The sequence below is a fragment of the Geodermatophilus sp. URMC 61 genome, from assembly GCF_052931555.1.
The window spans coordinates 2,681,914-2,737,208 of record NZ_JBRFHZ010000002.1 but is presented as its reverse complement, the minus strand read 5'-3'; the positions used below and the strand labels follow the sequence as shown (position 1 = coordinate 2,737,208).

General features: G+C 73.3%; 62 protein-coding genes and 2 pseudogenes (2 of these 64 only partly in view). 34 read left to right on the top strand and 30 right to left on the bottom strand.

What is annotated here, in order from left to right:
* Positions 1-629, bottom strand: the 5' portion of a protein-coding gene (locus ACU610_RS12720; RefSeq protein ID WP_446768073.1) for a polyhydroxyalkanoate depolymerase. It extends 616 nt beyond the left edge of the window; only the first 629 of its 1,245 coding nucleotides appear in the window; it begins with the start codon at positions 627-629; the stop codon falls past the left edge of the window.
* 296 nt (positions 630-925) lie between these two features.
* Positions 926-1,549, bottom strand: coding sequence for a hypothetical protein (locus tag ACU610_RS12715; protein ID WP_446768072.1), 624 nt, complete (start codon positions 1,547-1,549; stop codon positions 926-928).
* Positions 1,550-1,732: 183 nt separating this feature from the next.
* Between ACU610_RS12715 and ACU610_RS12710 the strand changes: the two genes are divergently transcribed.
* The 5 genes from ACU610_RS12710 to ACU610_RS12690 all read left to right on the top strand — a co-directional run bounded on the left by ACU610_RS12710 (position 1,733) and on the right by ACU610_RS12690 (position 4,645).
* Positions 1,733-1,972: a hypothetical protein gene (locus ACU610_RS12710; protein WP_446768071.1), complete on the top strand. Its 240-nt coding sequence runs from the start codon at positions 1,733-1,735 to the stop codon at positions 1,970-1,972.
* Between the two features lie 247 nt (positions 1,973-2,219).
* On the top strand, positions 2,220-2,741 hold the full coding sequence (locus ACU610_RS12705; RefSeq protein WP_446768070.1) for a helix-turn-helix transcriptional regulator: 522 nt from the start codon (positions 2,220-2,222) through the stop codon (positions 2,739-2,741).
* A complete protein-coding gene (locus ACU610_RS12700) occupies positions 2,741-3,217 on the top strand; it encodes a nucleotidyl transferase AbiEii/AbiGii toxin family protein (RefSeq protein ID WP_446768069.1) in 477 nt (158 codons plus the stop codon). The genes ACU610_RS12705 and ACU610_RS12700 overlap by 1 nt, the downstream gene beginning before the upstream one ends.
* Positions 3,178-3,423, top strand: a complete 246-nt coding sequence (locus tag ACU610_RS12695; protein WP_446768068.1) for a hypothetical protein — start codon at positions 3,178-3,180, stop codon at positions 3,421-3,423. The genes ACU610_RS12700 and ACU610_RS12695 overlap by 40 nt, the downstream gene beginning before the upstream one ends.
* Positions 3,424-3,457: 34 nt before the next feature.
* The gene (locus ACU610_RS12690) at positions 3,458-4,645 is read left to right on the top strand and encodes a hypothetical protein (protein WP_446768067.1); all 1,188 of its coding nucleotides are present in this window, start codon (positions 3,458-3,460) and stop codon (positions 4,643-4,645) included.
* Here ACU610_RS12690 and ACU610_RS12685 read toward each other — a convergent pair.
* From ACU610_RS12685 to ACU610_RS12675, 3 genes and pseudogenes are all read right to left on the bottom strand, one after another.
* A complete protein-coding gene (locus ACU610_RS12685) occupies positions 4,627-5,289 on the bottom strand; it encodes a DNA/RNA helicase domain-containing protein (protein ID WP_446768066.1) in 663 nt (220 codons plus the stop codon). The two genes, ACU610_RS12690 and ACU610_RS12685, sit on opposite strands and share 19 nt — an antisense overlap.
* A 371-nt stretch (positions 5,290-5,660) precedes the next feature.
* On the bottom strand, positions 5,661-5,840 hold the full coding sequence (locus ACU610_RS12680; RefSeq protein ID WP_446770776.1) for a hypothetical protein: 180 nt from the start codon (positions 5,838-5,840) through the stop codon (positions 5,661-5,663).
* A 427-nt stretch (positions 5,841-6,267) separates the two neighbouring features.
* Positions 6,268-6,639, bottom strand: a pseudogene (locus tag ACU610_RS12675) (nuclease-related domain-containing protein); the annotation flags it as partial.
* A 94-nt stretch (positions 6,640-6,733) separates the two neighbouring features.
* Between ACU610_RS12675 and ACU610_RS12670 the strand changes: the two are divergent.
* The 9 genes from ACU610_RS12670 (at position 6,734) to ACU610_RS12630 (ending at position 14,337) form a co-directional block, all read left to right on the top strand.
* A complete protein-coding gene (locus tag ACU610_RS12670) occupies positions 6,734-8,452 on the top strand; it encodes a sigma-70 family RNA polymerase sigma factor (RefSeq protein WP_446768065.1) in 1,719 nt (572 codons plus the stop codon).
* Between the two features lie 399 nt (positions 8,453-8,851).
* Positions 8,852-9,106 carry an AAA domain-containing protein gene (locus tag ACU610_RS12665; protein ID WP_446768064.1) on the top strand — a complete coding sequence of 85 codons (255 nt, stop codon included), beginning with the start codon at positions 8,852-8,854 and terminating at the stop codon, positions 9,104-9,106.
* A gap of 149 nt (positions 9,107-9,255) precedes the next feature.
* Complete coding sequence (locus tag ACU610_RS12660; protein ID WP_446768063.1) at positions 9,256-9,960, top strand: EcsC family protein; 705 nt, start codon at positions 9,256-9,258, stop codon at positions 9,958-9,960.
* A gap of 194 nt (positions 9,961-10,154) precedes the next feature.
* Positions 10,155-10,556, top strand: a complete 402-nt coding sequence (locus ACU610_RS12655; protein WP_446768062.1) for a RusA family crossover junction endodeoxyribonuclease — start codon at positions 10,155-10,157, stop codon at positions 10,554-10,556.
* Positions 10,557-11,104: 548 nt separating this feature from the next.
* Complete coding sequence (locus ACU610_RS12650; protein ID WP_446768061.1) at positions 11,105-12,121, top strand: DUF3048 domain-containing protein; 1,017 nt, start codon at positions 11,105-11,107, stop codon at positions 12,119-12,121.
* Positions 12,122-12,179: 58 nt separating this feature from the next.
* A complete protein-coding gene (locus ACU610_RS12645) occupies positions 12,180-13,100 on the top strand; it encodes a PGN_0703 family putative restriction endonuclease (protein WP_446768060.1) in 921 nt (306 codons plus the stop codon).
* A 110-nt stretch (positions 13,101-13,210) separates the two neighbouring features.
* Positions 13,211-13,726, top strand: coding sequence for an HNH endonuclease (locus ACU610_RS12640; protein WP_446768059.1), 516 nt, complete (start codon positions 13,211-13,213; stop codon positions 13,724-13,726).
* A 36-nt stretch (positions 13,727-13,762) separates the two neighbouring features.
* On the top strand, positions 13,763-13,969 hold the full coding sequence (locus ACU610_RS12635; RefSeq protein WP_072916364.1) for a ribbon-helix-helix protein, CopG family: 207 nt from the start codon (positions 13,763-13,765) through the stop codon (positions 13,967-13,969).
* Positions 13,966-14,337: a type II toxin-antitoxin system death-on-curing family toxin gene (locus ACU610_RS12630; RefSeq protein ID WP_446768058.1), complete on the top strand. Its 372-nt coding sequence runs from the start codon at positions 13,966-13,968 to the stop codon at positions 14,335-14,337. Before ACU610_RS12635 ends, ACU610_RS12630 begins: the two co-directional genes overlap by 4 nt.
* Positions 14,338-14,464: 127 nt before the next feature.
* On the opposite strand, the gene ACU610_RS12625 is transcribed toward ACU610_RS12630, so the two are convergent.
* Together ACU610_RS12625 and ACU610_RS12620 are read right to left on the bottom strand one after the other, a co-directional pair.
* Positions 14,465-15,133: an HD domain-containing protein gene (locus tag ACU610_RS12625; RefSeq protein ID WP_446768057.1), complete on the bottom strand. Its 669-nt coding sequence runs from the start codon at positions 15,131-15,133 to the stop codon at positions 14,465-14,467.
* Positions 15,134-15,307: 174 nt separating this feature from the next.
* Positions 15,308-15,727, bottom strand: coding sequence for a DUF898 family protein (locus tag ACU610_RS12620; protein WP_446768056.1), 420 nt, complete (start codon positions 15,725-15,727; stop codon positions 15,308-15,310).
* A gap of 214 nt (positions 15,728-15,941) precedes the next feature.
* On the opposite strand from ACU610_RS12620, the gene ACU610_RS12615 reads away from it, so the two are divergent.
* Together ACU610_RS12615 and ACU610_RS12610 are read left to right on the top strand one after the other, a co-directional pair.
* Positions 15,942-16,622, top strand: coding sequence for an NUDIX domain-containing protein (locus tag ACU610_RS12615; protein ID WP_446768055.1), 681 nt, complete (start codon positions 15,942-15,944; stop codon positions 16,620-16,622).
* A 106-nt stretch (positions 16,623-16,728) separates the two neighbouring features.
* On the top strand, positions 16,729-17,271 hold the full coding sequence (locus tag ACU610_RS12610; RefSeq protein ID WP_446768054.1) for a hypothetical protein: 543 nt from the start codon (positions 16,729-16,731) through the stop codon (positions 17,269-17,271).
* 407 nt (positions 17,272-17,678) lie between these two features.
* Here the strand turns inward: ACU610_RS12610 and ACU610_RS12605 are convergent, their stop codons facing one another.
* Both ACU610_RS12605 and ACU610_RS12600 read right to left on the bottom strand, forming a co-directional pair.
* A complete protein-coding gene (locus ACU610_RS12605) occupies positions 17,679-17,996 on the bottom strand; it encodes a type II toxin-antitoxin system PemK/MazF family toxin (RefSeq protein ID WP_446768053.1) in 318 nt (105 codons plus the stop codon).
* The gene (locus ACU610_RS12600) at positions 17,996-18,232 is read right to left on the bottom strand and encodes a ribbon-helix-helix domain-containing protein (protein ID WP_446768052.1); all 237 of its coding nucleotides are present in this window, start codon (positions 18,230-18,232) and stop codon (positions 17,996-17,998) included. Before ACU610_RS12600 ends, ACU610_RS12605 begins: the two co-directional genes overlap by 1 nt.
* Positions 18,233-18,710: 478 nt before the next feature.
* Between ACU610_RS12600 and ACU610_RS12595 the strand changes: the two genes are divergently transcribed.
* The 5 genes from ACU610_RS12595 (at position 18,711) to ACU610_RS12575 (ending at position 24,234) form a co-directional block, all read left to right on the top strand.
* Positions 18,711-19,601: a hypothetical protein gene (locus ACU610_RS12595; protein WP_446768051.1), complete on the top strand. Its 891-nt coding sequence runs from the start codon at positions 18,711-18,713 to the stop codon at positions 19,599-19,601.
* Positions 19,598-20,968 (top strand): DUF4407 domain-containing protein, encoded by a 1,371-nt coding sequence (locus ACU610_RS12590; RefSeq protein ID WP_446768050.1) that lies wholly within the window; start codon positions 19,598-19,600, stop codon positions 20,966-20,968. The genes ACU610_RS12595 and ACU610_RS12590 overlap by 4 nt, the downstream gene beginning before the upstream one ends.
* Positions 20,969-22,351: 1,383 nt before the next feature.
* Positions 22,352-23,350: a DUF3048 domain-containing protein gene (locus tag ACU610_RS12585; RefSeq protein WP_446768049.1), complete on the top strand. Its 999-nt coding sequence runs from the start codon at positions 22,352-22,354 to the stop codon at positions 23,348-23,350.
* A gap of 81 nt (positions 23,351-23,431) precedes the next feature.
* Positions 23,432-23,866: a ribbon-helix-helix protein, CopG family gene (locus ACU610_RS12580; RefSeq protein WP_446768048.1), complete on the top strand. Its 435-nt coding sequence runs from the start codon at positions 23,432-23,434 to the stop codon at positions 23,864-23,866.
* Entirely contained in the window at positions 23,863-24,234 is a 372-nt protein-coding gene (locus tag ACU610_RS12575) for a DUF5615 family PIN-like protein (protein ID WP_446768047.1), read from the top strand. The genes ACU610_RS12580 and ACU610_RS12575 overlap by 4 nt, the downstream gene beginning before the upstream one ends.
* Before the next feature lie 19 nt (positions 24,235-24,253).
* Here ACU610_RS12575 and ACU610_RS12570 read toward each other — a convergent pair.
* Positions 24,254-24,448: pseudogene (locus ACU610_RS12570) on the bottom strand (phosphorothioated DNA-binding restriction endonuclease); the annotation flags it as partial.
* A gap of 174 nt (positions 24,449-24,622) precedes the next feature.
* On the opposite strand from ACU610_RS12570, the gene ACU610_RS12565 reads away from it, so the two are divergent.
* Together ACU610_RS12565 and ACU610_RS12560 are read left to right on the top strand one after the other, a co-directional pair.
* Complete coding sequence (locus tag ACU610_RS12565; RefSeq protein WP_446768046.1) at positions 24,623-24,898, top strand: type II toxin-antitoxin system Phd/YefM family antitoxin; 276 nt, start codon at positions 24,623-24,625, stop codon at positions 24,896-24,898.
* A complete protein-coding gene (locus ACU610_RS12560) occupies positions 24,895-25,158 on the top strand; it encodes a type II toxin-antitoxin system RelE family toxin (RefSeq protein WP_446768045.1) in 264 nt (87 codons plus the stop codon). Before ACU610_RS12565 ends, ACU610_RS12560 begins: the two co-directional genes overlap by 4 nt.
* A 35-nt stretch (positions 25,159-25,193) precedes the next feature.
* On the opposite strand, the gene ACU610_RS12555 is transcribed toward ACU610_RS12560, so the two are convergent.
* Complete coding sequence (locus ACU610_RS12555) at positions 25,194-25,817, bottom strand: HD domain-containing protein (protein WP_446768044.1); 624 nt, start codon at positions 25,815-25,817, stop codon at positions 25,194-25,196.
* Between the two features lie 456 nt (positions 25,818-26,273).
* Here ACU610_RS12555 and ACU610_RS12550 point away from each other — a divergent pair, with 456 nt between their 5' ends.
* The gene (locus tag ACU610_RS12550; protein WP_446768043.1) at positions 26,274-26,729 is read left to right on the top strand and encodes an HNH endonuclease; all 456 of its coding nucleotides are present in this window, start codon (positions 26,274-26,276) and stop codon (positions 26,727-26,729) included.
* 14 nt (positions 26,730-26,743) lie between these two features.
* Here the strand turns inward: ACU610_RS12550 and ACU610_RS12545 are convergent, their stop codons facing one another.
* From ACU610_RS12545 to ACU610_RS12535, 3 genes are all read right to left on the bottom strand, one after another.
* Complete coding sequence (locus ACU610_RS12545; RefSeq protein ID WP_446768042.1) at positions 26,744-27,649, bottom strand: phosphorothioated DNA-binding restriction endonuclease; 906 nt, start codon at positions 27,647-27,649, stop codon at positions 26,744-26,746.
* A gap of 120 nt (positions 27,650-27,769) precedes the next feature.
* Positions 27,770-28,147, bottom strand: coding sequence for a type II toxin-antitoxin system death-on-curing family toxin (locus ACU610_RS12540; RefSeq protein ID WP_446768041.1), 378 nt, complete (start codon positions 28,145-28,147; stop codon positions 27,770-27,772).
* Positions 28,144-28,341 (bottom strand): ribbon-helix-helix protein, CopG family, encoded by a 198-nt coding sequence (locus ACU610_RS12535; RefSeq protein ID WP_446768040.1) that lies wholly within the window; start codon positions 28,339-28,341, stop codon positions 28,144-28,146. Before ACU610_RS12535 ends, ACU610_RS12540 begins: the two co-directional genes overlap by 4 nt.
* Positions 28,342-28,573: 232 nt before the next feature.
* On the opposite strand from ACU610_RS12535, the gene ACU610_RS12530 reads away from it, so the two are divergent.
* Both ACU610_RS12530 and ACU610_RS12525 read left to right on the top strand, forming a co-directional pair.
* Positions 28,574-28,810, top strand: a complete 237-nt coding sequence (locus ACU610_RS12530) for a FitA-like ribbon-helix-helix domain-containing protein (protein ID WP_091216553.1) — start codon at positions 28,574-28,576, stop codon at positions 28,808-28,810.
* On the top strand, positions 28,807-29,205 hold the full coding sequence (locus tag ACU610_RS12525) for a type II toxin-antitoxin system VapC family toxin (RefSeq protein WP_446768039.1): 399 nt from the start codon (positions 28,807-28,809) through the stop codon (positions 29,203-29,205). Before ACU610_RS12530 ends, ACU610_RS12525 begins: the two co-directional genes overlap by 4 nt.
* A gap of 41 nt (positions 29,206-29,246) precedes the next feature.
* Here ACU610_RS12525 and ACU610_RS12520 read toward each other — a convergent pair whose 3' ends face one another.
* From ACU610_RS12520 to ACU610_RS12510, 3 genes are all read right to left on the bottom strand, one after another.
* Entirely contained in the window at positions 29,247-29,789 is a 543-nt protein-coding gene (locus ACU610_RS12520; RefSeq protein ID WP_446768038.1) for a DUF6398 domain-containing protein, read from the bottom strand.
* Between the two features lie 339 nt (positions 29,790-30,128).
* Entirely contained in the window at positions 30,129-30,650 is a 522-nt protein-coding gene (locus tag ACU610_RS12515) for a hypothetical protein (protein ID WP_446768037.1), read from the bottom strand.
* Positions 30,651-30,966: 316 nt separating this feature from the next.
* Entirely contained in the window at positions 30,967-32,007 is a 1,041-nt protein-coding gene (locus ACU610_RS12510) for an NAD(P)-dependent alcohol dehydrogenase (protein WP_446768036.1), read from the bottom strand.
* Between the two features lie 191 nt (positions 32,008-32,198).
* Here ACU610_RS12510 and ACU610_RS12505 point away from each other — a divergent pair, with 191 nt between their 5' ends.
* A complete protein-coding gene (locus ACU610_RS12505) occupies positions 32,199-32,882 on the top strand; it encodes a hypothetical protein (protein ID WP_446768035.1) in 684 nt (227 codons plus the stop codon).
* 191 nt (positions 32,883-33,073) lie between these two features.
* Here the strand turns inward: ACU610_RS12505 and ACU610_RS12500 are convergent, their stop codons facing one another.
* From ACU610_RS12500 to ACU610_RS12485, 4 genes are all read right to left on the bottom strand, one after another.
* Positions 33,074-33,517, bottom strand: a complete 444-nt coding sequence (locus ACU610_RS12500) for a cupin domain-containing protein (protein WP_446768034.1) — start codon at positions 33,515-33,517, stop codon at positions 33,074-33,076.
* A 12-nt stretch (positions 33,518-33,529) separates the two neighbouring features.
* Positions 33,530-34,180, bottom strand: coding sequence for a lysylphosphatidylglycerol synthase transmembrane domain-containing protein (locus tag ACU610_RS12495; protein WP_446768033.1), 651 nt, complete (start codon positions 34,178-34,180; stop codon positions 33,530-33,532).
* Complete coding sequence (locus ACU610_RS12490) at positions 34,171-35,991, bottom strand: hypothetical protein (RefSeq protein WP_446768032.1); 1,821 nt, start codon at positions 35,989-35,991, stop codon at positions 34,171-34,173. Before ACU610_RS12490 ends, ACU610_RS12495 begins: the two co-directional genes overlap by 10 nt.
* 207 nt (positions 35,992-36,198) lie before the next feature.
* Positions 36,199-36,822 carry a hypothetical protein gene (locus ACU610_RS12485; RefSeq protein ID WP_446768031.1) on the bottom strand — a complete coding sequence of 208 codons (624 nt, stop codon included), beginning with the start codon at positions 36,820-36,822 and terminating at the stop codon, positions 36,199-36,201.
* Positions 36,823-36,979: 157 nt separating this feature from the next.
* On the opposite strand from ACU610_RS12485, the gene ACU610_RS12480 reads away from it, so the two are divergent.
* Positions 36,980-37,663, top strand: a complete 684-nt coding sequence (locus ACU610_RS12480) for a hemerythrin domain-containing protein (protein ID WP_446768030.1) — start codon at positions 36,980-36,982, stop codon at positions 37,661-37,663.
* A gap of 215 nt (positions 37,664-37,878) precedes the next feature.
* Here the strand turns inward: ACU610_RS12480 and ACU610_RS12475 are convergent, their stop codons facing one another.
* The 5 genes from ACU610_RS12475 to ACU610_RS12455 form a co-directional block, all read right to left on the bottom strand.
* A complete protein-coding gene (locus tag ACU610_RS12475; protein WP_446768029.1) occupies positions 37,879-38,943 on the bottom strand; it encodes a DUF2332 domain-containing protein in 1,065 nt (354 codons plus the stop codon).
* Positions 38,944-39,111: 168 nt separating this feature from the next.
* Entirely contained in the window at positions 39,112-39,999 is an 888-nt protein-coding gene (locus ACU610_RS12470) for a class I SAM-dependent methyltransferase (protein ID WP_446768028.1), read from the bottom strand.
* Between the two features lie 110 nt (positions 40,000-40,109).
* Entirely contained in the window at positions 40,110-41,753 is a 1,644-nt protein-coding gene (locus tag ACU610_RS12465) for a LuxR C-terminal-related transcriptional regulator (protein ID WP_446768027.1), read from the bottom strand.
* A 49-nt stretch (positions 41,754-41,802) separates the two neighbouring features.
* Positions 41,803-45,039, bottom strand: a complete 3,237-nt coding sequence (locus tag ACU610_RS12460; protein ID WP_446768026.1) for a BTAD domain-containing putative transcriptional regulator — start codon at positions 45,037-45,039, stop codon at positions 41,803-41,805.
* 37 nt (positions 45,040-45,076) lie between these two features.
* Positions 45,077-45,418: a darcynin family protein gene (locus tag ACU610_RS12455; RefSeq protein WP_446768025.1), complete on the bottom strand. Its 342-nt coding sequence runs from the start codon at positions 45,416-45,418 to the stop codon at positions 45,077-45,079.
* A 38-nt stretch (positions 45,419-45,456) separates the two neighbouring features.
* On the opposite strand from ACU610_RS12455, the gene ACU610_RS12450 reads away from it, so the two are divergent.
* The 5 genes from ACU610_RS12450 to ACU610_RS12430 all read left to right on the top strand — a co-directional run bounded on the left by ACU610_RS12450 (position 45,457) and on the right by ACU610_RS12430 (position 51,900).
* Positions 45,457-46,041 carry a TetR/AcrR family transcriptional regulator gene (locus tag ACU610_RS12450; RefSeq protein ID WP_446768024.1) on the top strand — a complete coding sequence of 195 codons (585 nt, stop codon included), beginning with the start codon at positions 45,457-45,459 and terminating at the stop codon, positions 46,039-46,041.
* 98 nt (positions 46,042-46,139) lie between these two features.
* A complete protein-coding gene (locus ACU610_RS12445) occupies positions 46,140-46,760 on the top strand; it encodes a hypothetical protein (RefSeq protein WP_446768023.1) in 621 nt (206 codons plus the stop codon).
* A gap of 130 nt (positions 46,761-46,890) precedes the next feature.
* Positions 46,891-50,139: a TM0106 family RecB-like putative nuclease gene (locus tag ACU610_RS12440; protein WP_446768022.1), complete on the top strand. Its 3,249-nt coding sequence runs from the start codon at positions 46,891-46,893 to the stop codon at positions 50,137-50,139.
* A gap of 326 nt (positions 50,140-50,465) precedes the next feature.
* A complete protein-coding gene (locus tag ACU610_RS12435) occupies positions 50,466-50,780 on the top strand; it encodes a DUF3303 domain-containing protein (protein ID WP_446768021.1) in 315 nt (104 codons plus the stop codon).
* Between the two features lie 751 nt (positions 50,781-51,531).
* Complete coding sequence (locus tag ACU610_RS12430) at positions 51,532-51,900, top strand: hypothetical protein (protein ID WP_446768020.1); 369 nt, start codon at positions 51,532-51,534, stop codon at positions 51,898-51,900.
* 94 nt (positions 51,901-51,994) lie between these two features.
* On the opposite strand, the gene ACU610_RS12425 is transcribed toward ACU610_RS12430, so the two are convergent.
* The gene (locus ACU610_RS12425; RefSeq protein ID WP_446768019.1) at positions 51,995-52,507 is read right to left on the bottom strand and encodes an HAD domain-containing protein; all 513 of its coding nucleotides are present in this window, start codon (positions 52,505-52,507) and stop codon (positions 51,995-51,997) included.
* 145 nt (positions 52,508-52,652) lie between these two features.
* Here ACU610_RS12425 and ACU610_RS12420 point away from each other — a divergent pair, with 145 nt between their 5' ends.
* Positions 52,653-52,940: a DUF3303 domain-containing protein gene (locus ACU610_RS12420; RefSeq protein WP_446768018.1), complete on the top strand. Its 288-nt coding sequence runs from the start codon at positions 52,653-52,655 to the stop codon at positions 52,938-52,940.
* Between the two features lie 104 nt (positions 52,941-53,044).
* Here ACU610_RS12420 and ACU610_RS12415 read toward each other — a convergent pair whose 3' ends face one another.
* The 3 genes in view from ACU610_RS12415 to ACU610_RS12405 are tightly spaced (at most 32 nt apart) and all read right to left on the bottom strand, a layout consistent with a single transcriptional unit that may run on beyond the window.
* The gene (locus ACU610_RS12415; RefSeq protein ID WP_446768017.1) at positions 53,045-53,950 is read right to left on the bottom strand and encodes a carbohydrate kinase family protein; all 906 of its coding nucleotides are present in this window, start codon (positions 53,948-53,950) and stop codon (positions 53,045-53,047) included.
* Entirely contained in the window at positions 53,947-54,264 is a 318-nt protein-coding gene (locus tag ACU610_RS12410) for a type II toxin-antitoxin system VapC family toxin (RefSeq protein ID WP_446768016.1), read from the bottom strand. The genes ACU610_RS12415 and ACU610_RS12410 overlap by 4 nt, the downstream gene beginning before the upstream one ends.
* A 32-nt stretch (positions 54,265-54,296) precedes the next feature.
* Positions 54,297-55,295, bottom strand: the 3' portion of a protein-coding gene (locus tag ACU610_RS12405; protein ID WP_446768015.1) for an ADP-ribosylglycohydrolase family protein. Its footprint extends 423 nt past the window's final position; 999 of the gene's 1,422 nt are visible here — the last part of the coding sequence; the start codon falls outside the window, past its right edge; the stop codon is at positions 54,297-54,299.

Here is a 55,295-nt window from a genome sequence, read left to right as displayed (position 1 = left end):
ACGCGGGTGTCGATCGGGCCGGCCATGAGCGTGACGCTGGCAGGCTCGGCGGGGTCCTGGTCCTCGGCGAGCAGCGCGACGGCGGCGAGCACCAGCGGCGCGGGCTGGCAGACGGCCAGGAGGTGCGTGTCGGGGCCGAGGTGGCGCAGCGCCTGCATCACGTGGTCGATGTACTCGTCGAGCCCGAAGGGCCCGTGCTCGGCGGGGACGTCGCGGGCGTTGTGCCAGTCGATGACGTAGACGTCGTGGTCGGCCAGGAGCGTCTTGATCGTCGGCCGGATGAGCGTCGTGAAGTGGCCGGACATGGGGCCGACGACGAGCACGCGGGGCTGGTCGGTGACCGAGGGCTTGGCGAAGTGCAGCAGGGTGCCGAAGGGGGTCTTCAGCGCCGGGCGCTCGAAGACGTCCGCCTCGCGGTCGCCGACCGGCACGGTGGTGATGCCGAACGCCGGGCGGTGGTGGGTGGGACGCGCGTTGGCGAGGATGTCGCAGGCGGCCAGCACGTGACGGACGGCCGGGGTGCGGCCCAGCGGGGCCGGGAGGCCCTGCAGCGCGCGGGCGGTCCACTCGGACGCCGCGACGACGGGCGCTCCCATCCGGCGGTTCATCTCGTAAGCGGTGTAGAGCATCGGCCTGCCTGTCGCTGAGTTGTGGATCTTGAGTGACTTAAGTCACTGGCGGGTAACTTAACCGCCACGGCGCGCGATGGCGCGGCGACCCTCGTTCGGCCAGGTGACAGGCGCGTGTCGGCGGCACGGGTGTCCCGTGAACAGCAGCGGCCACTCCAGTCCCAGTCGCGGCTCGGGTGTCGCGGCGGCGGCGTCGATGGGGCGGCGCTCCGCGCCGTTGTGGCCGGGGTCTGGCCCACCTCGCAGAAGCGCCCCGACGACCACGGTCGTCGGGGCGCTTCTGCGACTTCGGGCTCTTACACGGCCTCGGGAACGTGCAGGTGGGCGAGGACGAGGTCCATCTCGGCGACGTCCACGATCTTGGCGCCCATGGCCTGGGCGAACTGCTCGCGCAGGGACCGTGCTTCCTTCCGGTCCCGGGCGACCCAGTTGCGGTCCTCGAAGCTGGTGACGCTGACCGTACGGCCGAGGCGCCGGTCGACCAGCATGCTGACGCTGCAGAAGCCGGGCAGCTCCTGCAGCTTGGGCAGCAGGTTGTGCCGGTAGGCGTCGAGCAGGTCGTCGAGGTGGTTGGGTGCGATGCGGGCCCAGGTGACCTGCGCGCCGGCGCCGTCCCCGGCCGGGCGCTCCCGGTGGAGGACGGCGATCTCCCACTCCTGGACGTCGGCGTGCTCGCCGCCGAGGGTGTGCATGAGGCGGTGCTGGACGGTGCGGTCCTCGTGGGCAGTGGCGCGCATGGCCTGCTCGTCGACGAAGGAGGTCGCGACGATGCAGCGGCCGCTCCCGCGGTCGGCGAGCAGCGACAGGCCGACGCAGCCGTCCTTCTTCGGGACCGCCGGCATCACCTCGTCGCGCACGTAGGCGATGCCGGCGTCGAGGTTGCTGAGGTTGCCGCGGATGCTGGTGGATCGGGCGTACATGCCACCTCCGTTCGGGCGGCGCCCCGGCGGCATCGCCTCGCGGCTCACCCTCTCGGCCTCCGGCTTGCGAGGCAATGGCTTCGGTGAGGTGCGGTGTGGTGCTGCTCGAGGGAGACGGCGTCGGCGCTCCGGACGCCGGCCCTGGCGTCGACACCGGGGACCGGCACGGCAGCATCCGGCGACGTGACCGCTTCCGGCAAGCACCGCTTCGTCGCCCATGTCGGCGACGAGCTGCTGGTCGACCTGGCGGACGGCCGGCTCAGCGTCAGCGATTGCTCAGGCGAGGTGCGGCGCGTCAGCTCGGCCGGGCGCAGCGCGGACCGCCCGGACCTCACCGGCTACCGGCAGCCAGCGGAGCCGGTCGAGGAGGAACCCGCCGCGGCGGTCGACTTCGCCGACACGCGAGGAATCTCGGGCTCCTGAGAGGGCCCTGTGCGATCGATGCCGGCCGGCACGGCAAGCCGTTCACTGACCGGCCTCAACGACTATTCGGCACGGGTCCTCCGGCAGCTGGAGCGTTCGGCGGGGTCAGCAATCGAGATCCTGGACCACTCGTTCGAGTGGGGCAGTGACGACTCGAGGGGCGTGCGGCTTGCGGGATCGCTTGCGGGGCTTCAGACGTTGAGTACCGTATCCGATCAGATACATGGGCCTGGGGAGGAGGATCGACATGCAGGCGGCTGCACTGCTCGAACACGCGCGAGTCGAGGCTGGACTGACGCAGGAGGAGCTGGCCCGCCGCGCGCACACCTCACGCTCGACCTTGTCCGCCTACGAGCACGGTCGCAAGTCCCCGACCCTCGCGACCGCAGAACGGATCCTGGAGGAGACCGGGCACGAGCTGGCCGCTGTGCCGAGCGTCGAGTTCGAGGAGCGGACCTTGTCGCGCGGCCGGACTGCGCACGTGCCGACGCGCCTGCCACGTCTACCGCTCGGACGAGCGCTCGCAGAGATCACCCTACCTCTGCACCTGAACTGGTCCGAACCAGGACGTAGCTTCGACCTCAGGAAGCGGTCCCAGCGTGCACGGGTCTACGAGATCGTGCTGCGGGAAGGCCAGCGGCAGGACGTCCTGACGTACATCGACGGTGCCTTGCTCATCGATCTGTGGGACGAACTCGTCCTGCCGCGAGACGTCCGCGCAGCCTGGCAGCCTCTCATCGACAGCTCCACCGGGTCGATCGCTGCGTAGTGACCGGGGGCGGCACGAGCACCGCGCTCACCGGGTTCCAGATCGAGGTGGCGCGCTTGTTCTTCTCACTTCCGGCGGCCAGCGGCTTCCTGCTCACGGGCGGCGCCGCCCTGAACGCCCAGCGACTGAGCAACCGGCCGACACAGGACCTCGACTTCCTCACCACCCGAGGCGCTGACGTTCCCGTGGCACGAGACGCGTTCGAAGCAGCCGCGGCCGAGCGGGGCTGGCATGTCATCAGACTCCAGGACGCCGCCCAGTTCTGCCGTCTGGCGGTACATGGACCAGAGGACCTGCTCGTCGACCTGGTCGTGGACGCCCCACCGAACCAGCCCAGCTCGGTGAGCCTGCTCGGGCCGACCCTCGCGCCGGAAGACCTTGCCGGCCGGAACTCCTCGCACTGTTCGACCGTGCGGCGGCTCGTGACTTCGTCGACGTGTACCAGCTCGCGCATCGCTACGGCCGCGCGTTGCTGATCGAGCGGGCACGCGCCGTCGACCTGGGGCTGGACCTCGGCGTTCTCGCGGAGATGATGACGATGCTCGACCGGTACGAGGACGAGGACCTGCCGATCGCCCCCGACACAGGTCGGGGACCTGCGTGCCTACTTCCGGGACTGGCGGGATGCACTGACTGCCTGAGCGGATCGGCCGTGTCTCCGCCGACCGGTCAGCCGGGGTGACTGCTCGCCGCCCGGACGGCTCGGCAGGCATACGGTGAGCGCGACCGCGGAACGTCCGCTGGCGCGGAGGCTGTTCATGGTGGGAGAGGACCTCGTCGAGCGGGCCGGCGAGCTGAAGCGGCAGCTGGTGGAGTTCTCGCAGCAGCCGCGCTACGACCGGCCCTTTCGCGAGATGCTCGCCCACCAGCGCGAGGCTCTCGCGGTGGAGGACGAGGGCCAGGGCATCCTGCTGTGGGACTCCTTCCTGCTGGAGCACCGCCTGCGCGACGGCCGCACAGTCGTCGAGCAGTTCGTCGACGCCCGCCCCGACCTCTCGCCGCAGGACCGGCAGATGCTGCTCGGCTGGCGCGACGTCGTCTCCGGAGTGTTCGAGGTGGAGCGCCGCGACAGGGACGTGCTGACCCTGGTCAACCTCGTCGACGACCTGACGTACCGGGCGCGGTCGACCGCCGGCCGGTCGGTGTTCCGCCGGACACCGGAGCGGTCGTTCCTGCTCGCCCGCCTGGTGGCGGTCGGCGACGAGTGGGTGTTCAGCGGGCCGATGAGCGTGCTGCGGCCGGCCGAGCGCAAGGTCGCCGCGCAGCTGGCACTGGACATGTCGTTGCGCTCGCCGGAGGCGGCGCTCCGCAACCCCGAGAAGCTGGCCCAGGCGTGGGAGATGCAGCGGGAGGAGCGGCAGCGGTTCATCCGGTTCTTCGGCACCGACCTCGTGGTCGTGCCGGGAGAGCTGGCGCAGCGGCGGCTCGACGAGTTCTCCGCGTTCCGCCAGGAGGAGATCCTGCGGGAGCACCCGGAGGCTGCGCGCCGGTCGAGCGGGACCCCCGCCCCGGGGATCGAGTTGCCGCCGGAGCTGGTCGACGCCGAGACCGTGGCGTTCGTCTACGACGAGGACGACGGGCTGGACTTCCTCGCCGAGTTCGGCCTGGTCGCGGAGGCCTTCGCCGATCCCGATCTGCTGCGGCGCCGCCGGTACCGGGAAACCGTGCTGTCGTACCTGCACGACGACACCGTCGCGCCGATGGTGCTGCGCCGGCTGGCCGGCCGGGACCCGGACAAGGCCAGCGTGCTCGTCCGCCGGCTGCTGAAGCGACCGCGGTTCGACTGGGTCCGCGACGGGGAGCAGCTGCTGCGCTCGCTCAAGCCGGACCACTTCGCCCGTCCGCCCCTGCCCACCGTGACCCCGGTCAGCGAGCGGCTGTCGGCCTACGCCAGCGGGGGATAGGGGCCCGCTGCCAGCGGTCCCGGTGACTCAGCCGACGAGGCCTTCCAAAACCGTTGGGTCTCCGGATCGGTGGGGTACAGGTAGACGCCGCGCAGGCCGCGGGTGAGCAGCACCTTGTAGACGTTGCGCACCGGGGGGTCGAAGTCGGCGTCGCTGACCCGCTTGGTGCTGCGGAAGTCGGGGTCGCGATTGGCGCTGCGGACGGCGACCCACCGGTCGGTCCGCCAGATCAGGTAGACGGAGCCGATCTGGTCGCAGCCGCGTTCGTCGGAGGCCCACAGAGCCGCGGGTGGGGCGTCGCCGACCAAGCGGTCGCCCTTGAGGGTCCAGGGGTGAAACCAGTCGCCGATCCGGGCGTCGGGGACGAGCGAGCCGTCCGGCCGTGGGTCGCTCCAAGTCCACCAGTAGCCGGCGGCCATCCGCGCGTTCTGGCGAGCCTGCAGCTTCTCGGCCAGCGCCTGCTCCATGGCGGACGGCGACGGCGACGTCCGCACCTCGAACCGCGGACCTGTTCCGGACGGCAGGCATCGAGGTGCCGCCGAGCGTCGATGAGCGTGAGTATGCGCAGCTGCTGATCGCGGTCCGTCGGGGGCAGATGGCGCTCCGGCAGGGATTCTCCTGACCTTCGACGGGACCCGCTGCATCTCTGTCTCTCGGGTCGAGGAGGACTGCGCACCCCAGCAGGACGCGCTCGAGCGGACCTCGTTCTCGCACCTCGAGGCGCGGACCCGGCCGTGCTAGCCGGGCTGATGAACGGGTAGAGCACCCTGCCGGGGCAGGCCCCGGCTCATCTCGAGTCTGACCGCCGCCATCTCCCCGTGCGGGTCGACGCAGCAGCGACGCTCGGGGCCCGTGAGGCACATGCGCCCAGTCCGGAGGACTGCTCCGCGCAGGTTGCGTCACAGTGGCGTTCCGCTCGGTCAGGATGCATCGCAACGCGCGCAAGCCGCCAGTGAGTTCCTGGCCGGTGCCTGTGAAGAGCCCGACTCGTCTGCCTCCTTCGCAGGGCGTTCCCCTACCCGCGTTCGAGGAGCCGGGTTTGATCGAGTACGGCCAGATCTTCGATGTTCATCAGGTCCTGTGCTTCGTCCACGACGAGGTAGGAGAAGCGCTGCGGCGAGGCTGCGAGCTCGGCGAAGCAACGGACGACGACACCGGTGTTCTCGAGCCGTCGCCGGACGAACTGCGCCAGCACCTCGCTCCTGCATGTGAAGAGGACGGGTGCGTCCGTTCGGCAGCGTCGTCGAGCAACCTCGACAGCCAGGAACGTCTTTCCCGTACCGGCCCCCCCCGCTGCACAGGACTCGGGGACTCTCGTCGATCAGTTCCAGACGAGTGAACTGCTCGTCGGTGAGCCGCTGATAGGACCGGTCCAACGAGTCGGCGCGCGATGCCAACCCCGGCACCTTGTCAAAGTCCGGGCGGAGCTTCTCGGCGACGAGCTGACGGAGGTCGTTCGCGAGGGTCCGCGCGTAAGGCTGTCGCTCCAGCCAGTACCTCGCCGCGCGTCGGATGCCTGCGTCCAGCCCGCCGGGCCGCGAGAACTGACCCCGGCCGATGTAGGTCTGCTCGCTCCACTCGGCACTCGAGGGGAGGTCCACGTCCGGCGTGACCACGACGTAGCCGAAGGCCACCTCGGACAAGCGTCGTGCCCCGAGCCGCTCCTCGAGCAGTCGGCGCACCGCGTACATGGCGCTGTCGGCTTGCTTGAATGGCCCTTCGTGTGAGGTTCGGTAGTGGCCTGCCCGATCGCTGTAGGTCCAGACGCCTCCGTTGCAGGAGACGCGGCCTCCCTTGACCTCGACCACAAGTACCAACCCCTCGGTGAGGAGCAGGAAGTCGATCTCGGCGGTCAGCTTGTAGTCGTGCTCAGGCAGGTTCAGCGAGTGCAGTCCTACACCGTCGAGTCTGGATGTCGCGAGCGCTTCGTGCACCCGCCGCTCGGAGCGCGTGATCGCCGAAGCGGGGGACAGCTCCCCTGGCAGTAGCCGCATGTGTCGGTCCCTTCACCTACCGTCCGCGGACGGCCGTGAGCCGTAACTTAGGTCACGCGGCCCCAGAGACCGGCTCGGCGACACAGCGGGAGTCATGACAAGCACCACTCAGAGTGAGGCGACGCTTCTCGGGCGACTCGTTCGGCGCCTCGGTCCTTACGTCAAGGACGGCGTTCTTCGCGGAACCCGCCTCGACCGCGTCCTCGCCGGGCTTGCGCGCAGTCCCGAGGAAACCGAGGAACTGCGCCGCCGCCTGCTCAATGCCCTGGATGCCGCCGGAATCGAGCTCATCGACGACCGCGAGCTGTCGAAGACCGAGGGCACGCCCGTCATGGATCTCCTGGGTACGCGACCAGCTCCCAAGGTCCCCGCCGGCGTAGGAGCGTTGGCCGCGGACTTGCCGCCGGTTCGGGGCGAGGAGCCCCCTACGGAGGAGCTCGAGGCCCATGCGCAGGCGATCCAGGTCCCGGAGGCGATCGCGGCGGCCCGGCGTTTGTTGGAGGCGACCTCCAGCACGCCGGCTGCTTCGCGGCGGCTACTCACGGCGGAGGAGGAGGTGGGCCTAGCCGCCCTGATGCGCGGTACCGAGTATCGACTTGCCGACGACCTGCCGGAGGACTTCCGGCGTCGGCTGGACCCGCGATCCGACGCTGCCAAGGCGTTCGACGCCATGGTGATCCACAACATCAGGCTCACGTGGTCGATAGCTCAGCGATATTTCGGTTCGAGCCCGAGCTTGGAGCTGGAGGATCTTGTCGGATACGGGTTCGATGGCTTGATCAGGGCGGTTCGCAAGTTCGATGCAACGCGCGGGTACAAGTTCTCGACCTATGCGACGTGGTGGATCAAGCAAGCGATAACTCGAGCCGTCCACGACTACGGCCGGACAATCCGAATCCCCGTGCACATGTCGGAGAAAATCGATCGCACGAGGAGGGCCATCTCCCAGCTCGAGGCGCGCGGCAGGCGTGCGAGCACGGCGGCGTTGTCCGCCGAAACCGGCTATTCGGCAGAGGAGATCGAGAACCACTTTCGGTGGATGAGGGGTGTCTACTCCCTGGACGCGCCTGTCGGTGAGGCGGGGGAACTGCGGCTGGCGGACCTTGTGTTGGCGGATCCGACCTCCAGCGACCCAGTCGTGTGGTCGGAAAAAGTTTGGCTGCGTGAGTCCGTGCTCAGTGCTTTGGGGCGACTCAGTGCGAGGGAAGCACGAGTGATCGTGCGTCGCTTCGGCCTGAACGGATCCGAACCCGCGACGTTGGAGGAGATCGGGGACGAGTTCGGTGTAACGCGGGAACGAGTACGTCAGATCCTTGGAAAGACGATGAGCAAACTTCGGCACCATGAAGTGGCATCGCGTCTCGACGCCCCCCACTCTCCCGAGGTTCGCATGAAGGATGTTGAGTCGAAACCCGGGAGGACGAGCGGTTCTCGCGCTGCCGCCGCGCGTCCGCGCCACAAGCAGGTGCCGGCGAACGGTCCTCGACCGCGCAGTGGATCGACTGAGCAGGCGGTCGAAGGGGCGCTTGCGAACGTTGCGCGGCTGCCTTCGAGCTCGCCTCCTGAGATATTCCTCTTCCTCGTCTACTGGACTGAGTGGGGAGGAGTGTCGGCGCAGTTCATCGAAGAGCGCTTCAAGAAGTACCTGGTCTTGAGAACCGGTGAGACTGCCGACGTTGCTCCTATCGCGGCCGCGGCGGTAGAGAGCGGATGGATCACGTCTGCCGGAACGGACGAGCCCTGGGAGACGACGTCAAGAGGGGTCAGACTGGTGCAAAAACGGCTGCGCTCGTTGAATGAGGAGTCGCCGTGAGACGGCGGAACTCAACATGAAAAGCGGTAAGAGTCAACTCGCCGACGCCAAGTGGTGGCAGGTCGAACAGGGCCTGTGAACCACCGAGTTGAGCAAGGTGGAGGCTCTGTATCGGCGTCGACGTCAGCCACCACCCGAGGACTCGGCTGCAGGACCCGCAGTAGAGGCGCGGGCCGATCGGCCCGGTCGGCCAATACAACGGGCAACGACATCCAGCAGTGGCGGGGCATAATCGGCGCCCGACGACGCGTCGGCGCGGGAATCCCGCTGGCGCCAGTGCAAGTGTCAGCCTCCCTGAGGCTCTGCACGCTGAACCACGGGGAAGGTTGCCGCACCCATCCCTGACCGCCGTCCGTCCGACGGACGGCTGAGCTGTCCGACGGCGCGCGGGACGGCACTGTGGACAAGTTCCAGGGCCAGGAGGCGGCGGTCGTTGTCTACTCGATGACTTCGACCAGCGCCGAGGACGCCCCGCGTGGGGTCTCGTTCCTCTCCGGCCTGCACCGGCTCAACGCCGCGGTGTCGCGCGCCACGGCGCTCGCCGTCATCGTGATGAGCGAGCAACTACTGGACGCCGCCGTCCGGACGCCGGAGCAGTTGCGCCGGGTCAACGCCCTGTGTCGGCTGATCGAGATGGCGGCCGTACTCCGCTGATTCGGCCGGCCGGGCACACCGCCTTTCTGCCTGCCGGACACCTCGTCCCGCCTGTCAACCTGCCCTGTGGGGTGAGGGGGGCGTCTCCTTCGCCGCGGCCTCTGCCGATGTAGTCAGCACACGATGCCGGGCAGACACAAGGAGATCACGTGGCATTCGGGCTGGCGAGGACGAACCGCACCGACGAGGAAGTCCACACCCCGGCAGACGCCGTCGACGAAGCGGCTGGCGCGGAATCCGCTCTGACCGCCCGCGCGGAGAAGCTCATCGAGAGCATCCTCTCGGCCGGCGTCGGCGGAGTCGGTCGGTTCAAGGGCGCCCAGGAGATCGCCGAGGAACACCGCACGCAGCACGTGGATGTCGACAAGGCAATCGACCGCCTGATCGCCACCCATGTGCGCGTCGTCGGCGCCACGGGATTCGCAACCGGACTCGGCGGACTGGTCACCCTCCCCGTCACCATTCCGACCGACCTGGCCGTCTTCTACATGTACGCCGGTCGCTGCGCGGCCGCGGTGGCTCACCTCCGTGGCTACGACGTCACGTCCGACGAGGTCCGCAGCATCATCCTGCTGTCCCTCCTCGGGGCCGGTGGCGTGGCGGTGGCCGGGGAAGCCGGGATCCAGCTCGGAACCAAGGCGGCGTTCGCCGTGCTCCGGAAGGTGCCCGGCAAGGTCCTGATCGAGATCAACAAGAAGGTCGGTTTCCGGCTGATCACGAAGGCCGGGACGACGGGCGTCATAAACCTGAGCAAGTTCGTCCCGGTCGTCGGCGCCGGTGTCGGTGCCTCCGTCAACGTGGTCGGCATGCGAGGTGTCGCCGGCTACGCCAAGAAGAACTTCCCGAAGACCTGACCGCGTAGGCGGGCGCGCGCGCACCACCTGCTCGGTCAGCCGAGCAGGTGGTGCGCGTGACGTGCATCGGATGCGCCGCAGTCCTCATTGATGAGGACGGGCCACGTCTTGATCGTCCTCCTGGGCGATGGCTGCCGTGGCTCGGCCTAACAGCCCAGGCGACGTGACCTCCGAGCTGCGTGGATCATGCGGCCGTGCAGCCTGCTCAACCGTCCGCGGCCCCTTGCCTGCCCGGTCGTCACCTCGTCACCCTGGAGGTCGACGGACGTCCAGCCTCGTTCGCGACGGCAGCAGAAGCGCCGTGGAAGGCGGCGGTTCGAGCGGCTGTCGCGAAGTGCGGCATTGCGGTCGCCGACGCGCGGTTCGCGGTCGCCATCGACTTCCGGACGCCTGTGCCGAAGAGTCGGAACGAGGTCTGGGACATCGACAACCTCGTCAAGCCGACCCTCGACGCGCTCGAGGGCGTGTTCGGTTTCCGGAAGTGGAAGGGTGTTCCTCAGCCGGCTGACGACAGGGTGGACCATCTGGCCGCGAGCAAGCGGACAGTCGCAGTGGCGGACCATGTTGGAGCGACGATCGTCATTCACACGCTGTAGACCGCAGGTTCCGTGGGGCCGACCTCGCTCCATCATCTGCGCGGCGCAGAGCAGCTCGGCTGTGCGGCGCTTCTCGTAGAGCCTGCTGGCGGGGTGACGCTGGCGCGCCGATGACCACTGCGTCGACGGATGACGGGCCGGTGGATGGTTTCGGCCATGCGGCGGCCGGCACGGTCGCGGGACTGGCGCAGTGCCTGCTCCACCGTCCGGTCTGGGAGCTGTGGTGGGACTGACGCCCAATGACAGTGGCTGCACTCGTCACGACAACGGGTCCGAAGCCGTCACGACGCACTGCGCCGTCCCGCCGGTGTCCCGTGCCGGGTCCGTGAGAACGTGCCGATGCAGAGGAGGCACCATCCCGCTGACCCAGGAGTGCCGACGTGCCCAGGTCCACCGCGGCCCGGCCTCGCTCCGTGTCGACAAGCGGCGCCCGCACGACGAAGGGCGCACGCACCATGAAGACTGCGCGCTCCCCGAAGCGCACGCCGGCGAAGCGGACCCCGGCGAAGGGCCGCCGCGCGAGACCGAGGCGGGGCCTCCGCGCAGCCGTGCTCGTCGTGCTGGTGGCGGCCGGCATCGTTGCCTGGTCGGCGCTGCGGCAGCACCTGTCCGCCGTGCCGTACCTGGACTCGATCATCGCCGCGGTGACGCGGCCGTCCGCGCCAGCCTGGCCGCTGACCGGGGTCCCGGCCGACGCGGTCGCCGACCGCCCGGCGCTCGCGGTGAAGATCGAGAACTCCGTCGACGCCCGCCCTCAGACGGGGCTGGACGCCGCGGACATGGTGTGGGAGCAGGTCGTCGAGGGTGGCATCACCCGGTTCGTCGCCGTCTACCACTCCGACCTCCCGCCCGAGATCGGCCCGGTGCGGTCGATCCGGCCGATGGACCCCGCGATCGCCGCGCCGCTGGGCGGGCTGCTCGCGTTCTCCGGTGGCGTGCCGACCTACGTCACCGCCGCCCGGGACGCGGGGCTGCAGGCGATCGGCCAGGACTCCGGGGCCGCCGGCTTCTACCGGACGACGACCCGTGCGGCGCCGCACAACGTCTACGCGGTGCCGCAGACCCTCGTCGACCAGGCCGACACCGCCCACCGGGCCGCACCCGGCGCCCAGTTCGACCACTCCGCGGCCGGCGAGGAACCCACCGCCGTCGCCGCGGGGCAGCCGGCGACCAGCCTGGAGCTCACGTTGTCGGGGGTCAGCTCCCCCCGGTGGACCTGGAGTGCCGCGGACGGCCGCTGGTTGCGCAGCGAGGGGAGCACCCCGGCCATCGAGGCGGACGGCCGGCGGATCGGCGCCAGCAACGTCGTCGTCCTGCGCGTCGACGTCGTCGCGACCGAGGCCCGCGACCCGGCCGGCAACCCCGTTCCGGAGACCATGCTGACCGGCTCCGGCCGGGCCCTCGTCGCCTCCGGCGGGCAGACGGTCGAGGCCACCTGGTCCAAGCCGGAGACCGGGGACCGGGTGAAGCTGACCGGAGCGGACGGCGAACCGGTGACCCTGGCGCCCGGGACCACCTGGATCGAGCTGGTCCCCAACGGCGGTGGTGCAGTCGCCACCGGATGACCACGGAGGACCGAAATGTGGGGCGGGTACTCGCCTGCGTTGACCCTGAAGGGATGGCATGACCACGGAAGACATCACGTTCGTCGCATCGGACGACCGGATCACCCGGCGTGAGCGCCAACGGCAGTCCGACTACCGCGAGCAGGTCCTCGGGCTACCGGCCGGGCGGCGCGGCGACCGTGTCCTAGGCAACTACCTGCCGCCCGAGGAGTGGCGGAGCAACTTCCTGAGCCGTGAGGCCGCGGACTACGCCGAGCGGCGCGCCGGCGAGGTGCAGCGTGAAGGCGGCCAGCTCGAGACGACCCGGCTGTTCACCAACATGCTGAGCTCGATGCCGTTGGCGTTCAGCGTCTTCGGCCACCTGAGCGCGCACCGGACCGCCGCCGTCCGGCTGCTCAAGGACCTGCGCGACCTCGATGTCGCCGAGCTGGTGCCCGTGCGGGTCGGGTCCCGAGAGATCGACGGCATCGAATGTGAGTGGGCCCCGGACCGGCGCGACCACCTCAACGACCGCACGGCCTTCGACGCCGTCGTCTCCGCCCGACTGGCGGACGGCCGCAGCCTGCTCGTCGCGGTGGAGACCAAGTACGTCGACAGTTTCAGCCGAGACCCGCGCCGGGGGCGGACCGACGCCAAGTACCGCGCCCGCTGTGCGGACTTCGGCATGGCGGAGGGCGCCTACGACCGGCTCCGGGAACACGCGACCCGGCAGCTGCTGCGCAACGTGCTGCTGACCGAGAGCGTCCGCCGTGGTGGCTCGACCGGCAGACCCGTGTTCGACGAGGCGGTGACCGTCGTGCTGGCGCGGGACGACGACACCTCGGCGCGGGCAGCGGTGGAGGCGGTGGCAGCCGACCGCGGGGCGATGCCCACCGACGTCCGCTTCATCGGACACGGGCAGCTCGTGACAGCCGCCGAACGGGATGTCGACCTCGCTGACTGGGCCGGCCGCTTCAGGCAGCGTTACGTCGGCGGCTGAGTCGCCCGATCGTGCGATGGAGCTCCAGTCCTCTCTCGCCGGAGCCGTTGGAAGGGCGTGGCGCACCCATCGCTGGATCGGGGACGGCTGACGGCGATCTCGTCGGCGAGATGCTCCGGAGCGTCCTGGCAGGAGTCCTCTCGATCCCGTGGCTGATCGGTCTCCTGGCGGTGCTGGCGATCGGCAAGGTGGTCCGGCTCGGCCGCGCGATCCTCCACGGAGGCCACGGGCGGGACCCTCGCCGCACCTTCTCCCGGGCCGAGAAGGCCGCACTCCTCGAGCGGGCAGGCCACCGGTGCGAGCACCACTCCTGGCTGCTCGGTCGGTGCCGGGAGACCGAGGCGCTCCGGGCCGACCACGTCCACCCGCACAGCAGCGGCGGAGCGACCGACGTCGCCAACGGCCAAGCGCTGTGCAGGCGGCACAACAGGAGGAAGGCGGCGCGGGTGCCGTTGGGATGGGAGCTGGCCCGCCTGGAGCGACGCAGGCGGGCCTACGTCCCACCGGGTTCCGTTGCGGCCGTCGTCCGCCATGGACCGCACGGCCGCTCGACGGGGGAGAGGCAGCCGGCCGGCGCGGTATCCGGGACGAGGGCGCTGCAGCACGTGCCCGCCGACGCGGACTGAACCGCGAAAGTGGTATCACGCCGGTACCATCGTGGCATGGCGATGACCCTGCGGACCGACGACGAGCTGGATCGGGCGCTCGCGGCCCTCGCCGCCGCCGAGGGCACCTCCCGGCAGGAGATCATCCGTCGGGCCGTCCTCGAACGGTACGAGCGGAGCGGCCACGCTGCGCGGGTCCAGGAGAGTTCGGGTCGGCTCATCGACAGGTGGGGTGACGTGCTGCACCGCCTGGGCACGGTGTGAGCGAGGTCGAGTACCTCGACCTCGACGACCTCCTCGGCCTCGTCCGGGCGCTGCGGACCGGCCCGGTGCGCGACGTCGGCCTGCTGGACTCGGCTGCTGCGCGACCCCGGACCATCGTCTTCGGGCAGGAGGCCTACCCGACGCTGCCGCTGAAGGCCGCCGCGCTGCTCCACTCGCTCGCGCGGAACCACCCGCTGATCGACGGCAACAAGCGGCTCGGCTGGCTGGCCACCGTCGTGTTCCTCGACCTCAACGGCGCCCAACCGGACCTGAGTGACGATGCGGCCTTCCAGCTCGTCATGGACATGGCCGCCGGCGCGGCCGAGGTCGAGGAGATCGCCGAGCGGCTGCGGGTCGCTCCGCGCTGACCCCGCCGGAGCGCTCCCCTCGCGACGGCGGCTGGGCACATGCCACGCCGACGTCCACCGCGGCCGCTGGATGACCCGCGCGGACCGGATGAACAGAGGCGGCGACCGCGGCCAGGCCGACGCCCGCTCAGTGCCCCCCGGGCATCTCCGTGGGGACGGCGGACCGCTCGGTTCCTGCGGCGGCGAGCAACTCGTCGACGGCGCGGTGCAGGGCGTCGGCGATCGAGCTGCCAGGGAGCCGCTCGGCCACCGCCCGCTCGACGCTCGTGTAGTACCAGAGCAACTCGTCGCGGCTCGCGTTGAACGTGGACCAGAAGGCCTGCCCGTGCCGGCGGACGTCGGCGGCGATGCACAGCCCGTTGTGTGCCTTGTCCGCCGCCGTCACCACGAGTGCGTCAAGCGGCTTGTGTACGAGGCCGGCCACGTATGGGCGCTTCCGCTCGGCCCACGTCCCGCTGCGGTTGCCATCGGCGTCCAGGCCGTCCGAGCACGCCTGCACGATGTCGGCGACGGCGTCCCCGAACGTCGTCCGGATCTCGGCCAGCACGGCGCCGCCGCTCCCGGCCGGTGCGTCCTCGACGGCGTCGTGCAGCAGCGCGGCGATCGCCTGGTCCTCGCCGCCGCCGTGCTCCATCACCAGCGCGCTGACGCTCATCAGGTGCGTCATGTACGGCACCCGCGAGCCCTTGCGCAGCTGCTGCCGGTGGTGCCGCGACGCGTACAGCAGCGCCTCGTCGAAGCGCTCGGTCAGCGGTCCGCAGCCCAGCTCGCGGCGGGTCTCCAGAGTTGCAGTCACGCGTTCTCCTTCCCTCTCAGCACGGCGGCGACGATCGGCTCGACGTCCGCCGGCACGGTGGTCCTCCGGGACGCCGCGCGGATCGCGGCGGCCTGCTCGTACAGGTCATCGCCCCTGGCGCCCCATCCCGGCTCGGGCGCCCAGTAGCGGACGACCGCGACCCCGGCGGTCGTCTCAGTGCTGTGCGTACGGGGCCGGCGCGGAGCCCGGCATCGGCAGCCCGCCGACCTGCTGCACCGGGATGGCCGGGCGGACGTCGGTCAGCGGCAGCGGGGTGCGGCTGCGGTCGAAGTCGGTGTGCTCCCACTTCCACTGCGTGATCCGCGGGCCGACCCAGAGCAGGTAGATGCCGAGCGTGATGAAGCTCAGCAGCAGCCACTTGATCCAGTTGCCGAACAGACCGACGGCCGAGCCGGTGAAGACGAGCGGGAAGCCGTCGATGTAGCTGTGTTTCGCACGCCACCGCTGGGTCAGGACCAGCGCGAACGGGTAGCAGATGCCGAAGGTGCAGACGGTGATGAGGACGCCGAGGAGAGCGGTCCCCACGTAGGTGGCCGCACCGCCGTCGAAGCGGAACCTGCCGGACCTGGACATGACGTACTCCCGAGGAGAGACGGTGATGGACCCCACGTCCATCGGCAGGACGCCGACTCAGCGGAACCGGTTTGTCCCGATCGCACCGTCGACCTCATCGGGCTCCCGCGAGTCGGTCAGACGCGGTCCGGTCGGTCACCACGGCCACTCCCTTCAATTAGCTCATCCCTGCGCCAACCCAAGGTTAGACGGATTCTGCGCTAATGTCCACTCCGTGTACCGCGACAGTTCGGGCAAGCGCCTCGTCGACTACCCGCGGCCGTCGGTCGCCGTCGACACCGCCGTCCTGACCGTCCCGAACAACGAGCCGCGGCTCTCGGTGCTGCTCGTCCGCCGGGCGGGTGAGTCGCGCACGGAGGAGTGGGCGCTGCCCGGCACGTTCCTGCACGAGGGGGAGACCCTCGCCGGCGCCGTCCAGCGGTCACTGCGGGAGAAGGCCGGCCTGACACCGGAGGTCGCTCCGCGCCAACTGCACGTCTTCGACGACCCGGACCGGGACGACCGCGGTTGGGTGCTGTCCGTCGCGCACGTCGCCGCGCTTCCCTGGCGAGCGGTCGCACCGGTGCTCGGGGCGCGGCCCGAGGGTGTGGTCGCGCAGCCGGTCGACGAGGTGCGCGGGCTGCTGTTCGACCACGACGAAATCGTCCGGCGGGCCGCGGCCGACATGCGGGCCGCCTACCGGGAACGACCGGACCCGGACCGGTTGCTCGACGAGCCGTTCACGATGCGCGAGCTGTTCCGCCTGCACGACGCCGTCGCCGGTGGGCTCGGCTACTCGGCCGACACCTTTCGCCGGGCGATGCTGCCGATGCTCGAGGAGACGCAGCGGAGGTCGGCGGGGACGGTCGGCAAGCCGGCCCAGCTCTACCGCCGGACGTCCGTATCGGCCGGCTGACCCGACGGGCATCGGCCGTCCGTCGGCGCCGGGCACTCCTGTCGGTGGCGCGTGCCACCATCCGCGCCCGGCCGTCACGGGGACGGTCAGCGAGACGGGGAGTGGCATGACGGAACCGGTCGGCGTCCAGGTGGGGCGCGTCTGCCCCGGGTGCGCGCGGGAGGACTCCGTTCCCCTGCGATGGGGTCTGCCCGCGGTCGAGGACTTCGAGCTCGCCGAGCGCGGCCTGGTCGCACTCGGCGGCTGCATGTTGCCGGAGGAGGAGCCGGTCCTCTCCTGCCGATCGTGCGAGTTGGCGTGGGGACGGGAGGGAGACCCGACCCCCGACGAGCAGGAGTTGGCCGACCTGCTGGGCGTCCCGTTCGCCGATCTTGTCCGTGCGCTCGGCAGGGGATGGCGGCGGGAGACCGTCGCCTTCGACAACCGGGTGCAGTGGTTCGTCAGCGGCGAGACGGCGCAGGTCGCCGTCAGCGTCGACGACCTCGGGTTCGTGCTGGCCCGTCCGCTGACCTCGTGGGGCGAGCAACGCGCAGATCTCCAGCCGACGGACGGGGGCCGGTTCGGCCGGGACGACCTCCTGTGGTCGCCCGACGTCATCGCCGAGGTGGCGGAGGCCATCGCCGCGCGCCGGCGACGGTCTTTCCGCTAGTGGGCACCTGCCGCCGCGCGCACGCACCCGAGTCGTTCGTCGGTGCCGTCGGCAGTTGTCGGCCGTGTGCTTCGGCCTTCGCCGACGTCGAGGCGTGACACCGCTGGACGCAGATGCCGGCTCGCAGTTCCGATCGGCGAGTTCGCGGCCGCTGCCAACGGCTCTCGGAACGAGACCCGCGCTCGGGAGTGCTCTACGTCGGCCTGTCCCAGACCTGTGACCTGCTCGTCGTCTGCAGCGACCTGGACCCGATCCGCCGCGTCAGTGGCGAGGGTGTCGCCCAGCGCCTGACGACGGCTGCCGCGGGATGAGGGACGACATGCAATTCGTCCCCAACAGGACCCGGCAGTCCGCCGGCCGGCGGAAGAGTCCTCGAGCTCCGCTGGGAGGTGCGCTCGCGCAGCGGCTCAGCGAGGACTGGGCAGGTCTTCGAGGTCGAAGGCGGCATGCAGAGCCGCGGTGAGAGCCACTTCCTGCTCCGGACGCAGGCGGCCGATCTGCCGTCCGAGCGCCGACTTCGGCACGGTGACGACGTTGTCGCAGCTGACGACGCTCGGATGGTCGAGACCGTTGGCCGGGCCGACGGGCACCTCTGTCGACAGGCCGCGGATGGTGCTGGTGATGGGCGCGACGGTGACCCGTGAGAGATGCGGGCGCACGAGCTCCCGGGTCAGCACCAGCACGGGCCGGGTCTTGTCCAGGTGAGCGAGATGGATCGGGCGCATCAGTCGAGGTCGTCGAGCGGCGTCCGGGCGGCGTGCTCGGCGAGTGCGTCCAGATCGTCGTTCCCGGCGACAGCGGCCAGGATGGCCGCGTCGCGCGCTGCGAGCTCACGACGCCGCTCTCGCTGGAGCGCCTGACTGACGACCGCGGCGCGAGAGGGAGCGCGGCCGTCGGCCACCAGTCGGTCGATGAACTCTACTAGTTCCTCGGGGAGCCGGACGGCGATCTGCGTGCTCACCCGATCATGGTATCGCTGTGGGATTCGCGGTGGTACCGCACTCAGCGATCGCCGCCGCATGGTCACCCGTCGGGTGCCGGGCGGCCCAGGACCTGCGGGCCGTCCACGTGCGACCCACAGCCGCGGTGGACCGACCACCGTCGAGAACGGCCAGACGCTGGGCCGGCGGCACAACAGGGAGGGGCCGGAGCGTGCGCGGTGGGACGGACAGCTCGAGCGGTTGGCCCGGCGACGCAAGGCGTCCCCCGACAGGCATGGTCCACCGCGGTCGTCCGTTCCCGCGATCGGCAGCCGGCTCCGGTTCCGTGACCCCGTACACAGTCCTCTGATCAGTCGCCTCGTCCTCTGACCCCGACGGGTGACGGGAGTCTGCCTTCCCTCGGTCGCTGCCGGTACCAATCTCGAGGGCTCCGATCCGATGGGGTTCCGTTGGTCCAGTGATGTGCTGACACGCGGGGTCACCCGCGGCGGGGGAGACATGTTCCGGGAACCGTTGCGTCGGGATCCACTCGTCGTGTGCTGGGCGCTGGTCATGCTGCTGGCCGGCTTCGTCGCGCTGAGCAACAACACCGAGTGGAGCGGCCACCTGGAGGCCGACCGCGTCGCCGGCTTCCTCAAGGACCTCGCGGAGGCCTTTCTCTGGTCCTTCCTCGTCTTGCTGCTGCTCGCCTGGTTGCGTGCGAGGGGTTGGCGGTGGCTCGGCGACGCGGGTGTCCCGGCGCGCAGGCCGCCCGCGCCCGAGCGGCCGTCGTCCTCGCTGCCCTGGACCGACCGCTGGATCCGTGACTCACGCGAGGAGGCTGCGCAGGGCCGCACCGGCCCGGCCGGCAGCGGCAAGCCGGAGATCGTCGCCTGCCGGCACGGCGTCCCGGCCGACGCCGGGGCCTCGGACCGCCAGGTGCCCGTCCTGCGGGCCCTGTCGATGAGCCACACGATCGTCCGCCCGGGGTCGTCGGTCCTCGTCACCTGGTGCTTCGAGCACGCGCGGGACGTCGTCATCGACGGTCGGGGCGGTCATCCGCCGTGCGGCGAGGCGCTCGTCCGCGTCGACGCGAGCCGGCGCGTCGACGTGGTGGGCCGCAACCGCTTCTCGACCACCTCCTCAGCCTCGCCCGTGGTCGTCGCGGTGACCGTGCCCCAGCTGGACCTGCCGAGCGTGACCGCGCCGCCGCCGGTGTCCCTGCACGCCGACGTCGCGGCCACCGTCGGCGCGTCCTCACCGGTCACCCAGCGGCTCGACGCCTTCTGGGCCACGCAGGACGCGCTGCGCCCGCAGATCGAGGCGTCGCCCCGCTTCGTCGGCGTGCCTGACTCCCTCGTCGAGAGCCTGCGCCGGGCGCCCAGCCCCATGCGGGAGGAGAACCGGTGACCGTCCGGACGAAGCTCGCGGCCGTTCGCCGCCGGGTCACCCGGCAGTCCATCGCGGAGCAGCTGCTCACGGTGGCGGGGGCCAACCGCGAGGTTCTGCGCGAGGCGCCCAAGGAGCGCGGCAAGCAGGTCGCGATGGGCGCCGTCCTGGTGTCCACGGCGGGACTCGCCATGGTCTCCGCCAGCTACGCCCTCCACCTGGCGCTGCACTTCTGGTGGCCCTTCGCCGTTCTCGGCGGCGTCGCCTGGGGCCTGATCATCCTCAACCTCGACCGCTGGCTCGTCGTCTCCTCGCCACGGTTGACGAGCAAGGTCGGCACCCTGGCCATGGCGCTGCCGCGCGTGGTCCTCGCCGTCCTGATCGGCGCGGTGGTCTCCACGCCGCTGACGCTCGCCGTCTTCAGCGCCGAGATCGGCACCGAGGTCCGCGAGATGGCTGCGGAGAATGAGGACGCCTTCACCCGGCAGCTGGCCGAGGACAGTCGCTACGCCCAGTTGCCGACGCTGCGGGAGCAGATCGCCGTGCTGGAAGCGGACCTGGCTGACGGCGTCACGCAGGCTGACGTCGCCGAGGACCCGGCCGTGGTCGACCTGCAGCGCCGGCTCGACGACGTGATCGAGCGCTACAACGCCGCCGAGGACGCCTACAACCAGGAGATCGACGGCTCCGGAGGGAGCGGCATCCCCGGCTTCGGCCCCGCCACCGACGCCCGCCGGGAAGCGCGCGACCGGCTGGCCGAGGAGCGGGATTCGCTGACCCGCCAGCTGGCGGAGCTGAAGCCGCAGGTCCTCGAACAGCTGCAGGCCGAAGAGGTGCAGACCACGATCGACCAGCAGGCGGAGCTGGACCGGCTCGAGACGCGGGTCACCGATACCGAGGAGCGCCGGGAGGCCGAGATCGCGGCCCACGACGAAGCCGTGGGCAACAGCGACGGGATCCTCGCCCGGCTGACGGCGCTGGAGCGCATCGGAGAGGACAATCCGACGCTCGCGACGGCGCACTGGCTGCTGTTCGCGTTCATGACCGCGCTCGAGTGCCTGCCCATCCTCTTCAAGACGATGCTCGCCCTCGCGCCGCCGTCCCTCTACGAACGTCTGCTGACGCTCGAGGAGGAGAAGGTCGAGGAGCGCGTCCAGCTGCGGATGCAGACCGAGTACGAGGAGGCCGAGGTGCTGGCGAAGTCGGCGCTCGCGGCCGCCGAGGCCCGGGCTGCTCGCACGCTGGAGGCCGAGTCACGGGCGACCGGGATGGTGCTCGACGCGCAGCTGGACGTCACCCGCGAGGGAGTCGAGCGCTGGAGGGACGAACAGCTCGCCGGCGCGGGCCGGGTCAACGGCGTCGAGACAGACCTCGTGAAGCACCTGTAGCGGGACGCGCGCCGCAATGCGCCGTTCGTCACGCCTGGCGGGTGAGGGTGTCGGAACGCCCTCACCCGTGGGAGCACCGTGCGCATCGGCACGTGGAGCCTGAATCTCCGCGCGTCGACCCGGAGGCGGTCCTCGGCGTCCCGGTGGACGGGCACTCGTTCACCCGGACGGCGAGTGACCGCGGATGGCTAGCGCTACGAGGACGTCCTGGACACGCGGTGGGGATCCGCGGCGCTGCGGGGACCCGGGCCACCACGTCTCTGCTCTGCGCCACCGGCCGGCCGTCCTTGATCAGTGCCACCGGCAGGGGCTTGCGGATCCTCAGCGCTGATCCGCGTGGCTCGTCCAGATGGGCGGGTCCGACGGCGCTGTCGGGACACGTGGACGCTGACGATCCCGACGTTCGCGCCGGCCGCCACTGCATACAGCCAGGGCAGATGGAGGTCGAAGAGGTTGCCGACCTTGACGCCGATCAGTGCGAGAGCGAAGACGGCTACAAAGACCCAGACCACATCACCTCGGCTGCTGGTCACGGGTCGGCTTCCTTCAGTCGTCACGGGTCGGTCTCCTTCAGGCGGGGCTTGCTCGGGCTGCACGGGGACGTCACGGACAGAGACGTGCTCGTGCAGCCCCACGGCGCTGTCGGAGTCGGCGCCGCGCCTGCGAGGCGGGCTCCGGTGAGGGCGAAGGTTGTGGGCGCGACGGCGGATCCGCCGACCGGCGTATCGATGCCGTGGGGTTCTGACGCATGCGGGTGTGGCTCCTGCCTTGACCAACCTCCTGCCGGATCGAGCGTGGGACCGGGCGAGACGACGAACCAGGGAGGCAGCCCGAATCCCGCCGAGGAAAACCCCCGGTCTCGGACTGGTGTGGACCCTTCCCGTCCGGCTCTGCCGGGGTCGCCTGGTCAGGGGCCGGAACCGGTCGGCCTGCTGCCGATCGGCCGGACAACCGGCCGGTCGGCTTCTGATCGCCTCGTGGGGCCGTGCCTGCGTCACCGTCATCGCCCCGCGCGAAGAGTCACCGAGAGCGATCTGCCGGAGTCGTCAACCGTTGTGGCATGCGGACGGCTGGGCGGTGGCTTCCGGGCGAGGCGCTGTGTCGACTCGCCGAGACGGCCACCCGCGTCGTCCGAGTCGGCGCCCGGCCGCCCCGCGGAGCCGTGGTGCCGAGCCCGGTGGGCCGTGCCGATGCAGGAAGGAGAACGCCTCGCCGAGCCAGGAGCCCGACGTGCCCAGGTCCACCGCGCCCCCGTCCCGCTCCGGGCCGAGGAAGGGCGCCCGCACCACGAAAGGCTCCCGGTCCAGCAGAGGAAGGACGGCGAAGGGCCGCCGCCGGTCGAGGTCCGGGCGTGGTCTTCGAGCGGCCCTGCTCGTGGTGCTGGTGACCGCGGGTGTGGTCACGTGGCAGGCGGAGAAGCACCTGTCCGGGTTGCCGTTCCTCGAGTCCGCCATCGCCGCGCTCACGCCGCCGTCCGCGCCCGCCTGGCCGCTGACGGGGGTCCCGGCCGACGCGAGCGTCGACCGCCCGGCGCTCGCGGTGAAGATCGAGAACTCCGTCGACGCCCGCCCGCAGACCGGGCTGGACGCCGCGGACATGGTGTGGGAGCAGGTCGTCGAGGGCGGAATCACCCGGTTCGTCGCCGTCTACCACTCCGACCTCCCGCCCGAGATCGGCCCGGTGCGGTCGATCCGGCCGATGGACGCCGCGATCGCCGCGCCGCTGGACGGGCTGCTCGCGTACTCCGGTGGCGTGCCGACCTACGTGACCGCCGCCCAGGACGCGGGACTGCAGGCGCTCAGCCAGGACTCCGGGGCCGACGGCTTCCACCGGACGACGACCCGCGCGGCGCCGCACAACGTCTACGCGGTGCCGCAGACCCTCGTCGACCAAGCCGACGCCGCCCACCGAGCCTCACCCGGCGCCCAGTTCGACCACTCCGCGGCCGGTGAACGACCCACCGCCGTCGACGCAGGGCAACCGACGACCACTCTGGAGCTCACGTTGTCCGGGGTCAGCCGCCCCCGCTGGACCTGGAGCGCTGCGGACGGCCGCTGGCTGCGCAGCGAGGGGAGCACCCCGGCGGTCGAGGCGGACGGCCGGCGGATCGGCGCCACCAACGTCGTCGTCCTGCGCGTCGACGTCGTCGCGACCGAGGCCCGGGATCCGGCCGGCAATCCCGTCCCGGAGACCATCCTGACCGGTACCGGCCGGGCCCTCGTCGCCTCCGGCGGGCACGCGGTCGAGGCCACCTGGTCCAAGCCGGGGAGCGGCGACCGGGTGACGCTGACCGGGGCGGACGGCGCCCCGGTGACCCTGGCACCCGGGACCACCTGGGTCGAGCTGGTCCCCAACGGCGGAGGCGCAGTCGCCACCGGTTGACCACGGAGGGACGACGACGTGGGACTGGCACCCGCTGCATCGGCCGTGAGGAACATGGCCGATGCCGACTACGATGTAGTCATGAGTAGTCCCCGCTCGGTCCGCTTGTCCGATGACGTCCTCCGCCGACTCGCGGACCTGGCCGGACGGCGCGGCGCCTCGGTCTCGTCGACCATCGAGCGGCTGCTCGACGAGGCGCTGCGCCGGGAGGCCCACCCCGGGATCACCTTCCGCGACGGCCCGAGTGGCCGGCGGGCCGGTCTGGTGGGTGGTCCGGACGTGGACGAGGTGATCCGGCCCCTCCGGGGGGTCCAGGAGGAGCGCCACGAGGACGTCGTCGCCGCGGTCGCCGAGATGACGTCGTTGACGGAGGCGCAGGTGCGGGCGGCCGTTGCCTACTACGCCGACCACCGGGACGAGGTCGACGCGAGGATCGCCGCCAACGACCGGGCCGCCGAGGAGCTGGAGGCAGCCTGGCGGCGGCAGCAGGAGGTCCTGGCCGGCCCGAGCCGGTGAGGCTGCTGCTCGACGAGGTGTACCCGCGGCGACTCGCGGAGCAGCTACGTGCGGAAGGGCACGACGTCGTCGCCGTCGTCGAACTGCCCGACCTCGTCGGTCGAGAGGACGCCGAAGTGGCGCGCTTGGCCCGCGAGCACGGCCGCGCCGTCGTCACCGAGAACGTCGTCGACTACGCGCCCCTGGACGTCGACGAGCACGCTGGCCTGCTGCTGGTCAACGCGCGTCGCTGGCCGCGTACCCCGAGCGGCCTCCCGCGGTTACTCACGGCCCTCCGCTTCTGGCTCGACACGCGAACCGGTGGGGGCGACAGCAGCGAGCGGGGCACCGGCCTCGTCCAGTGGCTCCAGGAGCCTCATCGGAGATGACGTCAGTCGGCCAGCGCCGTCCCTGGAAGACCTGTTCGCGGTGCCAGGCCACGTGCCGCTCGGCCGGTAGGGGAGTGCCCGGACGGGGCCGCAGCCGCCGCCCGTGCAGGTCGTACAGAGCCCGGCCCTGCGGCGTGCCGGCGGAGAACCGCTGGGACACCACGACGGCGAGGTCGGCGTCCAGCCCGAGCATCGCGCAGTGGAACAGCCTGTGGCTCCCGCTTGGCACGTTGGGCCGTGTCATATGCACATGACGTCATGTGCGTCTGACACAGCGGGTCTCGTCCCTGCTGCCCGTCCTGCGCAGCGGGATGCAGGCCCGGTTGCTCGCGGCGCTGCTGTTGCAGCCGACGCGCGAGGCCAGCATGACACAGTGTACAATCTGTACATGTCCGACCTGAGCGAGCGCAGTGTGTCCGAGGCGCGCAAGGACCTCGCCGCGGTCGTCGACCAGGCCCGCGCGACGCACCAGCCGGTCTACCTGAGTCGCCGCGGTCGGCGGGTGGCGGCCGTCATCGCCGCGGATGACCTCGAACGCCTGCAGGCGCTGGCCGAGGACATGTCCGACATCCTTGATGCCGAAGCGGCACGTGCCGAGCTCCGGAACACGGCAGCCGAGCCGGTGCCCTGGGAGCAAGTGAAGGCCGACCTGGGTCTGGCGTGACCTACGAGGTACGGCTCGCGCCTGCGGCCGTCCGTCAATTGCGCAAGCTGGACCCGCCGGGCCGCCGGCGGGTCCAGGCGGCCATCGACCTCTTGGCCGAGGAGCCCCGTCCCCCCGGAGCGCGGCAGCTCGTCGGCGGCGCCGGAGAGTGGCGGGTGCGAACCGGCGACTTCCGCATCATCTACGACATCCGCGATGGGGAGCTGCTCGTCCTCGTCATCAAGGTCGGTCACCGGAGAGACGTCTACGAGCGGCGATGACCCGAGGCGGCGACTGTGGCGAGGCCGGCGCCCGCTCAGTCGCGACCAGGCATCTCCATCGGGACGGTGGACCGCTCTCTTCCTGCGGCGGCGAGCAACTCGTCGACGGCGCGGTGCAGGGTGTCGCCGATCGAGCTGCCCGGCAGCCGCTCAGTCACCGCCCGCTCCACGCTCGTGTAGTACCAGAGCAGCTCGTCGCGGCTCGCGTTGAACGTCGACCAGAAGCCCTGCCCGTACCGGCGCACGTCGGCGGCGATGCACAGCCCGTTGTGCGCCTTGTCCGCCGCCGTCACCAGGAGTGCGTCGAGCGCCTTGTGGGCGAGGCCGGCCACGTAGTCCCGCTTCCGCTCGGCCCACGTGCCGCTGCGGTTGCCGTCGGCGTCCAGGCCGTCCGAACACGCCTGCACGATGTCGGCGACGGCGTTCCCGAAGCGGAGGCGGATGTCGGCGAGCACCGCAGCACCCGTACCCGGTGCAGCGTCCTCGACCGCGTCGTGCAGCAGTGCGGCGATCGCCTGGTCCTCGCTGCCGCCGTGCTCCATCACCAGCGCGCTGACGCTCATCAAGTGGGTCATGTACGGCACGCGCGAGCCCTTGCGCAGTTGCTCCCGGTGGTGCCGCGACGCGTACAGCAACGCCTCGTCGAAACGCTTCGTCAAGGGTCCGCAGCCCAGCTCGCGGCGGGTCTCCGTACTTGCAGTCACGCGTTTCCTCTCGTCTCAGCACGGCGGCGACGATCGCGTCGACGTCCGCCGGCCCAGTCGTCGCTCGGCACGATGCGGTGACGACGGCCGCCTGCGCGTACACGTCGCTCCCGGCGTCCCATTTCGACTCTCACACCCACTGACGGACGACCTCGCCGGCGGCGAGATGTGACGCCGATGGATGGCGATGCCAACGCCTTTGGCCTCCTGGATGTGCTTGCGACCGCCGACCACAATGTCTACCTACCCAACTGGGCCGACCGCTCCAGGCAGCGCCACGTCGGCGATTGATTCGCTCGAACGTGCGACGAGGCTCCAGTCCTCCCTCACCGGACCCGTTGGGACGGGATGGGTGCACTCGTCGTAGGACCGGAGACGGCCAGGTTCGATCCCGGCGACATCATCGGTGAGGTGCTACGGACCGTCCTGACGGAGGTCATCGCGACTCCGTGGCTGATCGGTCTCCTGGTGTTGCTCGCGATCGGGGAGGTGGTCCAGCTCGGCCGCGCGATCATCCACAGCAGGCGCGGGCGGGATCCTCGTCGCACCTTCTCCCGCGCAGGGAAGGCCGAACTCCTCGAGCGGGCAGGTCACCGGTGCGAGCACCACTCCTGGCTGCTCGGTCGGTGCCGGGAGACCGACGCACTCCAGGCCGACCACGTCCATCCGCACAGCCGTGGGGGCGCGACCGACGTCGCCAACGGCCAAGTGCTGTGTAGGCGGCACAACGAGCAGAAGGCCGACCGCGTGCCGTGGAACGGGGAGCTCGATCGGCTGGCCCGATGCCGGGAGCGCTACTTCCCTCCCGGGACGCCGACCGCGGTGGCGCGGTATGGAGCGCCAGCCGATCAGCCCGTCGAGGTCTGACCGTAGGTACTGGCTCAGCCGGCCAGCGCCGTCCCCTGGAAGACCTGCTCCCGGTGCCAGGCCACGTGCCGCTCGGCCGGTAGGGGAGTGCCCGGACGGGGCCGCAGCCGCCGCCCGTGCAGGTCGTACAGAGCCCGGCCCTGCGGCGTGCGGGCGGAGAAGCGCTGGGACACGACGACGGCGAGGTCGTCGTCCAAGCCGAGCATGCCCCGGTCGAACAGCTTGTGGTGCAGCGAGCAGAGGGCCAACCCGTTGTCGAGGTCATCGGGACCGCCCAGCGTGAACCAGCGGACGGGTGCCGCCTCGATCCCGACCACGGCTCCGCCCGCGGCGCCGTCGAAGCCGCAGAAGGCGCACTGCCGGTCCCACGCCGCGATGACGGCGGCCGGCCAGGCGCCGCTGCGCCGTCGCTGGTCGGAACTCCGGCTGACCGAACGGCCCTCGAGCAGGTCAGGGTCCAGCCCGACCGCCACGAGGACGTCCCGTGCCACGGTTCCCGGGAAGTGGCTCTCGACCAGCCCGCGAGCTGCCTCCTCCAGGAGCTGCGTGCGGTCCCGCAGCGCCGTCTCGAGTGATGCCTCCAGCCGGCCGGTCACGCCCTCCCGCAGCGGGCTGACGGCGTCCATCGGGACGTCGCGGTCGAGGGTCCAGACGCCGTCGGCCCGGAGCCGGGTGAACGGGTACGCGGCACTCTGTGCGCGGCCGGTTCTGGACGTCGGGCCGAACTCCGCGATGAGGTCCGCCAGCTTCTCCTCGGCGTCCGACCAGGGGATCGCGCTCGACCCGGTCGTGGCCAGTCGCCCCAGAGCCAGAAGCACCAGCAGCGGCTTGTGCGGTGACCGGCGTCCGTCCTGCTGGTGTTGCCGCAGCGAGGACAGCTGCTCGAGGACGTTCGGCGCGTCCCGGGAACTCGGTGGCACGGCTGCCACTCTCGCCGACGGGACCGGCGGGATCGGGGTGTGACACGGCGCGGCTCGCCGCCGCGCCTGCCCGCGGTGTCGTCTACGAGACCCCCGGGCTCCCGACGCCGTCCCGTGCGGTCAACTCCACGGCGCCGTGCCGGACCGCAGCCGTTCGGCGATCGGCTCGACGTCGTCCAGGTCGTCCCCGGCGACCGCCATCACGAGGTCGTAGGCCTCGTCGTCGGACAGGGTCAGCCGCACACCGTTGACGCCGTAGAACGCGATGGTCGCGGCCAGCGCCAGCCTCTCGTTGCCGTCGACCAGCGGCCGGGTCCCTGCCAGGGAGTGCAGCAGGGCCGCGGCCTTGCCGTGGAGCGACGGGTACGCGTCGGTGCCGAACGCCGTGGAGCGTGGTCTGGCCGACGCGGAGTCCAGCAGGCCGACGTCGCGCACCCGCACCTCTCCCAACGTCCGTCGCGCGACGTGCAGCAGGTCGTCGAGGTCCAGGTGGATCAACGACCGAGCCGCTCCAGTGCTTCGGCGTAGCGGGGCAACTCCTGGCCGAGCACCCGATCGAGCAGCTCCCGCTTGCTGGTGCGCTCGATGTAGTCCCGGACCGCCTGGCGGGCCACTTCCTGCATCGACCGGCCCTCGAGCTCGGCCCTGCGGCGCAGTGCCTCGGTCTCCTGGTCGTCCAAGCGGAGGGTCATGGCCACGACCGGCACGGTATCATCAATGATACCAACTGCGGGCTGACCGGACCGCTCGACCCGGACGACGACGCGGGGACGTCGACCCGCATCGTGCCGCGAGCGACGGCATCGGCGACGGCTCTTTCTGTCGAATGTGCTCGCCGATCTGAAAATCGCAGGAGTGTGTCGGCCCAACACCGACGACGGGCGCCTAGCAACGATTCGCTGCCGGTGCTGCTAAATTGCATGCATGCCCGTGTCGATGACCATCCGCGACGTCCCTGACGAGACCCGCGACGAGCTGGCTGCCCGCGCGGCTCGCGCCGGTCAGTCGTTGCAGGAGTACGTGCGCGCCCAGTTGACCGAGCTGGCCCGGCGGCCCAGCCCCGCCGACCTGTGGGACCGGGTGCAGCACCGGGTACGGACGACGGGCACCAGGCTGCCGGCGGCGGAGATCCTGGACCTGCGCGACCACGACCGCACGTGACGATCGTCGTCGACTCCTCTGCGGTGGTCGCCGCGCTGGTGGACGACGGCCCCGATGGCACGTGGGCGCGGGGCGGCCTCCGGGGCAACGTCCTGACGGCGCCGGCCCACCTGTACGTCGAGGTGTCGAACGTGCTCCGGCGCGCGGTCCTCGCCCGGCGACTCGGGCGGGATGCCGCCGCACTGGCGCACCGCGACCTCGTGCAGCTGCCCGTGACGACCTTCCCCTTCGAGCCGTTGGGCGACCGCGTGTGGGAGCTGCACCCCACGGTGACCGCATACGACGCCGCCTTCGTCGCCCTCGCCGAGGAGCTGGGCGCGCCGCTGTGGACCCTCGACCGGAGGCTCGCCGACGCATCGGGTCCGCGGTGCACGTTCCGCACGCCTGACCGCTGAGCCGCGACGGGACGCTGCCGGGCGTCGATCGGAGCGGCGGATCAGTCGAGGTCGTCGTCGTGAGTGGCCCCGGACAGCCGCTCCCGGTCGGCGATGAGCTGCCGGCGACGGGCAGCGGTCAGGTAGGCCGGGGACTCCAGCTCCCGTTCACCGGGCTGGTGCGGGTCCACCCCGATCGCCGCCAGCATCGGCTCGCCGCGCTGGGAGGCCGACCGCACGCCGAACCAGCCGAGCAGCTCCTGGGTCTGCAGGTCACCCGGCCCGAGAGAACGGTTGGCCCGGGCGACCAGCCAGCAGATCGCCGCGGCCGCGGTCTCCGGCCGGCTCCGGCGGCGGAAGATGGCCGGGTCGCCCTCCGCGACCGCGGCCAGGAGCCGGCGGGCCGCCGTCCGGTGCTCGACGTCGAGCAGCGCGTCGCAGCACCGGTCGACCAGCTCCCGCACCTCGGCCACCCGGTCCCGCACGTCCGCCGGCACCCGCGCTTGCGCGAACGGTTCGTCCGGCAGGGGAGCGTCGTCGAGCTCGTCGAGCTCGTCGAGCGCCCGCGCGCCACCCACGGCACGCCGCAGTTCGTCCAGCTCCACGGAGTCGAGGTACTCCTCCGGGTCCAGCGCACCGATCGCGGCTGCAGCGCCTCCGGGCCCTGCAGCCGCGGGGAGCGGATCGTCGCCTGGTAGTCCGGCTTCCACTGGTCCACGGCGGCCAGCGTCTCGTCGGTCAGCTCGGCCCGGACGCCGCCGCCGAGCTCGGGGACGACGCTGGTGGGGATAGGGCCCTGCGGAGTCGCTCACCAACGTGGCAGGACGCGGTGGGCGAGCCTCCCGGGCGTGCGCTCACAGCCACGCTCGAGCTCCTCGTCCGGGTCATCGCCGGAACGGTGCGGACTCCGCTGCAGCGGCTCGAGGCCGCCGAGGCTGCCCCGGTCAGTTCGTCATCGGGGGAATCGCCACGTCGACGACCGGCGCAGGGTCGGCCGCTGGTCCTGCCGCGGCAGGAGTGACCGTCTCGCTGATCGAGACGGTCTGGCAGATATCCCCGAGGCAGTACTGGCCGAAGACGTCGATGGTCGTCGGCAGGGGCAGGAACACCCGCAACGCCCCGACGGAGGTCGCGGTCCAGGCCGAGGGGGTGCTGGAGCACTGCACGGCTGCGTCGACGGAGAAGAAGTCGCGCGCGATGTCCATGCCCTGGACCTGCGCGACGCTGCCGAACACCCCCGCCTCGACCGAGGTGTCGCAGGCCACCGTTCCGCTGAGCACCATGGTCCCGGGTGCGCGGCCGATCTGGACCGAGTCGAGCGTCACCGCGATCGGCTCGACCTGGACGCCGGCGGGGGATGCGGCGAGGGCGGACGGCGCGGCGAGCGTCGTCGTCGCGACGGCGCCGCACAGCACGAGGGCGACCCGGGCCAGAGCCGGGCCACGGTGGGTGGTTGCTGACGACATCGCTGCCTCCGAGGGGACACACGGGCGGGGAAGCGGCACGACGTCCATCCCCGGGGCGAGTGGGCGCTCCATGACCTCGTCGTGCCCGTGCGCCGCGTCCGCGGGCGCGACGAGCGGCAGGGTCCTCGCGGCCACTCGCCACGTCAATGACACCGTTGACCGACCCTCAGGTGCCGGTGTGCCGTGATGCACGGCCATGGGTCACTGACAGGCGATCACTTCTGCGGAGGACAGCGGGTGGCCGCGCCTGCGGAGGACCGGTGCCACCTCCGGTGCTCCCGGGCCCAGGGTCGGGACGTCCTGGCAGCTCCGCGAATCAGTCCCCGGGCACGACGACGGCGCGGCCGCGGACCGCCCCCTCGTGCAGCCGGCGGTAGGCCTCGGGCGCCTCGTCCAGCGTGTACTCCTCGACCTCGACGTGCACCGCGCCGGCCCGTGCGAGGTCGAGCACCTCCATCAGCTCGGTCCGGGTGCCCCAGTACGGCGCCCGCACCGACGCGCCCATCGGGGTGGAGAAGAAGCCGGTCGGCAGCCGCCCGCCGCCGATCCCGACGATCTGGACGACGCCGTCCATGGCGACCGACTTCCGCGCGATCTCCACGGTCGGCGGGGCGCCGACGAAGTCGAACACCGCCTGGGCGCCGACCCCGCCGGTCAGCGACCGGATCGCCTCGATCGCCGACGGGTCCGACCGCAGCACGGAGTGCGCCCCCACCTCCGACGCCAGTGCCAGCTTCTCCTCGCTGATGTCGAGGGCGACCACGGTCGCGCCGGTGACCGCGCGCAGCACCTGGATGCCGACGTGCCCCAGGCCGCCGGCGCCGATCACCACCGCGGTGCTCCCCGCGGGCAGCGCGTCGAGGCTGGAGACGATCGCGTGGTACGGCGTCAGCCCGGCGTCGGTGAGCGAGACGGCCTCCACCGGGTCGAGGTCGCCGAGCGGGACCAAATGCCGGACGTCGTCCACGATCAGGTACTCGGCCAGCGCGCCCGGAGCGCCCAGCCCGGGTGGCTGGATGCCGAGCGACGCCGCCCGTGGGCAGTAGTTCTCCGCACCCCGCGCACACGCGGAGCACAGCCCGCACCCCCAGGGGCCGTAGACGGCGACCGGGTCGCCCACCGCGACCCCGGTGACGCCGTCCCCGAGCGCGTCGACGATGCCGGTGCCCTCGTGCCCGAGCGTCAGCGGCAGCCCGTAGGCGTACTTGTCGGCGGGCAGGTCCATGACGAACCAGTCCGAGTGGCACAACCCGGCGGCGGTCACCCGCAGCCGGACCTGCCCCGGTCCTGGCTCCGGGGTCGGGACCTCCACCACCTCGGGTCCGCCGCCGATGGTCCGGTACTGCACCGCGCGCACGGGGTGTCCTCTCGCCAGGAGACAGGTCGACGCCCCCAGTACCTCAGTGACCGCCCGGTCCCGCACCTCGGCCCTCAGGTCGGGGTGGCGGTCAGGGGGCAGGATGCGGCGGACAGCCGGGCGGAGGGTTCGGACCCGGACCGCTGCTGACGGACGCCTGGACGCACCCTCCCGCCCCTACCCTCACGCGGGTGCGACACCTCGATCGCGCGGTGACGGCCTCACGGCGACGTCGGCTGGGGGTGGCCGTGGCCACCGCCGCCGCCGCTGTGGGGGTGAGCGCCCTGGTGGTCCTGACGACAGCCGACGACGACCGACCGACGAGCGCGGCCCCGACGGCTGCGGCGACCACCAGCGGTGCGGCCTCCACACCGACGTCACCGTCGGCTCCGCCCCCCGCCGAGGAGTCGGCGCCGGCCCCGCCGCAGACGGTCACCGGCCTCATCGCGGACCTGACGGCGCGACCGGACGCTGCCGGCCCGGCCGGCCCGCTGCTGCGGGACGGGCTGCAGGGTCTCGTGTCCGGGGACGAGGGCGTGCGCCAGCGGTCGGCCCAACAGGTGCTGCCGATCGTGATCAGTGGTGAGGCGCTCGACCCCCGGTACGCCACCGCGAGCCGGCTGGCCCTGTTCCGGACGATGACCGGTCTGGCGCCGGCGCCGTCGGCGCCGGCCGGATCCCCCACGTGCCTCGAGGTCCGGCAGGGGGCGCCTCCCGAGTTGGTGCAGGGGTACGCGCGTCAGGTCCTCGACCGGCTGCCGGCCTGGCAGGCCGACGGGTTCCCGGCCGACGACAGCGCACGCCTGCAGGCGGTGATCACACCCGTGGTGGCTGGGCAGGCGACCGTCGAGCTCCGTCCGTGCCCGGGCCAGTGACCCGACCGGACACGGGGGACCACCGGTCAGCCCTGGTCCCCCGGGGGGCAACCGAGGGGTGAGGAGTTCGACGCCGTGAGGGCCTGGGTGTAGCGCGTGGCGAGTACGGCTGAATGACCGCGACACCTCGCGGCGATCTGTGCATCGAGAGCATCGACGGGCGCCCGTCGCGCTCTCGTGCCGCTGCGATGTCAGAACGTCAGGCCGTGCCGCTCGACGATGCGCTGGGTTCCCTCGAAGTCGGCGTCGCACTCGTAGGCGGCGGCGATCGCGACGAGCTGCTCCGGCGTCGGTGGCTCGGTCAGGGCGTCGAGCCGGCGGAAGAACCGCTCGAGCCCGGCCGGGGAGACGAGGTCCAGCACCGCGGCCGGCTCGTCCCCGGCGTTCCAGTACGTGTGCCACTGGTCGCGCGGCTTGACGACAAGGTCACCGGGTCCGGCGACCACCTCGTCGTCCCCGAGGACGGCGCCCACCCGCCCGGAGAGGACGTAGGTGAACTCGTCCTCCCGGTGGTGGCGGTGCAGCGGGGCGGCCAGCGACCGGGGTGCGAACACGTGTCGGATCAGGGCGAACCGTCCGCCGGTCTCCTCCCCGTCGATCAGGAACCGGTCGCGGGCGCCGACGGAGCCGTCCATCGTCGTCTCCTCCTACACGTACTCGGACCTCCGGAGCCAGGCGAAGGCCGCCCAGCCGGGCAGGATCGGCAGCCAGAACGTGGCCAACCGGTGGAGGAACACCGCCGGGACGGCGACCGTGTGGTCCATGCCGGCGGCGACCAGCCCCGCGATCAGGGCGGCCTCCAGGGCGCCGAGGCCGCCGGGCGTGGGCGCGGCGGCCGCGATGGCGGCCCCGGCGAGGTAGACGGCGCCCACCGTCGCCAGGTCCAGACCCCCGCCGAAGGCGCGCGTGGAGAAGTAGAGGCAGGCCAGGTAGCCGAGGGTGATCACGGCGGCGCCGCCCAGCAGCAGCGCCAGCTTGCCCGGGCGGCGCAGGGCGTGCCCGACGCCGTCCACCGCCCGACGCACCAGCGGGACCACCCGCGCGACGACGAGCCGGCGGACCGCCGGGACCGCGAGCGTGGCGGCGGCCAGCGCGAGGACCGCCAGCACCCCCCACAGGACGGCCTGCGGGCGCGGCAGCCGCAGGGAGCCGAAGGCGGACTGCCCGGCCCAGACGGCGAAGACCACCATGAGGAAGACGTGGACGACCGAACCGGCCGCGTAGCTCAGGCCCACCCCGGACGTGGCCACCGGAAGGTCGACGCCGCTGCGCTGCAGGTAGCGCACGTTCAGCGCCATCCCACCGAGACCGGCCGGCGCCAGTTGCTGGCGAACGAGGACGCGAGCTGGGCGACGAAGGTGGTCGGCAGGCGCAGCCGGGCCGGGACGGCGCCGACGATGCTCAGGGTGGCGCCCGCGTAGGTCAGCGCGGACATCGCCAGGATGACCGGCAGCCAGACCCAGTCGGCGTCCCGGACCCGCGCGACCATGCCGCCCACGTCGCCGAGCTGGGGCGCGAGGAGGTAGGTGGCGACGGCCAGCAGGACGACGGTGAGCACGGTCTTGGCGTGGATACGCTCCAGGTCGGCGAGCTTCGGCTCCGGGACCCCGCTCCGCCGGCACACGGCTGCCCGGATCTGGGGGACGAGGTCCTTGCGGTCCTTGAGCGCGTTCCGCGTGGCACCGCTGAAGCTGTTCGGCTGCAGCCGGGGGAGCGCGGCGGCCACGGCCTCGGGACCGAGCCGGTCGATCGCCGCGTCGACGGCCGGCTCGACGCCGACGTCCAGGGCCAGCGCGACGAGCAGCTGGGCGACGTCCGCGTCGAGCAGCGCGGGTGAGGTGGCGACCTCGCTGAACCCCCAGTCGATGAGCCACGGGCGGCCCGAGCGGTCGAGCAGGATGTTGGCCCGGCGCAGGTCGCGGTGGGCGACGGAGTGCCCGCGCAGGACGGCGACCTGCTCCCAGATCCCGCGCAGCACCGGCGGGGTGACGGCGTCGTCCGAGAGCTCGTCGAGGGTCGTGCCGTCGATGAGGTCGTAGGACAGCAGGAAGGAGTCGCTGCCCACGGGGGCGATCGACCGCAACCGGGGGGTGCGCGCACCGGCGTCCCGGACGAGCAGGGACACCAGTGCCTCGTGCTCCACGGTCCGGCGGAGCGAGGAGAACGGCCGCTCGTCCCCGACGTCCTTCAGCCGGAGGAAGCGGTAGGCCCGGAACAGCAGGTCCGCGGCCCGGTTGTCCGCGCCCATGACCTTGGCGAAGACGCGGTCGCCGTCCCGGAGGGTGGCGACGTAGGGCGCCGAGCCGCGGGCGTCGACCACCGCAGGCTCCAGGGCGGCCGGGGGCAGGCCACTGCCGGTCAGGGCGGCGGCGACCGCGCCGAGTGTCGGCCGCCTGCTCGGGCGGCCGAGCAGCAGGAGCGTCGCGGAGCCCGCCAGGGCGCCCAGGACCAGCGCGACCGCCAGGGTGCCCGGGTGCGCGATCGGCACCAGCAGCCGCAACAGGGTGACCAGCGCCAGCAGGTGGGCCCCGGCGCGCCGCCATCGTCGGGACACGAACGGCGCCAGGACCGTGAACGACGCGGCCACCACCGCGAGGCCGTCCACGGTCAGCGTGCTGTCGACGCCGCCGCGTCGCGCGACCTCGCGGACCAGGGCGTCGGTGTCGCCCCGGTCGATCGACCACCCGGCCCCCTGCACCAGCAGCACTGCGAGGACGCCACTGAGCAGCAGGTGCCCCAGCAGCCGCGAGCGGCGGGTCACCAGCGGCATCGCCCAGGCTCCGACGAGCGACGCGAGGACCAGCAGGGTCACCGCGCCGGCCAGGATCCGGCCGACCGCCGGCGTCAGGAACGACAACCGCTGGACGAGGTCCTCGTCCAGCGCGGTGGCCGCGTCGCGCGCCCCCCGCGCGAGGGCTAGCAGCAGCAGGGCGAGGACGGCGAACGCGACGGTGCGGAGGACGTCGCTCGGGGACCGCTCGTAGCCGGTGATCTCCTCCTCGGTGTGGTCGCCAGCGACCGGAGCGGCGATGACCGCCGCCGTCGGTGGGGGAGTCGTCGCACGCGGCGGGCGAGGGCTCGGGAGTGCCGCCCCTGTGGTCCGCTCCATGCCGTCCACCCCTCCCGGCCACAGCACCCGGGTCGTCGGCCACACGGCGCAGGAGGTGGACGGCCCGGTCGACGGACGCGGCGGGCAACGAGGGTAGAGGCGGATGCCCCGCGGCGGGACCCGCTCGGGCGTCGACGCCCGGCCCGCGGACGGCGAGCGCCCCGCGCCCGGGGTCACGGGGGCGCGGGGCGCGCGGGTCGTGGCAGGTCAGGCAGGTGTCCGGCTCATCCAGCCGGCGGCGGCGATGCCCAGGCCGAAGACGACGGTGCCGGGGATGATCCCCCAGCCCTCGACGGGCAGCGCCCCGCCCAGCACCCCGCCGACCGGCAGGGCGAGCAGCGACACCGCCACCGGCGCGGGCAGCAGCCGGGAGCGCAGCGCCCCGACGGCGATCAGCAGCGGGCCGAGCAGCGTGGCGGTGCCGGCCAGCACGGAGAACCACAGCGTCGCCTGCTCGACCGCGGCGAAGCCGTGGTGCATGGCCGGCGCGACGTAGGCCTCCGTGTAGCCGCCGACCGGGATGAGCACCAGCCCGACCCACAGCACCGACAGGCCGAGCGTGGCGACCCGCGAGCGGGCGAGGCGCGCCGCCAGCGCGCCGGCTCCGGCGGCGATGAGCACCGCGCCGGCGCCGAAGGTGACGTGCGCGGTCACCCAGGTCGCCGCCTGGTGGGCCGCCTCGTCGTGCTCCAGCGGGTGCAGGGCGTTGCCGACGGCGAACAGCACGCCCCCGGCGGTGACGGCCAGCCCCCGCAGGGACAGGGTCGGGCGGTGGTCGCGGACGGCAGGAGCCGGGGTGGGGGTGGACGTGGGGACGGCGGTGGCGGTCAAGGCGTGTCCTCGTGGTGAGTCGGAGTCCGGGGAACCCGGTCGGCGAGAACCGTGGCCGGCCGCGCTCACCGCTTCCTTGCAGTCGCGTTGCAAGTGCCCGGTAAGTGGCCTGCGGGAGCGTCCGCGGTGACCGACCCCAGCCACCCGGAGGACCCCGATGACCAGCACCGACCCCATCCGCGTCCGTCCCCGCGTCGACGGCGACCCCGTGCCCGACGTCCTGGGCATGCGCCTGGCGCACCGCGCGATGCTGCGCGACGCCAACCGGCTCACCGACCTCGCCGAGCGGCTCGCCGCCGCGCCGGCGACCGAGCAGGAGCGCGCCGACGCCGTCGCCCGTTACGTCCGCGACTGGGCGGACTCGGTGCACCACCACCACAGCGTCGAGGACGACGTCCTGTGGCCCGTGCTCGCCGCCTCGGCCGGCCCGCACGTCGACCTCACCGAGCTGTCCGACGACCACGCCGCGCTCGACCCGGCGCTGGACCGGCTGCGCACCGCCGCCGACGCCTTCCGCGCCCGCCCGGGTGAGGACACCGCCACCGCCCTGGCCGTCGAGCTGGCCGAGCTCCGCGACACGCTCACCGAGCACATCGGCGACGAGGAGGCCTCGGTCTTCCCGGTGATCGAGCGCCACGTCTCCGTCGCCGACTGGGCCGCGGTGGAGGCACGGATCCGCAAGCGGGCGCGGCTGTCGTTCGAGGCGCCACGGGTCCTGGCCGTCACCACGCCGGAGGAGCGCGCGATCATCGAGCAGGAGGGCGGGCTCGCGCTCAAGCTGCTGCTCGCCGTCCTGGTCCCGCCGTTCCGGCGCCGGGAGCGGGCCGTGTTCGGAGGCTGACACCGCGACGGGCGGGGGACCCCGTTCGGGGGCGGGGTGGTCCCGCGGGACCGCGGTCGAGCTCCGAGGCCTGATGGGCGTTCCCGCGGCAACGTCTCGACGGGGGCGACGTCGCCGGCTCTCACGTGGCAGACGGTGCGCATCCAGGTCTTCGGGCTCGGTCCGGTGGGATCGCCGCAGGAGCCAGCGGTGCACGGCCACGGTTGCCCACGAACTCAGGAATCCGCCAGCCACGCCAGCACGCGGCCCTGCGACCAGCAGCGGCCGACGGCCTCGGCGCGCAGAGCCGGCCCATCGAACACCGCCAGCCCGATGATGCTGTGGCCGGAGGCGCGGCGATCGCCGAGGGTCGGGATCCCCGGCGCGACTCCGACCCCCTCCGCTGACACCCACGCCACCGCCCGGCCGGCCGCCGCTTCGTCGAGGCGGTGCAGGAAGCGCAGGCGGCTCTCGAGCCGGACCTGCGACAGCGCCCACGTCGTGGTGACGACGGGCAGGGCGTCCGCGGGCACACGGGCGACGGCGTCGGGCAGCACCTCGACGGCGTCGCCTCGCAGCAGCAGCGGGGGGTCGGTCGCCGCCAACGCCATCTCCGCGTCGAGCCTCGCGATCCGCTCCGGTCGATCGGGCCACAGGCAGGCGCGCAACCATCGGGCGTCGTCCGCGTCGGTCACGTCGACCGGATCGGGGTCGACGCCGACCCGGGCGACGACCTCGGGCACCGACCGCGTCGGGACGGGCCGGTCTCCCACGATCGACGACGTCAGCTGCACGGGGGATGACGGGTCGCCCAGCGACTGGCCGTTGCCGTACGTGATGCCGACGCGATCGACGTGGAGATCGAGCCCAGCCGAACGACCCACGTCGATCAGCCCGACCGCGTCCGCGCCGACCCGGCGCGCCGCCTCGGCGATGGCCGGGTACAGCACGGCGCAGCGGCCGGTCTCGAAGGTCCGCGTCGGCCGACGCCCGGCGATGGCCACGACCGAGTCGGTCATCTGCAGCAGCGTGTCGATCGCCGCGCCGGCGGCCGCGTCGCCGTCCCCAGCGGCATAGGCCGCGGCGAGCGCCGGGGCGCGTCCGGCGAGGGCGAGGTCGTGCAGCGCGGCGAGGACGACCGAGGGGTGCCGCCTGCGCGCCGGCGCCGCTTCGATGGCGCGCAGCGCCTCGTCGGACTCGCTCAGGGCGACGGCGACGCGCTCGTACAGCGGCGATGTGCCGGCGGCGTCGACCTCACCGAAGTGTCGGTAGACCTGAGCGAGTGTGCGTGCCCCACCCACGGGCGCGGCACGCCCTGCGGACGGCCCTGGCATCCCCGACGACTCTAGTCGTCGGAACGCCCGCCCTCGACCCTCCACCTGGCACGGGAGCGCCGAGGAGGTCCTCGTCCGACTCGCCGGCTGCTGCGCTCCTCGACGAGCGGCGAGCGCTCCCGCTCGACAGGGGCATCAGGACGTCTTGGTGCCGACGCCGATGTTGAGCGGAGCGGTCAGCACGGCGGGGCCCGTGCCGGGGGACCGTCGACGGAGCATCTGGTTGAGGACCTGCCGCATGCCGGCCTGCTGCTCCGGGGGGAGGTCGCCGACGATGTCCCCGGCTATCGGGTTGCTGCCCAGCATCCAGTCCCACAGCTGCTGTCCCGAGCCGATCTCGAGTCGTTCCTCGTGGGTCGTGTCCACCGTGACGTCCCCCAGGCCGGCGTCGGTCAGCCGCCGGCGGAGCACCTCGGGGTCGGCCACCTGGAACTCCAGCGGCGGGGGATCGTCGGGGAGTCCCTCGAAGCCGGGGTCCACGGCCTGCAGCGCTGCGATGAAGACCTGCAGGGCCTGGAACTCCGCCGGGGAGCCGTACGCGATCAGCAGGACCCGGCCTCCCGGGCGGGTCACGCGGACCATCTCCCGCAGGGCCAGCGGCTGGTCCGGCACGAGCATGACGCCGAACTGCGATCCGGTGACGTCGAAGGTGCCGTCCTCGACGTCGAGGGCGTGGGCGTCCATCACGCGGCCCTCGGCGTTGGGCAGCCCCTCCTCGCGGACCCGCGCCTCGAACCGCTCGATCATCGCCGGGGACCAGTCCGTGGCCAGGACCTCGGCGCCGAGGCGCGCGGCGGGCAGGCTGAGGCCGCCCGGCCCCGCCGCGACGTCCAGGAACCGGTCGCCCGGCCTCAGGCCGGCGAGGCCGAGAGCTGCTCGCGCGATGGGTTCCTCGCCGGGCGCGACGAACCGGTCGTACCCCGCTGCGATCCGGTCCCAGGCCTCCGGTGGTGCCACGTGCTGGTCGGTGGTCGTCGCCGTTCCGTCGTTCGTCCGCATGGCCTCGTCCTCGGTGTCGTGCATGCCGGCGCTGTGGGTTCCTCGGGCGTCGGCTGAGGACGACGCTAGGAAGACGCACGCGGTCGCCGCATCGGGCGGATCACCGAGATCGCCGTCGACGCGGGTCGGTACTCCTACCGAGGGAGCGTCCGCACCAGGTCGTGCGCGTAGGCGTAGGCCGTGGCCGCCGAACGGGACGACAGGCCCAGCTTCGTGAAGATGCTGCTCACGTGGGTGGCGACCGTCTTCTCGCTGATCGAGAGCTCGGTCGCGATGGCCCGGTTGGTCCTGCCCGTCGCGAGCGACGCCAGCACCTCCAGCTCCCGGGCGGTCAGCCCGCCCACCGCACGGTGCGCCGCGTGCGGCGACAGTGCCTCGACCGCGGCCAGATCCGGCCCGGCCGCGAGTTCCCGGAACACCGACCGTGCCGCCTCCAGCTCCAGCTGGGCTCCGGCTTCGTCTCCCGACGACCGGCACGCCAGCCCCGTCAGCACCCGGGCGCGCGCCGCTTCGTACGGTGCCTCCAGCTCGCACCAGTCCGCCACCGCGCGGCGGAGCGCGGTGAGGGCGGCGCGCGTGTCCCCCTCGGCCAGGAGGACCGCGCCGGTCGCGTGCAGGGACAGGGCGCGCAGCCAGGGCGACCTCCACGCGGACGCGAGCGCCGACAGCTCGTCGGCCGCTGCGCGTGCGGCGACGGCGTCACCACCGGCGAGCGCGACCTCGACGTACGGGGCGAGCAGCCTCGACCGCGTCACCGGGTCCTCGGCCTCGTCCAGGACGCAGCGCAGCGCGGGGAAGGCTTCGCGCACGCGGCCCTGCACGAGCCGCAGCTGCGCCAGACCCGGTTCCGGCTGCCGTCCCCACCGGTGGGCCTGCCGGTACGCCTCCTCGGCTTCGGCGAACTCACCCCGGAGCCGGTGGAGCTCGGCCCCTAGATAGCGCGCGGCACCGAGGACCGCCGGGGTGGGCCGGGCGAGCCGGTCGCAGGCCCGCTGCACCTCGAGGCCGGCGTCCGACCACGCCCCGCGCAGCAGCATGAGCTCGGCCCGGTGCACCAGGCACTGACCGCGGTAGAGCACGAGCTGCGGCTGGGCCTCGCACCAGCGGCTGAGCGCCGCGGTCCACTCCTGGGCCCGGCGGACGTCGAAGACCTGCTGGCACCCCTCGATCACCGTGCAGTAGAGGTCGCCGACCGCGGGCGGGGACACCTCCTGCGCCGTGACCGCCACCATCGCGTCGTCGAGCAGTGCCATGCCCTCGGCGATCTGCCCGAGGTAGATGAGGCAGCGGCCCTGACCGGCCCGGGCCAGCGCGCCCAGCTGAGGGTCGGAGAAGCGGTCGCCGACTCCGGCGGCCTCGGCGAAACCCGCGCGGGCGCCGGCCGGATCTCCCTCGAACACCGAGCGGAGGGCGGCGGCATAGCGGAGGTACCCCTGTTCGACGCAGTCCCGGGCGCTCTCGTCGAGCAACCGTCGGGCCCGGTGGATCCAGCCGCCGCCGCGGGCCAGCCGGCCGTCGTTCACCAGGATGAAGGCCGACCAGAACGCACAACGGCCGGCGCGGACGACGTCGCCGAGCCGGAGGCAGCGGTGGTGGGCGCGCGCCCAGACGTCGACGCTCTCCTCGATCCTGCCGGTCAGGAACGCAGCGACCGCGAGCCGCTCGAGGTCCTCGACCTCGAGCGGTACCTCGGAATCCGCGGCCGACAGCTGCGACCACGCCTCTCCCCAGGCCCGCCGTCCGAACGACTCACGGCCCCGATCGACCGCACCGACCACGGGTCCAGTCTCGCGCCGTCCCGATCTCCCTGGCGCGGCTCCCGCGCCGTCAGAGGCCGACGCCGGCCAGCTGCGCGGCCAGCTCGCGCCGCACCCGGTCGGCGCCGCGCCGGGCGGCGGCCGCGGCGTCCGCTTCCCCGAGGGCCTCGGCGACCGCGGCCAGCGCGTCGTCGACCGGGCCGACCACCAGCGTGCCGGAGTCCAGCCCGCCGATCCGCCCGGCCCACGGCAGCAGCTCCTCGCGTGCCTGCCGCGCGGTCGCGAGGTCGCCGAGCCGGGCGGCGGCGTGCGCGCGCAGCGTCGTGGCGGCCAGCCAGTAGTAGTCCCGGCTGATCGGACGGCGCAGCTGCCAGGCCGCCCGCGCCTCGTCCTCCCGGCCGGCGTCGAGCAGGCCGAGGACGACGGCGTCGGTGAGCGCGCCGGGCATCGCGCCGTGCAGCCACGCCAGCTCCCCGGCCACCGGCGCGAGGTCGCCGCGGGCGAACCCGGCCGCGAACCGGCCGATCAGCGCCATCAGCCCACCGTTGGTCGCGCCGGTCTCGGCCAGGTGCGCCGCGACCTGCTCGTAGCGGACCTGCCCCTCGTCGTACCGGCCGGCCAGCACGAGCAGCGCACCGTCGAAGATTTGCAGCGCGCCGAGCAGGTGGCCCAGCTGGCCGGTGTCGGCCAGGGCGACCGCGGTGTCGACGTGCCGGCGGGCCGCCGCGAGGTCGGTGTGCGCCGCGGCGGCGAGGAACAGCAGCCAGTGCGCCACGGCCTGGTGGTCGGTGAGCCCGGCCGCGGTCGCCACCGCCCGCAGCTCCTCGGCCAGCGGCTCCCGCTCGGCGGCCAGGTGCGGACCCAGCGCGGCGAAGGCCCGCACGTTGAGCGCCGCGCACAGCAGCCGCGGCGCGCCGTCGACGGCGTGCACCCGCCGGGCCAGCTCCAGCGCCTGCGCGCTGGCCGCGTCGGTGCGGTCGTCGTCGACGCCCTCGACCTCGCGCACCAGCGCCACCAGCAGCCGGCAGCGCACGTCGTCAGGCAGGTCCTCGCCGGCCGGTGTCTCCAGCAGCTCCAGCAGCGGGTCGAGCAGCTCGGGGTCCTGCGCGCCGTCGTCGCGGACGGTCCACACCAGCGGCGCGTCCCAGGCGGCGAGCGCGGCGACCAGCAGGTCGCGCCGGCCCAGCCGCCGGGCGGTGCGGACGGCGTCCCGCTGCTGGGTGCGGGCGGTGACGGCGTCGCCGGCGCGGGCGTGCGCGGGGATCGACGGCAGCAGCACCGCCAGCTCCTCCTCCCCGCCGGTCCGGCCGGCCAGCTCCAGCAGGCGTAGCGCCGACGCCCACTGCCGCGCCTCCTCCGCCGCGGCGCCCAGCCGCCCGGCCTCCCGCGCCGCGGCGACGACGAAGGGGACGGCGTCAGCAGCGGTGCGCGGCCCGGCGGCGGCCACGGCGTGGTGGGCCAGCGTCGCGGCGTCCACCCCGGCCTGCTCGCGCAGCACCGCCAGCGCGGTGGCGTGCACCCGGGCGCGGCGCAGCAGTGGGGTGTCCTCGTAGAGCACGTCGCGCACCAGGGCGTGGGTGAAGCGCACCCGGCCGGGCGCCGGCTCGTCGAGCAGGCCGGCCAGCACCGCGGTCTCCAGCGCGTCCAGCAGCTCGTCGACGTCCCGCCCGGCCACGGCCGCGAGCACGTCCACGTCGACGTCCCGGCCCAGCACCGCGGCCTGGCGCAGCGTCGTCACCGCCGCGCCGGGCAGCCGCTCGACGCGGCGGCGCAGCACGTCCCGCAGCCCGGCCGGCACGCCGGTGCGCGCGGCGCCCCGGCCCTCGGCCACCAGCAGGCGGGTGAGCTCGCGGACGAACAACGGGTTGCCGTCGGTGCGCTCGCGCAGCAGCCGCAGCTCCGCGGGCCCGGCGTCCTCCAGCCCGTGCTGCCGGGCCAGGACGGCGATGCCCTCGTCGTCCAGCCCCCGCAGCTCCAGGTGCCGCGCCCCGGTCGAGGCCAGCGCCGCGCGGGTGGCGGCCAGCGCCTCACCGGCCTCGGCGTCCCGGTGGGTCGCCAGCACCAGCAGCGGCGAGCCGGCCAGGGAGTCCACGACCTGGCGCAGCAGCTGCAGGGTCAGCTCGTCGGCGCGGTGGACGTCGTCGAGCACGACCAGCAGCGGCTGCTCCCGGGCGGCCTCGCGCAGCCGGTCGGCGACCGCCCGCGCCAGCCAGAAGGCGGTGCCCTCCTCGAGCGGGGCGGCACCCAGCGCGCGGGTGATCTCGGTCCACGGCCAGGCCGGGGGAGCGCCGTCCACCTCGGGGCAGCGTCCGTCGACCACCCGCCAGCCGTCCTCGCGCAGCCGCGCCGCGGCGGCCTCGACGAGCGTGGTCTTGCCCGCGCCGGCCTCGCCGGCGATCCACACGAGGCGGGCACCCCCGGCGGCCAGGTCGAGCAGCCGGCGCAGTTCGGCGGTGCGACCCGGCGACGGCGGGGGAGGAGGCGCCGGGACCGCGGGCAGCGGCGCACTGCGCGGGCCGGGCAGGTCCAGCGCCGGCACCTGCCCGAGGATCGCCGTCTCCAGGTCGCGCAGGCCGTGGCCCGGGTCGATGCCGAGCTCCTCGGCCAGCTGCTCCCGGGCGCGGCGCAGCACGGTGAGCGCATCGCCCTGCCGGCCGCTGCGGTAGAGCGCCAGGGCGAGCAGGCGCACGGCCTCCTCCCGGTCGGGGTGGTCGTGCAGGTGGCGCTCCAGCTCGGGGACGACGGCCGCCGCCCGCCCGAGCGCCAGGTCGGCGTCGGCGCGCAGCTCCACGGCCACCAGCCGCAGCTCCTCCAGCCGCGCCACCTCGGGCGCGGCCCAGGCGGCATCGCCCGACCCGGCGTAGGCCGGACCGGACCAGCAGGCGAGCGCCCGCTCCAGCAGCTCACGCCGGGCGGCGACGTCGCCGGTGGCGGAGGCCCGGGCGACGAGGTCCTCGAAGCGCCAGGCGTCGACGGCCTCCCGGGGCAGCTGGAGGCGGTAGCCCGGCGCCACGCTGACCACGACGGTGGCCCCGGACCGTCGTCCGACGGACGGCTCCAGGGCCCGGCGCAGCCGGGAGACGTGCACCTGCAGGGCGGCGAGGGCCTTGGGCGGGGGCTCGCCGTCCCAGAGGTCCTCGACCAGCCGGTCGGTGGAGACGACGTGTCCACCGGCGAGCACGAGGCGGGCGAGGACCGACCGCTGCCGCGGACCGCCCAGCGCCGCCGGCTGCCCGGCGACCGTGGCCTGCACGGACCCGAGGACGGACACCTCGACGGATGGGACCTCGGGGGCGGGAGCAGCCATGGCGCGCCGAACCTACTGCCCGGCGCGGCGCTGCGGTTCACCCCTCAGGGCGCGTGTGGTCGCGGAAGCCCTCTTCGATCCCGACGAGCACCCGGTCGAGCCGGAACAGGGGAGTGGCGAACAGGGACGTGTCCCTCAGCGCCTCGACCAGCCGGTTCCACTCCCGGAGGTCGTCGGTCTCGGCGACCAGGACGTCGGAGGACTCCGCGCTGAACGCCTCGACGTCGACCCACCGGACGCGGACCGCCGGATGGGCGGCGAGCACCGGGGCGACCTCGCGCTCGACGAGTTCGTCCCGTTCCTCGCGGGACTTCGACAGCCAGGCCGGCAGGGCGGTGAGGTGGAGGAAGGCCAGGTGGTGCAGTCCGGGGTCGGTCATGGCGGGACCATAGATGTAGCGATCGCTACACTCAAGGGGTGCCCCGCCCTCTCGACGTCCGCCGCCGCGAGGAGCTGCTCGCCCGCGCCCTGCCCTATCTGGCAGAGCGCGGCGTGGCCGGCCTCTCGCTGCGCCCGCTGGCCGCGGCCCTCGGGACCAGTGACCGGATGCTGCTGCACCACTTCGGCGACAAGGAGTCCCTGGTGGGACGTCTGCTGGAGTGGTCGCGCCCCGACGTGGCGGCGCTCACCCGGGAGGAGGGGGACGTGGCCACGCTCGCCGGTCGACTGTGGGCCGACCTGGTCGGTGGGGGTCCGCAGCGACCGCGGGTGCGGCTGCTGCTCGAGGTCATGGCCCTGGCGCTCACCCGGGGCGGCAGCTACCGGCAGTTCGCGGTGGCCGCGGTGCACGACTGGGTCGCCCCGATCGCCGCGGCACTGGTCCGCGACCTGGGTGAGGACCCCGCATCGGCCGAGGCCCGCGCCACCCTGCTCGTCAGCGGCTTGCGCGGGCTGGCGCTGGACCGCTTCGTCACCGGCGACGACGCCCGGACCGACCGGGCCGCGGCTCTGCTGATCGCGGCCGCGACCCGACTCCCCGAAGCCCCGCACGACCGCCGCTGAGCACGCCCGGACGCACCCCCTGTCCCCCTACCCTCGGGGAGGTGCGGCAGCTCGATCGCGCAGCTCCTGCCCCACGGCGCCGGCGGCCCCGATGGGAGGTGGCCATCGCCACCGCCGCCGCGGCCCTGTGCGCGAGCAGCCTGGTGGCCCTGGCGACAGCGGACGACCGCCTCACGAGCGCGGACCCGACCGCTGCGGCCACGACCGGCAGCGCGACCTCGGCGCCGCCTGTTCCCTCCCCGGTCGAGGAGTCGGCGCCGGCCCCGCCGCAGACGGTCGACGGCCTCATCGCGGACCTGGCGGCGCGACCGGACGCTGCCGGCCCGGCCGGCCCGCTGCTGCGGGACGGGCTGCGGGGTCTCGTGTCGGAGGACGAGGGCGTGCGCCAGCGGTCGGCCCTGCAGGTGCTGTCGATCGTGACCAGTGGTGAGGCGCTCGACCCCCGGTACGCCACCGCGAGCCGGCTGGCCCTGTTCCGGACGATGACCGGCCTGGCGCCGGGGCCGTCGGCGCCGGCCGGACCCCCGTCCTGCCTCGAGGTCCGGCAGGGGACGCCGCCCCCGGTGGTGCAGGGGTACGCGCGGCAGATCGTCGACCGGCTGCCGGCCTGGCAGGCCGACGGGTTCCCGGCCGAGGAGACCGCACGCCTGCGGGAGCTGATCACGCCCGTGGCGGCCGGGCAGGCGACCCTCGGTCTGCGTCCGTGCCCGGGTCGGTGACCCCCTCGGCGCGGGAACCCCGCGGGCGCCGGTGCAGGTGGCAGGGTCTGCTGCGCTCCACACCCAGCACCACGGGGGAACCTTGCGCCACCTCACGCCCGCCGTCGTCCGCCCCACGGAGGCCTGAGCCGTGTACCGCGTCGACGGGCGGCTGGTCCTCAGCCCCAGCGACCTGACCCGGCACCAGGAGTGCCACCACCTCACCGCCCTCAACCTCGCGGTCGCCGACGGCCGGCTGCAGCCCCCGGCGGAGGGGGTGAGCGACCAGACCGTGCTCGTCGCGGACCTCGGCATCGCCCACGAGCTCAGCTACCTGGAGTCGCTGGAGGAGCAGGGGTTCACCGTGGCGCGCCTCCAGGGCAGCCGGAACGAGGCGGCCACGCTCGAGGCGATGCGCGCCGGCGTGGACGTCGTCCACCAGGCGACGCTCTTCGACGGCACCTGGGGCGGGCAGGCCGACTTCCTGCTGCGCACGGAGCAGCCGTCCGAGCTGGGCGAGTGGTCCTACGAGGTCGCCGACGCCAAGCTCGCCCGCCGGGTCAAGGTGCCGGCGCTGCTGCAGATGGCCACCTACGCCGACCGGCTCGCCGTCCTCCAGGGGTGCACGCCCGAGCGGCTCTACGTCGTCACCGGCGACGGTGCGCAGCGTCCGTGGCGGCTGGTCGACGTCGCCGCCTACGCCCGCCGCGCCCGCGCCCGGCTGCAGGGCTTCGTCGCCGACGTCCCGGTCACCGGGCCCGTGCCCATCGCCCACTGCGACCAGTGCACCTGGCAGCCGCGCTGCACCGCCGAGCTCCGGGAGAGCGACGACCTCAGCCTGGTCGCCGGTATGCGCCGCGACCAGCGCGCCGCCCTGCTGGCCGCCGGCATCGCCACGCTGACGGAGCTCGCGGACGCCCCGGACCAGACGCTCAAGGCCGCCGGTCTCGGCCGGGCGGCGCGGACCCGGCTGCGCGACCAGGCCCGCGAGCAGCTGCGCGGCCGCGAGGCCGACCGGCCCACCCGCACGCTGCTGCCACCGCTGCTGGCCCAGGGGCTGCTGCGGCTCCCCGAGCCCAGCCCCGGCGACCTCTACCTCGACTTCGAGGGCGATCCGCTGTCCGGCGACGGCCAGGGGCTGGAGTACCTGGCCGGCCTCGGCGACCGGCAGGGGCGCTTCACCGCCCTCTGGGCGCACGACGCCGCCGGAGAGCGGCGCATGGTCGAGGACCTGGTCGACCGCGTCGTCGAGGCCTGGCGCGCCGACCCCGGCATGCACGTCTACCACTACGCCGCCTACGAGGTCAGCGCCCTCAAGCGGCTCACCGGGCGGTACGGCGTCCGGGAGGCCGAGCTCGACCAGCTGCTGCGCGCCGGGCGGTTCGTCGACCTGCTGCCCGTCGTCCGCCAGTCGATGCGGATCAGCAAGGAGTCCTACTCGATCAAGAAGGTCGAGGCCTTCTACGGGCGCGAGCACACCGGTGACGTCGCCGACGCGATGAGCAGCGTCGTCGAGTACGAGAAGTGGCTGATCGACCGCGACCCGGCCCGCCTGCAGGCCATCGAGGACTACAACCGCGACGACGTCGACTCCACCCGCGAGCTGCACGACTGGCTGGAGTCCCAGCGGACCGAGCTGGGGGAGAGGTACGGCGTGCTGCCCCGGCCGTCGGCGGCCGAGGTCGCCACCCCGGCGCCGCGGTCGGACGCCGAGGCCGCGGAGTTCGCGCTCGTCGAGCGGCTCCGGGACGCCGGCCACCCTCTCCTCGGTGACCTGGTGCAGTGGCACCGCCGCGAGGCCCGGCCCGGGTGGTGGGAGTTCTTCTCCCGCAGCGAGCTGGAGGACGAGCAGCTCGTCGAGGACCGCACCGCACTCGGCGGGATCTCCGGCGGGTTCGAGGTCGGCACCGAGAAGCGCAGCAAGCTCTACGAGTTCTACTTCCCGCCGCAGGACACCAAGCTGTCGGTCGGCGCCCGGGTCGTCGACGTCGACACCCGCGTGCGCATCGGTGAGGTCCGCGAGATCGACGCCGTCGCCGGGCGGGTGGTCGTGAAGAGCACCAAGCCCCCGGCGTCGGCCCGCGGGCTCGGCCCCGAGGGCCCGCTGGACGACAAGGCCATGCGCGAGGCGATCGCCGCGACCGCGGACGCCGTCCTGGCCGGGCGGTCCTGCCTCGGGCAGCGGCTGCTCGACCGCGTCGTCCCCGCGGACACCCGCCGGCTGCCGGGGGAGGAGGCCGGCGACGCCGTCGTCCGGCTCGGCCTGGCGCTGGACGGCGAGGTGCTCGCGGTGCAGGGGCCGCCCGGCAGCGGGAAGACGCGGGCGGCGTCCCGGCTGATCCGCGCGCTGCTCGACGCCGGCAAGAAGGTCGGCGTCACGGCGACGTCCCACGCGGTGATCGGCAACGTGCTGAGCGCGGTCGGCCGGCCGGCGCTGCAGAAGTGCGAGGAGCACCAGGCCTGCGGCGCGCCGGGCGTGGAGTGGTCGAAGGACTCGGCCGACGTGGCCGCGCAGCTGCTGGACGGGACGGCGTCCCTGGTCGGCGGGACGTCGTGGTTCTGGTGCCGGGAGGACCTGGCCGAGGCGGTCGACGTCCTGGTGGTCGACGAGGCCGGGCAGTTCTCTCTCGCCAACGCGGTGGCGGTCGCGCGGTCGGCCCGCTCGCTCGTGCTGCTCGGCGACCCGCAGCAGCTCGCGCAGCCGACGCAGGCCGTGCACCCGGGGGAGTCGGGGCTCTCGGCGCTGGAGCACCTGCTCGACGGGCACCTCACCGTGCCGGAGGACCGCGGCGTCTTCCTCGACCGGACCTACCGGATGCACCCGGCGCTGACCGCGTTCGTCTCCGACCTGGCGTACGAGGGCCGGCTGGAGTCGGCGCCCGGCCGCGAGCGGATCGCGGTCGACGGCTGGTCCAGCGGGCTCGCCGTGCGGTTCGTGGCGCACGCGCAGCCGTCGATGGCGGCGTCCCCGGACGAGGCTTCAGCGGTCGCCGGGCTGTGGCACTCGCTGCAGGGCGTGGGCTGGACCGACGCCGCAGGGGAGCGTTCCACGATCGGGCCGGACGACGTGCTGGTGGTCGCGCCGTACAACAACCAGGTCGCGCTGATCCGGCGGGCGCTGCCGCACGGCGCGCGGGTCGGCACGGTGGACAAGTTCCAGGGGCAGGAGGCGCCGGTCGTCGTCTACTCGATGACGTCGACGTCGGCCGAGGACGCGCCCCGCGGCGTCTCGTTCCTCTACGACCTGCACCGCCTCAACGTCGCGGTGTCGCGCGCCAAGGCGCTGGCCGTCGTGGTGATGAGCGAGGAGCTGCTGGACGCGGCCGTCCGGACGCCGGAGCAGCTGCGTCAGGTCAACGCGCTCTGCCGGCTGGTCGAGATGGCGAGCGTGGTGCGCTGACGTCCGACCGAGGAGACGCGACGGCCCGGGCTTCAGGACCGCCAGGGGTCGATGAGGTCGACGCCGGTGCCGATGACGTCCCGGGTGGGACGGACAGCTCGACGCCTCCCGCATCGCCGAAGTGCTCCAGCAAGGTGGAGAACAGGTCGGCGGACGGCTTGGCTTGGCTGACCGGGCCGCGCGGGCGTGGTCGCATCCGGTGAGCGGGTCGTGTCGACGCGTCGGGGCGGTGGCGTGCGTCCGCTGATCGTCCTCGTCGTCCTTGCGTCACGTCTGTGCTCCTCGGGAGTCTCGCCACTCGCAGGACGTCCAAAGGGGAGAGCGACATGAAGTACGTCGTGACGTGGCGGGAGCGGCCGACCGGCTCGGTCGCGGAGTACGAGGCCGCGCAGGAGCGGGTCCTCGAGATCTTCTCCGGGTTGGAGACGCCGGAGACGCTGATGTTCCACCAGTTCGTCGTCCGCGTCGGCGAGTTCGGCGGGTACGCCGTCGTCGAGACCGACGTGCCGGCCGACCTGCAGTACCTCGCCACCGTCTACGCGGGCTTCTCCTTCACGGTCGAGCCGGTGATGGACGTGATGGACGCCGTCGCCGCCGAGACGCGCGGGATCGAGTACCGGGACGCGCTGCGGAGCCGGTAGCGGCAGACGTCTCGAGCCGGATGCACGGGGCCGGGGCGCCCAGCCGGCCACGTCGATGCTGGGTCAGCTCCAGGGCGCCGTCCCCGACCGGAGACGTTCGGCGATCGGCCGGACGTCGTCGGGCCCCCTGCAGCGATCGACATGACGAGCTCGAGGGCCTCGTCGTCCGACAGGGTCAGCTGCAGCCCGTCCAGGCCGGAGAAGGCGATGGTCGCGGCCAGCGGGAGTCGCTCGTTGCCGTCCACCGACGGGCGGTTGCGAGCGATCGAGTGCAGCAGTGCCGCTGCCTCGTCGTGGATGGAGGGGTAGGGCGTCCGCACCGAACGCCGTCGACCGCGGTCGTGCGGCTGCGGACTCCAGCGAACCGATGTCACGCACCCCGGACGTCCCCGGCGTCCGCCTCGCGACGGGCAGCAGGTCGTCCAGGTCGAGGTCGATCACCGACCGAGTCGCTCCAGGGCCTCGGTGCAGCGGGGCTGTGCACGACGTCCGGGCGGGGGGGCACGGACGGGGCGGCGCTCGGCACCCACGGGAGCGGTCGACGCGTAAGCTCCCCGCTCCACACGGGCGGCCTGTACGCCAGCGGAGGGCCCGTAGTCACTGCCGAGTCGTCCGGAAGCCCAGTCACATGGCCGACAACAGCTCGCACCCCGTTGACCGACACCGGCACGCCCACCGAGCAGCGGCACGGGGTCACCGCACACGCCTCCTGGTCACCGTCGGCGTCCTCCTCGTCGTCGCGCTCGCTGCCGTGCTCGTCCTCTCCACCGGGGACCGGCCCGACGACGCGGTCGCTGGTCAGACCGTCGCGTCCGCACCCGCCGCCGGGAGCACGACGCCGGCCAGCCCGCCTGCCACGACAGCGGCCCCGACCACCAGCGAGACCGCGGCCGCGTCCGACGTCCCCAGCACCTTCGTCGACGCGATGAGTCAGATCGGCATCCCGCTGGACCCCCACACGGGCTGGGTCGTCGCCCAGGGGATCTGCGTCCGCCTGGGGCAACCCCAGTACGACCAGTTCCGGATGTCCGAGGGTGTCGAGCGGTTGTTCCCCTCGGTGCCTGACGAGCAGGCCCACGAGTTCGTGGCCATGGTGGCCGAGTCGGTGTGCCATCTCTGATCCCCGCGTGGTGTGGTGGCCTCGGCCCTGTTCGTAGGCCCGGCCGGGGGCAGGGGCGGCGGCATCGCGATGCACGGCGCGCTCGAAGCGCCCCTCACAACCACGCCTCGATCTCGTCCAGCTGTTCGTGCGTCAGCCCGACGAACAGGTCCGGTGCGATCACGAGCACGTGCGGACGGGCGGCCAGCCACTCCCCGGTGTCGGCAGCCTGCTCGGCGAGGTCGTCGTCGATCCAGATGATCCGCCGGTCGGGCTCGGCCGCGGCGACCGCCTGGGCGATGGTCAGCTTCCACCACCCCGACCGGCCGCCGAACACGCCGGAGAACCCGGTCGGCGCGAAGTCGCCGCGGGCGTGGGTGACCAGGCCGCGGGGGAGCCCCATCGGCTCGGCCAGCAGCCGGTCGGCGTCCGTCGTCCAGGTGGTCAGCCACTGGATCTCCACCCGGCCGGACTCGTGCAACTCCCGCAGCCGCGCCGTCACGGTCGGGTCCCAGGTCAGCACGTAGCCGTTGAACCTGCCCCGCTCCCAGCCGTCGGGGAGGTCCAGGCGCGCCGCGTTGAGCACGCCGTCGACGTCCAGCAGCAGGATGGGGACGTCCGAGGGCATGTCCCCATCCTGCTGCGGCAGCGCCGCCGCGTGGCCCGCACGCGTCGCCGGTCGGCCGAGCGCGTCCGGGTCGTCCTCCTCTGGTGCGGCCGCTCCGCCTCTCGGGAGCCTCGATCTGCCACACGGCGTCCGAGGGGAGAGCGGGATGAAGTACGTCGTCACCTGGCGGGAGCGGCCGACTGCGTCGGCCGCGGAGTACGAGGCAGCGCAGACGCGGGTCCGCGAGGCCTTCTCCAGGGGGCGGCTGCCGAGGAGCCTCACCTTCCACCGGTTCGTCGCCCGTGTCGGTCTCGGCGGGTACGCCGTCGTCGAGACGGACGAGCCGGCCGACCTGCAGTACCTCGCCACCGCGTACGAGCCCGCCTCCTTCACGGTCGAGCCGGTGGTGGACGGGCTGGACGCCGTCGTCGCCCAGGCGCGCGGAGTCGGGTAGCGGTCCCGCATCGGTTCGCGCGTGGCGTCAGCGGTGGGGAGGGCCGATGGTGGTCCGGTCCGTGCACCGGCTCCTCGCGACCTGATCCGCTGACCCCGCGACGGTCAGGACGGCGGCTGGCCGCCGACCACACCGGCGACCACCGCGGCGGCCGCGTGACCGGTCCGGACGGCGTCCGGGACGGCGACCCCGGCGCGCCAGCCGGCCAGCACCCCGGCCACGAACGCGTCCCCGCAGCCGGTCGTGTCGCCCAGCCGCCCCTCCGGCAGCGGCTCGACCGGCACCTGCTCCGTGCCCGCCCGCGTCACCACCCGGGTCGGCCGCGCGCCGGCGTGCACCAGCACCGACCCCGGCGCCCACGGCGGCAGCCCGCCGTCCAGCCCGAGCACCGCGGCCTCGGCGGCGTTGCAGAAGAGGAGGTCCGGCCGCAGCCCCGCGACCAGCTCCACGTAGGGGGCGACGCCGTGACGCTCGATGCGGGTCGCGGCGGCGACGTCCACGCTGACCGGTAACCCGGCGTCGCGCGCCAGGGACGCGGCCGTCCGCAGTGCTCCCGGGAAGCGCAGCAGGTCGTAGCCGTCCAGGTGGACGACGGCCGCGCCGGTGAACCACTCCGTGCGGACGTCGGCCGGCTCCAGCGCGCCCTCCCCGCGGTCGGTGAGCAGCGTGCGTTCGCCGTCCGGGTGCACCAGCACCGTCGACAGCGGCGCCCGGCCGCGGCGCACCACGGCGATCCCCACGCCGCGCCGGACCAGGCCGGCCAGCAGCCCGTCGGCGAGCGGGTCCGCACCGGCCCAGCCCGCCAGCCGGGCCGGCGCACCGAGGCGGGCCACGCCGGCCGTCACGTTGGCCGGGGCGCCGCCCGCCGTCGTCGTCCGCACCACGCGCTGCTGCCCGCCGACCACCAGGGGTGCGGACAGCTCGAGCAGCTGGTCGGCGACGAGCTTGCCCAGCGCCACCACCGGGCCCCGCCCGGCCGGGCGGGGCCAGTCCAGGTCGGTGGGCGTCACGACGAGGTGGTGGCCACCGCGCACCGGATCCCGGGCGCCCGTGCCGACCTCGGGTCCGCGGTGCGCAGGGTCGCGCCCAGCAGGTCGGCGAGCGCGAGGTACACCGCGTCGTAGGTGCCCACCGCGTCGCGCAGGTCCAGCGTCCGGTCGAGGAGCAGCTCGTGCGCGTGGCGGGCGATGGCGAGGTCCCTGAGGTCGCGGAGGGACGCCCGTCCCTCGTCGACGGTCGAGCGGCCGGAGCGGACCCACCGGCGGATGGCCGAGGTCGCCTCCACGTCGAGCAGGTGGGGTGCGTGGGCCTCCTGGGTCCGCAAGGCGTCCCGGGCAGCGTCCCCGGCCGGGCCGCTCACCAGGAGCCCGGCGACGACGACCGACGGGCCCGCTCCAGCCGGGCCAGCGCGGCGGTGAAGCTGTCGTTCCAGAGGCCGAGGTGCGGCCACCGCTCGGCGACGTACGCCGTCGCCTCCTGCGCGGTCATCCCCCGCTCGCGCACCAGCCAGGCCCGCAGCACCAGCCCGGTCCGCGAGGCGCCGCCGTGGCAGTGCACCAGCAGTCGGTGGCCCTCGGCGCGCAGCGCGGCCATGTCGTCGAGGACCTCGGCGAGCACGGCGTCGAGGTCGGCGTTGTGGTCGTCGTCGGAGAGGTAGGCCATCCGGTGTGTCCGGTGGGGGAACGGCTCGCCCAGCCGGCACAGCGAGATGACGGCGAAGTCCTGCTCGCTGTAGCGGGCGCCGTCGAGGTTGCCCGCCCAGATGCCCGGCAGCACCTCCTGCGGACCGATCCGCGGGATCACCCCGGCGTCGTAGCTCTGCTGCGCGCCGCCGTCGAGCGCTGCCGCCAGCTGCTGCAGGTCGGCCAGCCGCCACACCGCCTCGCCGTGGCCGGGGATGCGCCCGTGGACGACGGACGACCAGCGCATCGGGATGCCGCCCATCCCGTACACCGCCCCGGCCAGCCCGCCGGCGACCGCGGCGACGGTGTCGGTGTCCCCGCCCAGGTCGACCACCAGGCGGAGCACCTCGGCGAACGACGTCCCGCGTCGCAGTGCCCACACCGCCTGGCCGAGCGTCGGCCACACCGCGCCGTTGGGCATGCCGGGCTGCGGCGTCCAGTCGGGCGCGAGCACCGCCGCGTACCGCTCGCGGTGCTCGTCGGCCACCGCCTCGAGCGCCGCAGGGACGGCGGCCAGCGGGTCGCCGCCGTCGAGCGCGACCCGCACCAGCTCGTGGAAGACCGCGCAGCCCTCGCCGGCGGCGGGGTCGCCGTGGGTCAGCGCCGAGATGCGCCGGGCGGCGTCCGTGGTGGCCTCGCGCCCCTCGCGGGCGAACCGGATGGCGGCGGGCGT

Bases quoted from the DNA above. Each gene is read 5' to 3' on its own strand.
- ACU610_RS12565 (WP_446768046.1), top strand. From the start codon at position 24,623: ATGTCCGACCTGAGCGAGCGCAGTGTGTCCGAGGCGCGCAAGGACCTC.
- ACU610_RS12705 (WP_446768070.1), top strand. From the start codon at position 2,220: ATGCAGGCGGCTGCACTGCTCGAACACGCGCGAGTCGAGGCTGGACTG.
- ACU610_RS12635 (WP_072916364.1), top strand. From the start codon at position 13,763: ATGGCGATGACCCTGCGGACCGACGACGAGCTGGATCGGGCGCTCGCG.
- ACU610_RS12620 (WP_446768056.1), bottom strand. From the start codon at position 15,727: ATGTCCAGGTCCGGCAGGTTCCGCTTCGACGGCGGTGCGGCCACCTAC.
- ACU610_RS12535 (WP_446768040.1), bottom strand. From the start codon at position 28,341: ATGACCCTCCGCTTGGACGACCAGGAGACCGAGGCACTGCGCCGCAGG.
- ACU610_RS12455 (WP_446768025.1), bottom strand. From the start codon at position 45,418: ATGACCGACCCCGGACTGCACCACCTGGCCTTCCTCCACCTCACCGCC.
- ACU610_RS12530 (WP_091216553.1), top strand. From the start codon at position 28,574: ATGCCCGTGTCGATGACCATCCGCGACGTCCCTGACGAGACCCGCGAC.
- ACU610_RS12515 (WP_446768037.1), bottom strand. From the start codon at position 30,650: ATGTCGTCAGCAACCACCCACCGTGGCCCGGCTCTGGCCCGGGTCGCC.
- ACU610_RS12500 (WP_446768034.1), bottom strand. From the start codon at position 33,517: ATGGACGGCTCCGTCGGCGCCCGCGACCGGTTCCTGATCGACGGGGAG.
- ACU610_RS12435 (WP_446768021.1), top strand. From the start codon at position 50,466: ATGAAGTACGTCGTGACGTGGCGGGAGCGGCCGACCGGCTCGGTCGCG.
- ACU610_RS12685 (WP_446768066.1), bottom strand. From the start codon at position 5,289: ATGCAGCGGGTCCCGTCGAAGGTCAGGAGAATCCCTGCCGGAGCGCCA.
- ACU610_RS12460 (WP_446768026.1), bottom strand. From the start codon at position 45,039: ATGGCTGCTCCCGCCCCCGAGGTCCCATCCGTCGAGGTGTCCGTCCTC.
- ACU610_RS12605 (WP_446768053.1), bottom strand. From the start codon at position 17,996: ATGCGCCCGATCCATCTCGCTCACCTGGACAAGACCCGGCCCGTGCTG.
- ACU610_RS12715 (WP_446768072.1), bottom strand. From the start codon at position 1,549: ATGTACGCCCGATCCACCAGCATCCGCGGCAACCTCAGCAACCTCGAC.
- ACU610_RS12580 (WP_446768048.1), top strand. From the start codon at position 23,432: ATGAGTAGTCCCCGCTCGGTCCGCTTGTCCGATGACGTCCTCCGCCGA.
- ACU610_RS12425 (WP_446768019.1), bottom strand. From the start codon at position 52,507: ATGCCCTCGGACGTCCCCATCCTGCTGCTGGACGTCGACGGCGTGCTC.
- ACU610_RS12480 (WP_446768030.1), top strand. From the start codon at position 36,980: ATGACCAGCACCGACCCCATCCGCGTCCGTCCCCGCGTCGACGGCGAC.
- ACU610_RS12640 (WP_446768059.1), top strand. From the start codon at position 13,211: ATGCTCCGGAGCGTCCTGGCAGGAGTCCTCTCGATCCCGTGGCTGATC.
- ACU610_RS12670 (WP_446768065.1), top strand. From the start codon at position 6,734: ATGACAAGCACCACTCAGAGTGAGGCGACGCTTCTCGGGCGACTCGTT.
- ACU610_RS12420 (WP_446768018.1), top strand. From the start codon at position 52,653: ATGAAGTACGTCGTCACCTGGCGGGAGCGGCCGACTGCGTCGGCCGCG.
- ACU610_RS12595 (WP_446768051.1), top strand. From the start codon at position 18,711: ATGTTCCGGGAACCGTTGCGTCGGGATCCACTCGTCGTGTGCTGGGCG.
- ACU610_RS12645 (WP_446768060.1), top strand. From the start codon at position 12,180: ATGACCACGGAAGACATCACGTTCGTCGCATCGGACGACCGGATCACC.
- ACU610_RS12610 (WP_446768054.1), top strand. From the start codon at position 16,729: ATGACGGAACCGGTCGGCGTCCAGGTGGGGCGCGTCTGCCCCGGGTGC.
- ACU610_RS12495 (WP_446768033.1), bottom strand. From the start codon at position 34,180: ATGGCGCTGAACGTGCGCTACCTGCAGCGCAGCGGCGTCGACCTTCCG.
- ACU610_RS12470 (WP_446768028.1), bottom strand. From the start codon at position 39,999: ATGCACGACACCGAGGACGAGGCCATGCGGACGAACGACGGAACGGCG.
- ACU610_RS12490 (WP_446768032.1), bottom strand. From the start codon at position 35,991: ATGGAGCGGACCACAGGGGCGGCACTCCCGAGCCCTCGCCCGCCGCGT.